The sequence below is a fragment of the Pseudoalteromonas sp. SG43-1 genome (assembly GCF_014164415.1).
Taxonomy (GTDB): Bacteria; Pseudomonadota; Gammaproteobacteria; order Enterobacterales; family Alteromonadaceae; genus Pseudoalteromonas; species Pseudoalteromonas distincta.
On the sequence record NZ_JACJFD010000015.1, the window covers coordinates 1 to 57,671 of the forward strand.

Consider the following 57,671-nt stretch of genomic DNA (forward strand, 5'->3'; position numbering starts at 1 on the left):
TGCTTGGTGACAATAGCGTTTTGGACCCACCTGACTCCATGCCGAACTCAGTAGTGAAACGAAACAGCGCCGATGATAGTGTAGCATTTGCTATGTGAAAGTAGGACATTACCAGGCTTCAAATTCAGTCGAAGGACTTTAACCTTAATAATTAAAATAAGAAAATTGAAAAGAATTTTCTTGGTGACAATAGCGTTTTGGACCCACCTGATCCCATGCCGAACTCAGTAGTGAAACGAAACAGCGCCGATGATAGTGTAGCATTTGCTATGTGAAAGTAGGACATTACCAGGATTTAATTAAGAGAAACCCGTTACAGTAATGTGACGGGTTTTTTGCTTTTTTAAATTAAGAAAAACATCCCCCCTTTAAATTCAACAACAAAACTAGTTGCGTCTATTCGCGCGTGCTAAAATCCAATTTTTATGAATGATGATATAGAGGTCTAGTTTGCCTACAGCTGATTACCAAAAGGTGCTTGATGAAATAGCACATGAAGTACGCCCTTTATTATCACAAGGAACAGTAGCTGATTATATACCGGCCCTTGCAGAGGTCGATCCTGAGCAATTTTCTATCGCTATTTATACAACTGATGGTAAGACTGTATGTGCGGGGGATTGCTCTCAACGTTTTACCATTCAGTCTGTTTCAAAAGTTATGACACTTACTATGGCACTGCAACGTTATGGTGATGAACTTTGGCATCGAGTTGGAAAGGAGCCTTCAGGTACTGCCTTTAATTCGCTTACACAGCTTGAGTTTGAAAAAGGGATTCCTCGTAACCCTTTCATAAATGCAGGCGCAATTGTAACGTGTGATGCGTTATACAGCCGCTTATCTGCACCAATGCACTCTATGCTCGAGACCTTTAGGTTGTTAGCTGGTAATAGAGGGATAGTGATTGATAAAAAAGTCGCTAATTCTGAGTATGAATTTAGGCATCGTAATGCTGCTATGGCACATTTAATGAAGTCGTTTGGTAATTTTGAAAATGAAGTCGATGATGTTCTATGGTCTTACTTTAACTTTTGTTCTATTGAGCTCAACTGTATTGAATTAGCCAAAGCTTATAATTTTTTAGCAAATAAAGGTGTTGATAATCGATCGGGCGATCGTGTTTTAAGTAGCCGTCAAAATAAGCAGCTTAATTCGCTATTATTTACCAGTGGCTTATACGATGCTGCGGGGGATTTTGGTTACAGAGTAGGTATGCCAGGTAAATCGGGAGTGTCAGGGACTATTTTAGCCGTGTTACCAAATAAGTTTACGGTAGCTGTTTATTCTCCGGGACTTAATTCGTTTGGTAATTCGGTTGCAGGAATTGCAGCGTTGGAACTGCTATCTAAAAAGCTCGATATTTCTATTTTTTAGGAAGTTGATAGGGAGCAATGATTGCTCCCACCGTTATTATTGTTCCCAATAAACCTGTTCTAAGCAGTCTTCGCGTTCTGGTAAACCGCGAGATAAACGAGGAGAGTGCTGAACTAACACTTCATAACTAGCTCGGTTAGCATATTTACTAATTTGCGATAGTGACGAGTAAGTAATAGCTTGTTGCTGATGCTTAGCAGAGTTTGCCACATTAAGTTTATGATAAACATTTGCTGATAAGTCATGTAGCAAAGCCGCTAAAGCACAATCGCCTGCACCATTGGTGTTTTTGATTGAATCAGGTCCACCCATAAATGGGGCTGTATGGCTATATGCTCTGATAGGCTCATCACACTCGGTTTTACGCATAGCACGTGAAAATTCGTATCGATTAAAATCAGGTATGGCGCCTGGTAATAACGGATATTCGGTTTCACGCTTTAAGCTTTCGTCTACGTAGCCGGCCATAAATAAGCCTTTTTCGCCAGCGGTGCAAATTACCAAATCTACCCAATCAAGTGCTTTATCGGCAGCTAGAAGAGGGTCTTCAAAACCTGTAATAGCTAACCCTTCTTCTTCGTTCATAGCAAGAATATCAACATGCTTTTCAACAAAGTTTGCCCACCAGGTCGGGTCTTGTTCAATTAAGAATTTAGTTCCGAGTGTAAGAACAACTGGCACACCTGCATCATTAGCGTATTTTACCGCTTGCATAGTCGCTTCAGTCATCGTTTCACTACCTTGCGTACGCATGAGGTAGGCACTGATCACTAATGCTGATGAATTTTCAATAAGGTTTTTATCGATAGATTCAGGACGTAAGTGATTCATTAGGCCCGCACTTATCGCAAAAGTACGCTCACCGGTTTCATCAATTAATGTAAAACAACGACCTATAGGCCCATCTACTGGTTGGAGATAGTTTAAATCTACACGGCTTGAGGTATTACATAAAAAGCGGTAAGCATAGCTACCTATTTTTATATTTTCGCTCATTACGCCTAATAAAACTGAGCGATCATCTGCAAGTACAGAGTAGTTGTGCATAGTGTTACCAATGGTCCCACCGGCAAACTCAAAATCAACCATATCGTTTAATTTTAAACGATCGTATAAGGCGTTCGTTATGTCGCTATCAATAACTTGTGACATACCTCTACGTAGTTGAAATTCGTCAAGGAAAGCTTGATCAACTTTTGCCTCTATATCAACAACGATCTGATCGATACCCGTAATATAACTACGTTGTAATCGCTCTGTTGCGTTAAGTTGATTAGTAAGTGGATCTTTGGCTTCCACTGGAAAATAATGTTTATGCCTGCGGCGTCCAGGAAATTTCATTTGCTACCCGTGTTGTGAGCTAAATAAAAAAAGCGTGAGATTATAGCGTAAATCCACACTAGTGAGCCATTACAAACAGGTAAATATCGTTTTATTTTTGCAATAAAGTAGTGAATGACGCACTTTAGAGTGCTAACTAGGTATAATTACAGCATAAAAAGTTATTTAAGTAGAAAGAATGAACGAGCCATTTAATGATTCCTACTGGATGGAGCAAGCGCTTTTGTATGCAAAGCAAGCAGAGTTGCTTGATGAAATTCCGGTTGGAGCAATTGTAGTCAAAGATAACCAGCTAATTTCAGTGGGGTACAACCGCTCAATAACGGATAACGACCCATCAGCCCATGCGGAAATGATTGCAGTGCGAGAAGCTGGAAAAGTACTTAATAATTACCGCTTAATTGATTGCACACTATATGTAACGTTAGAGCCTTGCTCTATGTGTGCAGGACTGTTGGTGCATAGCAGAATAAAGCGTTTAGTATTTGGTGCCCTCGATGCTAAAACAGGGTCTGCAGGTTCAATTATGAACTTATTACAAGAGCCGAGGTTAAATCATCAAGTTGAGGTGTGCGGTGGTGTTTTGGCACAGCAATGCGGTGATACTATTTCGAATTTTTTTAAGCGTAGAAGAGCGCAAATTAAAGCAGCTAAGAAAGCTGCTCGTGATGAACAAATAAATAAACCTAGCTAGAGTTAACTAGCGATTGGCTCTATTTCTGTTTCAGCCATTTGCTGCATAGCAAACATTCGGCGGCGCCAGATGATTTTTTTGTGCAGTTTTCTTAGCATAACACGACGACGTGTGGCTGTTGAATAAATCACATTGCGTTTTAATTTTTGTGTGCGTCTACGTTTTAGCATGTTTTCTCCTAATGCAAGAGTGAGAAAGGCGCAGGGTATATCTTATAAAATAATAATATACAAGTAATACACATTAGTGATCATTTGATGACAAGTAAACAGATATTTAATTTACTTAAATTTTGCTTACTGGTTTGCTCAAAAAACTGATACCTATATAAATCTTAGTTATTGTTTTCACTTGGTAGTTCGGGCTCAATTATAGGCTGTTGTTTTTCTGTTTGCGCTTCATCTTTGTTACTTTTATCGTCACTTTCTTCATTTAAGTTTGGCTCGGTATCAGTGCTCTGCTCTGTGATTGGTTCTGGCTCAGACTCTACAGCAATAGCATTATTCTCATCTAGCCAAACAAGTGCATCGTAATAGCGACGAATATTATCAACATATTTAACCGCTACATCGCCACGCGCATAACCATAGCGAGTTTTACGGTAATAGCGCTTTTTAATTAACAGCGGTAAGCGTTTTTTTACATCAGCCCATTTATCAGGGCTTGCGCCTTGCTGCTCGGTAATTATACGCGCGTCGTTAACGTGCCCCCAACCTACATTGTAAGCCGCTAGTGCAAGCCATGTTCTATCAGGTTGAGGAATTCTATCAGGAATACGCTTAATCAGTTTACTTAAATACTTACCACCACCGCGAATATTTTGCTCTGGCTCTAAGCGGTTGGTAACACCTACTTGTTTTGCTGTACTGCGGGTTAGCATCATAATACCGCGAACGCCTGTCGGCGATTTAGCGCGAGGATTCCACATAGATTCTTGATAGCTAAGTGCCGCTAATAAACGCCAATCAAGGCTACCAGCATATTGTTCAAACCATGGTTGGTATGTTGGTAAGGTTTCTTTGATAGCTTCGATATAAGCAAGGGTATTTACATAGTTAAATTGGCGCACGTGGCCAAAGTATTTTTCTTCAAGTACGTAGAGCTGATTACTCTGTTTTATATCGCCAAAAAATGGCACTAATAAGGAGTATAAAGAATCATCTTTTGATTTATTAAGTATCCATGCAATCGGGTCGTTATGACTAACAGAAAAACCGATACTTAAATTTGGATGATAACGTCGAAACAGCGATAGGGTATGTGTATCAGCGAGTGTGTAATCAATCTCGCCATCAATAACTGCTTGAAGTAGCTCTTCTTCATCAAACTCTTCGCTTTCTATCCAAGTAAGATCTGGATTGTTTTTTTTCATTTTTTGCAGAGTAAGCGAATGACTACTTTTAGCGATAACAGTAAAGTTGCCATCTAAGTCGGCAAACTCTCGAGGGCGAACACGTCCTTGCTTATAAACTAACTTTTGGCTGATTGTTCTGTAAGTTGGTCCATAACGGTATTGCTCTGCACGGGTTTTATTATAGGTAAGTCCTGAGGCAATTAAATCTAAATCGCCGCTTTCCAGGCGTTCAAACATATCGGATAAGTTAAAAAATGGCACTATTTCAAGCTCTACACCTAGATATTCAGCAAATGCTTGAGATAGCTCATATTCAAAGCCTTGTTCACCTTGAACGGCTTGATAATAATTACTAGCACTTGCAAGTGTACCCACACGTATTTTGTTTTGTTCTTTTATTTGGGCGAGTTGGGTTGGCTGCTCTTGCATATCACATGCACATAACAGCATAACTAAAGTAATGATTATTATTAGTTTTTCTTTGAACATTGAGTGCCCCTTAAGCTCGCCAGCCACCGTTATAGCAAAACTAAGCCATCGCGTCACTTTACCTTTTATTTTATTAACCAAAAGAGGCTATAAATAAAGCTAAAAAGTTAATTTTATGAAAAGCGTAATTTTGAGTTAAATCTGAATGCTAATTGGACTATAATGCGTGCCTAAAATATCGTTCAATCCCTAACCCCGGATGAAATTACCTATGTTGATCCTTCGTGGTGCACCAGCACTTTCAGAGTTCAGAGTTAATAAAATTTTAGCGCGTTGCCAACAATCGCAACTTCCAGTCACTAACGTATACGCCGAGTATGCTCACTTTGCCGATTTAACATCGCCGTTGAGTAGCTCTGAGCAAACCAAGCTTGAAAAACTATTAACTTACGGTCCAACTATTGCTGAGCATACCCCAGCTGGCAAACTTGTACTTGTTACACCTCGCCCAGGTACCATTTCACCTTGGGCATCTAAAGCTACCGACATCGCCCACAACTGTGGTTTAAAGCAGGTTCACCGTGTTGAACGCGGTATTGCTTATTATGTTGAAGGTGATTTAAACGCAGAACAACTTGCACAAGTAACTGCGTTATTGCACGACCGCATGACTGAAGCCACACACAATGAACTTGAAGATGCGGCTCAGCTGTTTCGCAGTGATGCCCCACGCCAAATGTCGTCTGTCGATATTTTAGGTGGTGGACGCGAAGCACTAGCAACAGCCAATGTTGAGCAAGGCTTTGCGCTTGCTGATGACGAAATAGACTACTTAGTAGAAAATTTTACAAAGTTAGGACGTAACCCTAACGACATCGAATTGTTTATGTTTGCACAAGCGAACTCAGAGCATTGTCGCCATAAAATATTTAATGCTGACTGGACAATCGATGGTAAAGAGCAGCCAAAATCGCTGTTTAAAATGATTAAAAATACGTTTGAGCTAAATCCTGAAAATGTATTGTCGGCGTATAAAGATAACGCGGCAGTAATGAAAGGCTCAAAAGCGGGTCGCTTCTTCCCAAATGCGCAAGGTGAATATGCGTATCATCAAGAAGACATTGAAATACTAATGAAAGTTGAAACTCATAACCACCCAACAGCTATTGCGCCATTCTCAGGTGCTGCTACAGGTTCTGGTGGTGAGATTCGCGATGAAGGCGCAACTGGTCGTGGCTCTAAGCCAAAAGCAGGGTTAGTTGGCTTTACTGTATCAAATTTACGTATTCCAGGTTATGAGCAACCGTGGGAAAGCGATTTTGGTAAGCCGGGTCGTATTGTAAACGCACTTGATATAATGACAGAAGGTCCACTAGGTGGCGCTGCATTTAATAATGAGTTTGGTCGTCCTAACTTATTAGGCTACTTCCGTACTTACGAAGAAAAAGTAACAAGCCATAACGGTGAAGAAGTACGTGGTTACCATAAACCAATTATGCTTGCCGGTGGTTTAGGTAATATTCGCTCTGATCATGTTCAAAAAGGTGATATTCCTGTAGGCGCTAAATTAATTGCGCTAGGCGGGCCTGCAATGAACATTGGTTTAGGCGGTGGTGCTGCATCAAGTATGGCCTCAGGTCAGTCAAACGAAGATTTAGACTTTGCTTCAGTACAGCGCGAAAACCCAGAAATGGAACGTCGTTGCCAAGAAGTTATCGATAAATGTTGGCAGCTAGGTGATGAAAACCCAATCGCGTTTATCCATGATGTAGGTGCCGGCGGTTTATCTAACGCGTTTCCTGAGCTTGTTAATGATGGCGGACGTGGTGGTAAGTTCCAATTACGTAGCATCCCTAACGATGAGCCAGGCATGGCACCACACGAAATTTGGTGTAATGAATCACAAGAGCGTTATGTACTCGCTGTTGGCGTAGAGGACTTTGACCGCTTTGAAGCAATTTGTAAGCGCGAACGTGCCCAGTACGCTGTTATTGGTGAAGCAACAGCTGAACCTCACTTAACGGTGTCAGACAGCCACTTTGAAAATAACCCTGTTGATTTGCCGCTGGATGTATTATTAGGTAAAGCACCTAAAATGCACCGCGATGTAACGTCAAAGCAAGTTGTTGGCAAAGCGCTTGATATCACATCAATAAATGCAGCAGATGCAGCGCAGCGCTTAATGCGTTTACCAACCATTGCAGAAAAAACATTCTTAATAACAATCGGCGATCGCTCAGTTACTGGTTTGGTGGCGCGCGACCAAATGGTTGGTCCTTGGCAAGTACCTGTTGCTAACTGTGCTGTAACTGCGGCAACGTATGACACTTACCACGGTGAAGCTATGTCACTCGGTGAGCGTACTCCGGCTGCATTACTTAATTACGGTGCATCTGCTCGTTTAGCTGTGGCAGAGTCGTTAACTAATATTGCTTGTGCAAATATTGGTAGCCTTGAAAACATTAAGTTATCGGCAAACTGGATGGCAGCAACGGGTCACCCAGGTGAAGATGCTGGTTTATATGAAGCTGTTAAAGCCGTAGGCGAAGAGCTTTGTCCTGCGCTTGGTTTAACGATTCCTGTAGGTAAAGATTCTATGTCGATGAAAACGACATGGAAAGATGAAGGTGACTCACAAGAGAAGTCAGTAACATCGCCGCTTTCACTGGTTATAACTGCGTTTGGTCGTGTTGACGACGTACGTAAAACAGTAACGCCACAACTGCGCACAGATAAAGGCGATACATCGCTTATATTAGTTGATTTAGGTGCGGGTAAAAACCGCATGGGCGCATCAAGCCTTGCACAAGTTTATAAGCAATTAGGTGATGTAACCCCTGATGTTGATAGCCCTGAGTTATTAAAAGGCTTCTATAACGCAATGCAAGCACTTGTGGCTGATAGTAAGTTACTTGCTTATCATGACCGCTCAGATGGTGGTTTATTTACCACAGTAGCTGAAATGGCGTTTACGGGTCATACCGGTGTAACTGTTGATTTAGCAGCTTTAACAGGTTCAGACATTGAAGCGCTTTATAACGAAGAGCTAGGTGCGGTAATTCAAGTTGCTAATGCTGATTTAGATGCAGTAAATGTGGTGTTTGAACAACATGGTATAGCAGCCATTAGTCACAACATTGGCACGCTTAACAGTGATGATACGATTATATTTAACCGTGGCGAAAATACGGTACTTAATCATACGCGTACTGAGCTTCGTACTATTTGGGCTGAAACAACGTATCAAATGCAAGCGCGCCGTGATAACCCTGAGTGTGCTAAGCAAGAGTTTGATGCTAAATTTGATGCAAAAGATCCAGGTTTAAACGTAAAACTTAACTTTGATTTAAACGAAGATATAGCAGCGCCATACATTGCAACCGGTGCTAAACCGCAAATGGCTATTTTACGTGAGCAGGGTGTTAACTCTCATTTAGAAATGGCGGCAGCATTTAATCGCGCAGGTTTTGCAGCCGTTGATGTACACATGAGCGACATTTTAGAAGGTCGTTTAACACTAGAGCAATTTAAAGGTTTAGTGGCCTGTGGTGGTTTCTCATACGGTGACGTACTTGGTGCGGGTGAAGGTTGGGCTAAGTCTATTTTGTTTAACGACATGGCACGCGATCAGTTCCAAAACTTCTTCCACCGTGAAGATACCTTTAGCTTAGGTGTATGTAACGGTTGCCAAATGTTATCAACGTTAAAAGAGTTGATCCCTGGTACTGAACATTGGCCGCGCTTTGTAACTAATAAATCAGAACGTTTTGAAGCACGCTTTAGTTTAGTAGAAATACAAGAGAATCCGTCTGTGTTCTTTAACGGAATGGCTGGCTCGCGTATGCCTATAGCGGTTTCTCATGGTGAAGGTCATGCTGAGTTTGCAAACGATGCAGCCACTAAAGCGGCGCTTGATAGCGGCACTGTAGCGGTTAAATTTGTAGATAACTACGGTAACCCTACAACGCAGTACCCAGCGAATCCTAATGGTTCTCCAGAAGGTATTACCGGTATTACGTCAACTGATGGTCGTGCCACTGTAATGATGCCGCATCCAGAACGTGTATTCAGAAGCGTTGCCAATTCTTGGCACCCAGATGAGTGGCTCGAGGATAGCCCGTGGATGCGTATGTTCCGTAATGCACGTAAAAACGTAGGTTAATTATATTTACGTTTATACAAGTTAGATTCATAATCTTACTGTAAAATAAAAAAGGCTGCATTGTGCAGCCTTTTTTGATTATACCAATCTGCTTATATATGGGGTCTATTTAACGTTAAAAAAATTACGCTAGAACTAGGCAAAAGTTTTTATATCTAGTTGTTCTAAATAAAAAACTTTTAACGACGTTATAGTGCAATTTAATTCGTTAAATTGATCAAAGATTTATGCAGGTTGGTATTAGTATAGCTAAAAGCACAAAGCATTTAAGGATAGTATGTTTAAGCGAATTGGTTTAATTGTTGGAGCTGTATTACTAAGTACCTTACTGCTTGGTTATGTATTTCGCTTGCCTTTATTACAGTGGGTTATAGCGCCTGAGCTCGAAAAAGCGGGTGTCACATTAAACTGCCTTGATTTTTCAATCACGTCTAGCTTAAATATTCATGCTGATAAAGTGTGTTTAAATTATCAAAATCAACAATTACAACTTACTGGTATTACTGCAAATACAAAGCGTGTAGATATTGAAAATGCAGTGCTAACAGTTAATCCACTCCCTAAAAGTGATAATGCTAATCAGCTTGCTAAAAATCTCGATTTAGCACTTCCCTTAAATCGCCCATTAATCAATATTAAACAGCTTGTAGTAAAAAGTGATGAGCTCAATAAGCCACTTAAAATAAGCATATTAGAACCCGAACTAAATAAATTTAATGTCTCAGGTGATATAAACGCAAGTGCAATTTTGACTGCTAATAAAGTAAGGGGTCAGTTTGAAATTAATGACACTTTTTTAAAGCACGTTATAAACACTAAAAATACATTAATAGCAGATTTTAACTTTAATACTCAGCAAGCATTTAGCTTTGATGGTATAGAACTTGAGTTAAATGGCGATATTAGCTCCCAGTTTGCTCACACGTATGAGCAGTGCAAAGTTAACGTATTAACCACTGGTAAATTGGCGACGCGTTTTAATTTAAATAGCCAAGCGTTAATGTTTAATACCGATTTGGTTAATAACAAAATTAATTTAACACCAAGCTGTACTGAGTTAATTCCACCAAGTGAATATGCAGGCTTTATTAGCAAACAAGTTCCTTTAAATTGGCAACTTAAACTCCCTCAATCAATTCGCTTAGAGGCTAGTGAGTTGAGGGTACCTGCAATTAATTTGGTAAGCGTGGGCGATAAGCAATTTGATATTTTAATAACAGATACAACACTAAATATTACACCTCCATTTAAAGACTTACAGTCAACTTTATCAGCTCAAATAAATACACCCGATATAAATAATATTAACGTTAATGCTCAGTTATCTGGCGCTGCGATTAAAGGCGATTACGCCGTTATGCTTGAAAATTTACCTGAGTTTGCACCTGCAACAGCGGATGGGCTTAGCCTTAGTGGTCACTTTAATATAAGTGAGTTTATAGACTCAAAACCAATTGGGCTTATAAATGCTAAATTAACGCTTAATAGTGTAGATGCGTTTGATATAAGTGCAGTGCAATACCAAGGTGATTTAATAGCAAAAATGGATAAACAGTTAAACGCAGAGGTAGCGTTAACTCAGCAATTAAAAAGCGCAGAATATAAAGAATTTAAAGTCACAGATATAAGTAACACATTAACAGCAAATGCTAATTTAGGCGTAGGTGAGTTATTTGCTGATCTAACAGCAAAAACGAATATAAAGGCTGTTAATAGCCCCGACATAAAACTTAATAATATAAAAGTAGAGTCTACGGGCTTGCAAAGCCGTGCACTAAAAGCCACGCATCACGCATTTATAAATAATGTTGAGTTAGTGATAAATCATCATATGTCGTCGCAAGCTCATCCATTTGAAGTGGTTATTCCTGAACAAAGTGCGCTGTCGTTAAATGCGTTTATTAGTCAATTTGAGCCACTTGCACAGTTAACAGAGGGCGAATTTAATGGCTATATTAGTGGCGATATAAACTTACAAAATGCACTGTTCAATATAGGGATTAGTCATACAAGTGCATTGTATAACGATTACCTTGCGAGCGATTTAAGCAGTACATTTAGCGGGGAATATAATTCAGGTAAGCTTAATGTAAAACCAACTACCTTTAATTTAAATGAGCTTAGGGCGGGTGCCGTAGTTAAAGCGGTTGAAGGGCAGTGGCAAGTGAGTAGTAATACCGCGCTTATAAATGATGTAAAAGGAAGTGTGTTTGGTGGTGAGTTTTCATTAGATAGCTACACAGTAGGGAAGCCAAACCAAGTTGCTAATGTTAAGTTTGAAAATATTGATGCAAGCAAACTTGTTACACTCGACGATAAGTCGGGCATTGTATTAACGGGACGCTTGGCGGGGTCTTTACCGGTTCACTTTGATAGTGGAAAAATTGAAATAATTGACGGTAGCTTATTTAGCCAAGGAACAGGTAATTTAAAAATTACCAATAATGCCGCTTTTGATTCAGTAATGCAGCAACAGCAAGAGTTACAACCTGTGTTAGGGCTATTAACTAATTTAGATATTCAAAAACTTAATAGCAGTGTGGCACTAAAAAATGATGGTTGGTTAAAACTAGGGGTTAATTTGCAAGGCTATAATAAAGCAGAGCAGCAGCAGGTTAACTTTAATTATAACCACGAAGAAAACGTATTTACACTTTTGCGTGCACTGCGTTTAAGTGACGAAATTACACAAAAAGTTGAGCAACAATACTCACAAAAAGGAAACTAATAATGAGACAGTCGTTATTGATAAAAGTACTGCTCGCGCTGAGTGCTATTAGTGCACTCAGTGCTTGCACGCATCGTGTTGAGGTGTCTGCTAAAGAGCCCATTACTATTAATTTAAATGTGAAGGTCGATCACGAAATTCGCGTAAAAGTAGATAAAGAACTCGACAATTTATTTAGTGACGACAGTGAGTTATTTTGAGGAGCTAGAACATGAATACGAAGAAAAAATTAAATATTATTACGTTAGTTAGTGCAGTATGTATGTCTTTCTCTGCGTGGGCTATTAGCCTTGATGACGCTAAAAACCAAGGTCTAGTAGGTGAAGATAGCTCTGGTTATTTAGGACTTGTTGTACAAAACGCAGAGGCAAAAGCCGTTGTTGATGACATAAATGCAAAGCGTAAAGCGCAGTACTTAAAGCTCGCTAAAAAGAATAACTTGTCGCTTTCACAAGTAGAAGCACTTGCTGCTGCTAAAACAATTGAAAAAACCCAAAGTGGTCATTACGTTGAAGTAAATGGTAACTGGGTTAAAAAATAAGCGTTTGTTATTGTCTTGTTCTGCACAAACCAAAATAAAACCGAGCATTTAAGCGCTCGGTTTTTTACAGCCTTCAAATAACTGCTGCCAAAAATCAATCCCCTTACGCCTTGCTAGATTTATATTATGCTCAGGAATAGATTCAGGCTCGTTATAACTATCAAGTGCTTCGCTCATACTTGCTTCGCGGATTAAATGCAATGTAGGAAAGGGCGCTCTATTTGTGTAGTTTGCGGCATCGGTTTCATCACTGTCAGCAAATACGTAGTCAGGATGAAAATTAGCGATTTGATACTTACCTTCAAAGCCTTGCGCGACTAAAAGTGCATTAGCTAAATCGACCAAGTCTAAAAAGTCTTCAAAGTCACTAAAGCCGTTGTCAAACATGATAAGGGTTGTTTCGCGCTCTGGTTCACGGTCAAGCTCAACACATTGCTCAAGCATATCCATTACAGCATCATCCATACTCGTTGCTGAGCTTACTATGTAATGAATACAGTTATTTTCTACTTCTTTTCGAGCAAACGGGCAAAAGTTATATTTAACAATAACAGATGACACCCATTCGCGGGTTTGGCTTATAGCTATGTTGGTCACGGTTTTGGCTCTAAATATTGATTAATAATGGTAAGTGTTTTTTGTATAGCACCTTGGTTTTTAGTTACGCATTGCGCAGCTTTAATACCTAAGGTTTGGCATGCTTTTGTGTTTTGGCTAAACGTTATAAGCTGCTTTGCGAGTTCGTCGTTACTATCAACCACTACAGCACCTTTGAGCTTTATTAGCTCGGGATAAACATGGTCAAAATTGTATGTGTGTGGACCTGTTATTACACCTACCGAAAACGCTGCTGATTCCAGTGGGTTATGCCCACCTCTGCGAATTAAGCTGCCACCAATAAAGCTCACATTTGCAGCGCCATATAAACACTGTAATTCACCAAGCGTATCAGCAAGGAGTATTTGCTCATTATTATAGTTATTTTGGCTACGACGGCTAAAGCTAAGTGGGCTTTGCGTTAAAAGCTCTGCCACTTTGTCAAATTGCTCTGGATGGCGCGGGGCAATTATAAGTAATGCGTTCGGTTGCTTTTTTAGTAACTCTTGATGGGCTGAAAGTACCAGCTCATGCTCAACAGGGTGTGTTGAGCCTGCCACCCATACAAATCGTTCATTACTACTATAAAGCTGTTTAAGGTTGAGTACTTTAGCTAGTTGCTCTTCACTTGGTGTTATATCAAATTTTATTGAGCCTGTTACATGGCTTTTTGAAGCTTCAAGACCAAGTTCAATAAAGCGTGTAGCATCTGTTTTATTGTGACTCGCAAGTACCGTAATTGAGCGCATAATAATATGCGTTAATTTAGCGACCTTTTGATAGCCCTGCTGTGACTTTTCAGAGAGTCTTGCATTGATGACAAGTACTGGTATGTTTTTTTTGTGGCTTATCGCCATTAAATTTGGCCATAGCTCGGTTTCTAAAATACATAATGCTTGTGGCTTTATACGCTTTAAAAATCGAGCCGTTGCAAACGGGAAATCGATTGGTAAATAGCTACACGCTACAGTATTTTTAAACTGGCTAAGTATTTGCTCTCTGCCTGTTGGAGTATTACAGGTTATAAGTATATTTAAATTTGGATGCACTTTTTGCAAAGCTTTAATAAGTGGCGTTGCGGCAAGTACCTCACCAACAGAAGCACAATGAAAAACTAAAGGTTTAGTTTTAACCGTAAACAAAGACTTACTGACAAACCCAAAGCGCTCTTTAAAGTGTGCACGATAGCCTTGGTTTTTTTTACCTCGTAAAATATAGAGATAAAATACAATCAGTGGGCTAATAATAATTAATGCGAATGAGTAAAAAATGCGTGCCATACTGATCTTTCTTAAAGGGAAGTGGCGTTAGTTTACCGTGAAATAGCCGTTTTCTAAACAGACTCGTTATAAAATATGGTCTGGGTTCAGTTATAACCCGATAAAATACACACAATTAAATAAAATTATGGAATAATGAATTTAATTTTTCCTGCCATTTCAGTTCCAAGAGGAATTTTTTCATGTCAATTATCGATTCAGTGGCAACTAGCTACGTTGAAACATTAAACCGTCATCAGGCATTATTTGAAACGATGGAGGCTTATCATCAAGAATCTATGCAATTGTTAGAAGCATGCCATAGTGCATTACAAGCTGGTGGCAAGATTGTTTGGTTTGGTAACGGTGGTAGTGCAGCAGATGCACAGCATTTAGCTGCAGAATTTGTAGTGCGTTATAAATTAGAACGAGGTCCGCTTGCCTCAATGGCATTGACCACTGATACCTCAATTTTAACAGCGCACAGCAACGATTATCACTTTGATACGGTGTTTGAACGCCAAGTTCAAGCGCTATGCAAGCCAGAAGATTTAGTTATTGGTTTAACCACATCAGGTACTAGTAACAATATTAATTTAGCATTAGAGGCTGCAAATAAACTAGGCGCTTTTACTGTTGCATTAACTGGGCGTGATGGCGGTAAAGTAAAAGACATTGCTAAGTTACCTATTATTATAAAAAATGACGAAACAGCACGTATTCAAGAAGCTCACATGTTTATAGGTCACTGGTTATGTGAAGCCATGGATATGGTTGTTGCGGAGCAGCAGTAATGGATTTATCGTTATTAAAAAACTTATCAGCGGCACGAATATTAGTTGTTGGCGATGTAATGCTAGACCGCTATTGGTATGGTGATACAGGTCGCATTTCGCCAGAAGCGCCAGTACCAGTTGTTAAAGTAAGTAAATTTGAAGACAAAGCCGGTGGCGCAGCTAACGTTGCAAAAAATATAGCGCGTTTAGATGCAAAAGTTGGCTTATTGGGTTTAATTGGTGAGGACGAAAGCGGGCAGATTTTAGAGACCATCCTAAAAGGTGAAAAAATAAGCTCACAATTAGTCAGTGTATGTGATTTACCGACTATTTCAAAAATGCGTGTTATTAGCCGCCATCAACAACTGGTTCGTCTTGATTTAGAAGAAACGTTTACTGAGCAACACAGCCAGCTTTTATTAAACCGCTTAGAGCTTGTACTTGATGAATACGACTTTATTGTGTTTTCTGATTACAGCAAAGGATCTTTGAGTTTAATTAAAGAAATGGTAAGCCTTGCGAAGGGCGCCGGAAAAACGGTTTTAATCGACCCTAAATCGCCAGATTTACATTTATATGAAGGTGCTGATTACATTACACCTAACTTACATGAGTTTAAGTTAGCGGGTGGTCAAACCGATTCAGAAGAGGCTTTAGCCGCAAGTGCGCGTGATTTAATTAGCAAAAATGGCATTAAAGCTATGTTGCTTACGCGTTCTGAGCAAGGTATGTCGCTTATTAGTGCAGATGAAAAATTTGATTTTGCAGCGCAAGAGCTTGAAGTAAGCGATGTAACCGGGGCCGGTGATACGGTTATAGCTACACTCGCGGTTATGCTTGGTGCGGGCATGGAACCTAAAGATGCTGTCGAAATTGCTAATTTAGCCGCAGGTATCGTTGTGAGTAAGTTTGGGGCTGCAACTGTCTCGCCAGAAGAGCTAAGCCGCAAGCTTGGTCACTATTTACATACTACGGGTGAGCATTACCAAACACCATTTGATGATGTACTTCAGCATATTGAATTTGCAAAACAAAACGGCGAAACCATTGTATTCACTAATGGCTGTTTTGATATTTTGCATGCTGGGCATGTACGTTATTTAGCGCAAGCTAAAGCACGAGGCGATAGACTCGTTGTTGGATTAAATAATGATGAATCTATTACGCGTTTAAAAGGGGCAGAACGCCCTATTAACCCGCTAGATGAGCGTGCGATGGTACTTAGCGCACTTTCATCAGTTGATTGGGTTATTCCGTTTGGAAGTTTAGATGAAAACGATACTCCCGCTAAATTAATTGAGCAAATAAGTCCTGATATTTTAGTTAAAGGTGGCGACTACACTGTAGATCAAATAGCGGGTGCTGAGCATGTACTTCGCCATGGCGGAAAAGTTGAAGTGCTTGAATTTTTAGATGGGTGCTCAACATCAAAAGTAATTAGTAAAATTAAACAGTAATACCAATTTTATTAAAAGCATGAGCATTCTAGCGTATTAAATAACTCACTAACTACGTTAGAAATTATTTATATAGAACAACTATGTATCATAATTTTAGCCTTGTTATTGAGCTGTTTTCTTATCGCTATAATAGAACACTAATTTAATGCAATTGGTATAATTACTGATTTAAGTTACTAAAAATACAAAAAAGGGATGAAAACAGTGTTTTCATCCCTTTTTATTTTTAATAAAGTAACTTACTAAAAATTTAATTCATACTTAGCAAATGCTGATGTATCGTTTTCAGCACCGTCATTGTTAGATGCAAAAGCACCTAAAGTGACTCGCCCTCCCATAGAAAGCATTCTATAACGAAGCTCTAATTGCTTACTATTAAAGCCTGTTTTAGTAATTGTATTTCCTAAATCTGGATTGCTAGGGTACCAATCGCTATTGTCACTATTGTAATCAACACTGCGTAATTTAAACTGCCAATCATCACCATTAGAAAGCTGACCAAGTAGTGTTAGGACAACTGATTGCGCATCATTATCATACGTCGAACCAATAGTGCGTCCATGGTAACGGTAACCCGATTTGTAATCTGAATGCTCATAGTAACAATTTTCAACTATTGATTCAGCTTGACATGAAACACCTGTATCTATGTACTCTACATTTATTAATAAGTTTTGATCATATACACGTTGTGTTGTCTGTACACCAAATAAGTAAGCTCTATCAGCGGGTTTAAACTGTGAGCTAGCATCTTCACCTATAGTACTGGCATAAACCGCATAAGGTTGGTTGAAAAGTGTATCTGACCAACGAATATCTATGCCAGCTAATTGATTACCTATTTTTGACTCTAATTGGCTATCACAACTAACATTGCCATCAATACATGCTGTTTGCCCAGTTATGACATCAATAAAATCACCTGCAGAGCCTGGTTGGCCGTCTCCTGCCCATTGTGCAGACCAGCTAACAGCAATTTCTAATTGTTGTATTGGGCGTATATTTAATCTACTGCTCCAAAGTAAAGCATCAGGAATTACACGTGTAGACTCAAGTTTAGCCATTTGTGCGGTAAAGCCCCATTGACCAATCCAGCTTAACCATGGTGTTTCAAAAGCAGTACTTTTTTCTCTGGTTACACTTAGTGCAGGTAAAGGTTTCGCATTACCAGACATAATTAAGCTGTTATCAACACCAGGTCCCCAAAATTGCTCAACAGCACCGGCTCTAAAAATCCAGTTACCTAAACGGTAAGCTAAGTAACTATCGTCAAGTGAGGTATCGTTACAATCGTTTAAAGCTTGCTCATCGGTAACTATATCGTCAGTCGTTTTTCCATCAACTAAACATTTTTTACCGTCTTTTCTGTAATTTATAGCTACTTTAGCTGCAAAGTTATCGCCTAAATAAGCGTAAGCTGCTGAAAGCTCTGTTTCTTGTGTATTTGTTGCACCAAAGCTTGTTGCTATGATTGGATCTGTGGCTGCAAAAGCAGATAATTGAAGACTATGCGAGCTGCTATTTTCTGATTTATATCGATGCTTAACGCGAAGTAAAGCATCTTGCAAGCTTGGAGATAATTGCTCAAGCGGCATGCTTTGCACATCACTTATAAAACTTTTCCACATAAGCGGATAGGTAGTTACAGGAGCTAAAATAACACCGGCATCAGCTAATTGTTGAATATCAGCTCTAAGACCGTAATCATCGGGTTTTACCCATGGTTCAGCATTAACTGACGCGCTCATAGCGCAAAAAAGAGTAGAAAGTAGAAAAATTCTGTTTCGCAAAGTTCAGATCCTTGTGATTTAGATTGCGGCTAAGTTTATCAACCTAAGCTTGTTATTGCAGTAAATAATCAAATTTATAGAGCTAATTTAATATATTAAAATGTAACCTAGCTATCGTAATAAGTATCTGATTGGTATACTGGAGTTCAAATAGGAAATTGAGAATGTAATGAGCAACAAACGACTTTTATTTATTCCCGTATCATCACCAGAAGGCATTGGTGAATATATGCGCTCGTTGTTGTTGGCTCAAAGTTTAAAGGTAGAACTTACTGATTCTCTCGATATTCACTTCATACTAAACAAGCATACAAGCTACGCAAAAAAGTGTCCTTTTGAAGCCACATTGCTTGAACACTCAGCGACTAAAGAGCTTGATTCTGTTTGCGACTTTATAGAGCAATTTAAACCTGACGTCGTTGTTTTTGATTGTGCAGGACGTGCAGGGCATATGAAAGCGGCTAAAAAAGTAGGCGCTAAAGTTATATTTATTTCTCAGCATGCAAAAAAACGCGCTAAGGGATTGAAGCTAAACAGGATTAATTTAATTGATACACATTGGGTTGTACAGCCTGATTATTGTATTGAGCCACTTACATGGGCTGAAAGTGCGAAGTTAGACATGTTTCCCTTGGCACCCCCTCGTAATGTAGGCCCTTTTGTTGCATTTGCTTCTTGTGAGCAAAAACGTGATGTTTTAAATCGCTATAACTTAGTATCTGATGGCTATTTTATTGTTAATGCGGGTTCTGGCGGGCATATATTAAATAATCTTAATTGTGCTGAGGTTTACTTTAAAGCCGCGCTTAAAATTACTAAGCATACTGGGTTAAAAGCAGTTGTTGTGTTTGGTGCAAATTATAATAAAGCAATTCCTAAAAGTGATGAGGTTACTTGTTTATCAAGCCTGCAAGGAACCGAATTTTTGGCATTAATGAGCCAAGCTAAAGTCGCATTACTTAGTGGTGGAGATACTTTATTGCAAGCAATTGCAGTTCAAACCCCTGTTGTGGCATGTGCTATCTCAAAAGATCAAAATACACGTTTGGATCATTGCGTTAATGCAGGTGTTGTAATAAAAGCGAATCTTGATATTGATGAAATTACAACGAAAATAGCTCAAGTTATTACCGAGCCTTTTTATAGTGAATTTATTGGTAAGTATAAGCAACTCGATAGTACACATAGCTTCGACGTGATCACTACCGGTATAAAAAATATGCTTGTAGGAGATCGCTTATGAATATAGTGATTGTAATTGATTCACTAGTAGGTGGTGGTGCTGAAAAAGTAATGCTTACTTTGGCTGATAAAATGGCGAAACTACAGCACAATGTCACTATATTATCTCTTGCGAGCAACGCTGAGTATGACATTCCTGATATAGTTAAAGTTGACAGCCTTTTTCCTGATAGAGCATCTAAAGTAGATAGATTCTGGCAGCGAAAAAATAGTATTTTGCGATTAGAAGCGTGGTTTGAAAAAAAACAAAGCGAGATTGGCAATATTGACCTAGTGCTTTCTAACCTTGATAGAAGTAATAATTTACTTGCACGTAGTAATATCAAAAATGTTCACTTTGTTATTCATAACTCCGTCAATTCAGAACTTGCCCGTCAAAAAAAGTTAGGTCCATTTTCATATTTATACCTTAAAAAAAGTAAGCAAAACTTAAATGGTAAATCACTTATTTGCGTATCAAAGGGTGTTGAAAAAGAAATAACACAAGGGGATTTAATTAACCCAAGTGCAATCGCGACTATTTATAACCCGTTCGATTTTGAAAAAATAAACCAACAAGCAAATGAGAAAAATAACGACATCCCAAATGAGCCTTACTTAATTCATGTAGGAAGGCTCGCCAAACAAAAACGTCACGATATATTATTTGCAGCATTTGCAAAGCTTGATAAAAAATACAAGTTAGTCCTTTTATGTAATAAACCTGCAAAAGCGTTAAAGCTTGCACAGCAATATGGCATAGATAAACAGTTAGTAGTGCCTGGATTTCAACAAAACCCATACAACTGGATTAAGCATGCCAAAGCTTTAGTTTTGAGCTCTGATTTTGAAGGGCTGCCAACGGTATTAATTGAGGCTTTAGCGGTGGGTACTCCGGTAGTTAGCACTAATTGTACATTTGGACCAAGCGAGATATTAACAGGCGAGCTGAGTAAATATTTAGTACCCGTTCAACAAAGTGAGGCATTAGCCAATGCCGTTATGCAGGTGCTAGCAGATAAGCCAAATGTAGAAAACGCAGATATTCTAAAACAAGTACAGGCAGAGCAGGTTGCTCTGCAGTATTTAGCTTTGGCTAACTAAGTTAACTGATATTAGGTTAACTGATATTAGGTTAACTGATATTGGCGAGCGCTTTGAAGTAGTTGCTATGCAGAGTTTGCCAGTCATTCGCTTGCCAATTAAATGCATCATTTCGACCTTGCTCTTTTAAAAATGAGCGCTCAAGGCGTGCCATATTATTTTGTTGCCACTGTGGGTTCGGCGCTCTTATTTCACCTCTATCAAAGTCGATAATATACACATCACCAGTATCATTAAACAATATGTTATTAATGTTTAAATCGGCGTGATACACACCTTTTGAATGAAATAGCGCGATTGTTTTAGCAATGCGCTCCAACTCATCTTCAGTCAATGGGCGTTCAATTAATATATCGAGTACACTTTTAGCGCCTTTAACAGCCTCGGTAATAATATCACCACGGTAAATTAATCCGCTGTGGGTTACTTTAGCTGCAACAGGGGTTGGTACGTTTAAACCAAGCTCTATAAGCTTACTCATTAAGCTAAACTCTTTAAATACGCGGGTTTGTTCAAGTCCTGGGTATAAATATTGATCGCTTAGCAATTTACCCACTAAGCCACCGCGCCAATAATGCCTAAGTACGGCTGTTAATTCGTCTTGCTTAAAAAACCACGCAGTTGCTCGACCTTTTTTAGCGCCCACAATTTTATTTTGTTGTTGCCAATAATTTGCATCAAACCAATCGAGGGTAATTTGGCTTGTGTATTTAGGGTGGCTTAATAGCGTGTGATTGCCTTGCACGTGTTGTTTAAACATAGCTCTGTGTAATTGCTAAATAATGAGTCTATATTAGCGCGTTTTAAAGCGCAGGATAAGTGCTTGCAATAGCGTGATTATAATTTAAGATCGGCTTTTGTATTTAATACCTAAGGGAATGTGTGACTCAAGCTCCTAATTATTCATCTATTTGTATATTAAGACTCTCAGCCATTGGTGACGTATGTCATGCTGTGAGTGCAGTACAAGCTATTCAAAAGGCACACCCGAATGCAAAAATCACCTGGGTAATTGGCAAAATAGAAGCCATGTTACTTGCTGACTTACCGGGTGTTGAGCTGGTGGTATTTGATAAAAAGCAAGGCAAAGCAGCGCTTAAAAGCTTAAAGCAACGCTTCAACAACCAAAAATTTGATGTGCTTCTTAATATGCAAGTTGCATTAAGGGCTGGGTTTGTAGCGCGTTGTATTCCTGCAAAAGTAAAAATAGGGTTCGATAGGGCTCGTTCAAAAGAATTGCACAGCTTATTTATTAATAAACGAATAGACCCACAAGCCCAGGCGCATGTGCTTGAAGGCTTTAAAGGTTTTGCAAAAGCCATTGGTGTTTCTGATTATAAACCGAGTTGGGACATGCCATACACCGAGCAAGACCAAGCGGTTGCAGATGAGTTATTAACATCAGAATACCTAACTAATAAACTATTAGTAATATCGCCCGCAGCTAGTAAAGCGCAGCGTAATTGGCTCGCTGATTGTTATGCCACATTGGCTGATTATGCAAGCGAGCAAGGCTTTAAGGTGGTATTGACGGGTGGCCCAACAGAGCTTGAAATTAACCTAGCAAATAGCGTTATTGAGCACAGCAACACGCCTATTTTAAATTTAGTCGGTAAAACAAAACTCAAAGAGTTGTTGTGCGTGTTAAAGCGTGGCAGCTTAGTGCTCGCGCCCGATACGGGTCCTGCGCATATGGCAGTAACAGTTGGTACGCCGGTTATTGGTTTATATGCACATTCAAATCCAGCACGCACAGGTCCTTATTTATATCAAGACTACGTGGTAGAGGTTTATCATCAAAACTTGTTTAAGCAAAGAGGTAAAACGGCTGAGCAAGTACCGTGGGGTACACGCGTAAAAGGCGATGATTTAATGAGCCAAATTACAGTTGATGATGTAAAAGCGATGTTTGACCATGTTGTACAAAAAGAGTCTTTGTAATGAATGCACAACAAAAAAATAAAGCGCTTTTTTTAGATCGAGATGGCGTGGTAAATGTTGATCATGGTTATGTGTATCAAAGCGATAAATTTGAATTTATTGACGGTGTTTTTAGCACTTGTAAAGCATTTTATGATGCAGGCTATAAAATCATAATCGTCACTAATCAATCTGGAATTGGTCGAGGTTATTACACCGAAGCTGATTTTTTAGCACTGACCGAGTGGATGAAAGACCAGTTTAGTGCCCACAGCATTGCAGTTACCGATGTGTATTTTTGCCCGCATCACCCTAAAAAAGCGGGCCCTGAATATTTGAAAGAGTGCAGTTGCAGAAAGCCTGCGCCAGGTATGTTATTACAAGGCATACAAGAGCATAATATCGACCCTGCTTGCAGTATTATGGTGGGCGATAAACTCAGTGATATGCAGGCTGCGAAAAAAGCAGGGATCACTACCCGTGTTTTAGTGCGTTCAGGGCAAAGCTTTGACGAAAGCGCTAAGCAAGAAGCTGATTTAATTATCGATTCTATAAGTAGTTTACCTGCACTTTTAAACACATAAATAAACGCCTGTAAACTGGCAAGAATTCCTTCCAACTTAGGGTGTTTGCGACGAACTGCAAACCGTGCATTTTACCCATTAAACTTTTACAATACCCCGCATAATAAACAGCCGTGAAAGTGCGGTTGTTTACCCGTTCAAATAGATGGAGAACCTAGATGAGAGCATCTGCTTTTTTTAGCCAGTTACAACAGCAAATTGAAGACGTAAAAACCGAAGGTTTGTATAAAAACGAACGTATTATTAAGTCCCAGCAGCAAGCTCAAATCGAAGTTGCATCAGGTAAAGTAATCAACTTTTGTGCTAATAACTACTTAGGTTTAGCTAATAGCCCAGAGTTAATTGAAGCGGCGCAAAATGGTTTAAATAATCATGGTTTTGGTGTGGCTTCAGTACGTTTTATTTGTGGCACGCAAGATATCCATAAAACACTAGAGCAAAAAATCAGTGCGTTTTTAGAAACAGAAGATACTATTTTATATTCTTCATGTTTTGACGCAAATACAGGTTTGTTCGAAACTATTTTAGGCGCAGAAGACGCTATTATTTCTGATTCATTAAATCATGCATCAATTATTGACGGTGTACGTTTATGTAAAGCTAAACGTTTTCGTTATGCAAATAACGACATGGCTGATCTTGAGAAGCAACTTATTGCAGCAGACGAAGCCGGTGCTAAAACTAAACTAATTGCTACCGATGGCGTATTTTCTATGGACGGCGTTATTTGTAATTTAGAAGCTGTGTGCGACTTAGCCGATAAATATGATGCGCTTGTAATGGTAGATGACTCTCACGCAGTTGGCTTTGTTGGCGAAAACGGTAAGGGTACACCTGAGTACTGTAATGTATTAGACCGTGTAGATATTATCACCGGTACATTAGGTAAGGCGCTGGGCGGTGCTTCAGGTGGTTATACATCAGGTAAAAAAGAAATTGTTGAATGGTTACGTCAGCGTTCACGCCCATACTTGTTCTCAAACTCATTAGCGCCTTCAATTGTTACTGCATCAATTAAAGTACTTGAAATGCTTGAAAATGGCGGCGAGCTTCGCGCTAAACTTTGGTCAAATGCTAAATATTTCCGTGAGCAAATGGAAGCTGCTGGTTTTACGTGTGCAGGTAAAGATCATGCAATTATCCCCGTAATGCTAGGAGATGCCAAAGTAGCCTCGTTAATGGCTGATAAATTACTTGCTGAAGGCATTTACGTAACCGGTTTTTCATTCCCTGTAGTACCAAAAGGGCAAGCGCGTATTCGTACACAAATTTCAGCGGCACATAGTATTGAGCAACTCGATACAGCTATCGATGCATTTACCCGTATTGGTAAAGAAATGGGCGTTATTTAATTTTATTTTAAACCGAAGCCTCGCTTCGGTTTTTTAATTGAGTGTGGATTATGAAAGCATTATCAAAATTAAAAGCAGAACCGGGCATTTGGATGACAGATGCACCAAAGCCAGAAGTAGGTCATAACGACTTACTGATTAAAATTCGCAAAACAGCTATTTGTGGTACCGACGTACATATTTACAAGTGGGACGAATGGGCAAGTAAAACCATTCCAACGCCTATGGTTGTTGGCCATGAATATGTTGGTGAAGTCGTTGATATGGGCCAAGAAGTTCGTGGCTTTCAGGTTGGCGACCGCGTATCTGGCGAAGGGCATATTACGTGTGGGCATTGTCGAAATTGTCGTGCAGGGCGTGTACATTTATGCCGTAATACAACGGGTGTAGGTGTAAACCGTGAAGGTGCGTTTGCCGAATATTTAGTTATTCCTGCATTTAACGCATTTAAAATTCCAGATAATATTTCTGACGAACTCGCTTCTATTTTCGACCCATTTGGTAACGCAGTTCATACCGCACTATCGTTTGACTTAGTTGGCGAAGATGTACTTATCACTGGTGCAGGCCCAATTGGTATTATGGCAGCAGCTGTTGCAAAACATGTTGGTGCTCGCCACGTTGTAATTACCGACGTAAACGAATACCGCCTAGATTTAGCACGTAAAATGGGGGCTTCACGCGCTGTAAACGTTGCCAATGAAAAGCTTGAAGATGTAATGAAAGAGCTAGGTATGACAGAGGGTTTTGATATTGGCCTTGAAATGTCAGGTGTGCCAAGCGCGTTTAATTCAATGCTTAATAATATGAACCACGGCGGTAAAATTGCCATGCTGGGTATTCCACCATCTGATATGGCAGTTGACTGGAACCAAGTTATTTTTAAAGGTTTAGTGATTAAAGGTATTTACGGTCGCGAAATGTTCGAAACGTGGTACAAAATGGCAAGTTTGATTCAATCTGGCCTAGATTTAAACCCAATCATTACACATCAATATTCTGTGGATGACTTCCAAGCTGGCTTTGATATGATGATTTCAGGTCAGTCAGGTAAAGTAATTTTAAACTGGGATTAGTTCCTAACTAAATTACAAGAAGGGCGGCTTTAGCCGCCTTTTTTATACTATTAATTAAAGAGATTTTAATGGCATTTAAACATATTTCTATAGCGCAAACGTTAGAGCTTTTAGATAAAGAAGACGTGGTAATTGCAGATATTCGCGATCCTAATTCGTATCAAGCCGGTCGCATTCCAGGCTCAGAAGCACTTTCTAACGGTAATATCGCACAATTTATGATGGAAAAAGAATTCGATCAGCCAATTATTATTGTCTGCTACCACGGTATGAGCTCACAAGGCGCAGCTAGCTACTTAGTTGAGCAAGGTTTTGAAGACGTTTACAGTATGGATGGCGGCTTTACAGCTTGGGAAGCTGCTTACAGCGAGAAAGTAGAGCGATGATAGAGCTTGGCAGTTTAAATAACCCGCGCGCCGCACAGGGCTTTATAGATTATTTAAAAAGCCAAGGTTTACAAGGACAATTAAGCTCCTCAGATGGTAGCAATGTCATTATTAGTGTTGCGCCTGAGCATTTTCATCAAATACAACCTTTATGGGCCGAATTTACACAAAACCCTAACCATGAACGCTATCAACAAGCTTCATGGGATGTAGGTAGCACACAATCGCCGCTTAAATACCAAGGGCAATCACTTAATCTAATGACGCGATTTAAAGCGCTTAGCTGGTTAAATCAAACCGTAAGTATTGTAAGCGTTATAATTTATTTTGCTTTTTTACTAGGTGGTTTTGAGACCATTTACACCATGATGCAGTTTAAACCTACGCAGCCTTTAAGTTGGTTAACGCCCGCCCTCGTACATTTTAGCGCGATGCATATAGTGTTTAATTTAATTTGGTGGATGTCGCTTGGTGACAATATCGAAAAACAATGCGGAAAACTCACCCTAATAGGTTTGTTTTTAGTAACTGCACTTATAAGTAATTGGGCACAATACTTAATGGTTGGCCCCAATTTTGGCGGCTTGAGTGGTGTGGTGTATGGGCTACTTGGTTTTTGCTGGATTCATAGCTTTTTAAATCCTAACAAGCCTGCGCTTGTAAGTACGGCTATTGTTGGCTTTATGTTGATTTGGTTAGTGCTTGGGTTTGCTGATGTATTGTTTGTAGGTATGGCTAATTGGGCGCACTTAGGTGGGTTACTTAGCGGTATGGCTTTTGCCTATACCGCCAAAATATTTAACGCAAAACGTTAAATACTAATGATATAAATATTTAGTGAACAAGACTTCACGGATGATCTCTTGTCCTGTTTCTTCTTTTAGCAGGCTTTTTAGTTTTTCGGCGCACTTTGCACGTATTTCTTCACGGCCAGTAAGTGATTTTATTTTTTCTTCTGGTTCTTTAGATAAAATCTCTACTAGGGCATCACGAAGTAATGGCGTGTGGTGTTCAACCACTGCAATATCAGAAGTGTCAGTAAGCATTAAATCAATAGTTACACGCACATAGCCCATTTTTTTACTTGATGCGCCAATGTAGTTGGTGATTATATCTGGCTCAAAACCAAAATAACCAACTGTGGATTCAGCACGAGCTGTAAAGCTTATAACGCTTACAAAGAACGTAAAAAGACCTGCGTATACTATTTTTTTCATATTTAAAGCGTTTCTTAAAACTTGTTACAAATAGTTTATACTTAATAGTAGGTAATAAACAGCGCCAAGCAATTATTTATGGTTATAAAACATCACTTTTTCAAAAGCTTTGGCAATGGTATCATCTCGTTGTTTTTTATTTTGTTGAGCTATTGTGATTACTTATCCTCTGTCTATATCTGCTAATTGGCAGTCCACTTCTTATATAAGTGACTTATCTCCTCTAGAGCAAGAGTGGCTTTTTGAACAGAATTCATTAACGGCTAAATTAAAAAGTAACTCAAAAACTTTTAATGTAAAGGTATTAAGTGAGCAGTTATTTACTTTAAGCCCAGAGCAAAACTTACTACTAAACAGCACAGCTAAAACAGCTATTAATAGAGAAGTTCTCTTACTGTGCGATAACAAACCTGTGGTGTACGCACAAAGCTGGCTTCCTAAAAATGATTCTATTAATCCTTTGCACAATATGGGCGAGCGTCCTTTAGGTGATGTGATTTTTCAAGACCCAGCATTAAAACGAACGGATATAGAAATTGCTTATTTTGATGACACGCACCCTATTCAGCAATTAGTTACAAAATTGAACTTACCCGAGAAAAACTTACTAGGGCGTCGAAGTGTATTCTCACTCAAAGAATATAAGTTTTTAGTGTGTGAAGTGTTTTTACCTGGAGCATATTTATACTCATGAAATTAGCCGCTTTAAAGCCAAAACATATTCCTTATTATATACAGTTAATGCGTATAGATAAGCCCATTGGTACCTTGTTATTACTTTGGCCAACATACTGGGCTTTATGGCTTGCTAATAGTGGGGTGCCGAGCTTACTCAACTTTATTATATTTACGCTGGGCGTTGTTGTTATGCGTAGCGCAGGGTGTGTAATTAATGATTTTGCAGATAGAAAAATAGACGGCTCGGTAAAACGCACAGCTCAACGGCCGCTAGCTTCAGGACAGGTGAGTAGTGGTGAAGCACTTAGCCTATTTTTACTACTCATAGTTATTGCGTTCATTTTAGTATTAATGCTTAGCGTCAATACTATTTTGCTTTCTTTTGGTGCTTTGGCTTTAGCCTTTTGTTACCCCTTTATGAAGCGCTATACACAGTTACCTCAAGTTATTTTAGGGGCTGCATTTGGTTGGGCTATTCCTATGGCTTATATGGCTTCAATTAATGCACTACCAAAGCAGGCATGGTTATTATTTATAGCCAATATTTGCTGGACAGTGGCTTACGATACCATGTATGCGATGGTTGATAGGGACGACGATTTAAAAATAGGGGTAAAATCAACCGCTATTTTATTTGGTAAATACGACCGCCATATTATCTTTTTACTTAATGCTGTATTTATAGCGTTGGTTGCTTTTATTGGTATAAGCAATCATTTAAGTGTCGCATTTGGCGTTGGTTTAAGTATTGCTGCGGGCCTATTGGCATACCAACAAACGCTTATTCATAAACGTGAAAGAGATGCCTGTTTTAAAGCGTTTTTAAATAATCATTACGTGGGTTTGGCTATCTTTATAGGGTTATTACTTTCATACCCAATAGCATTTTAAAAGCCTCAATAAAGGCTGTTAAAATGCTCTATTAGGAGTTATCGGGGCGGATCAATAATGCCGCTAATAGAGGCGTTTTTTCTAAACCAGCCTGCAATAGAATAGCGATCGTCAACGGCGGGAAGTACTTCGTGGGCAAAGCGTTCGCTTTCAAACATTACTAATGTGCCAGCAGTTGGTTTAATTGTTATTTCTATCTCTTTACTTTTAGGTTTATAAATAACAAGTTCGCCACCTTGCTTAGGCGTATTTAAATAAAGTACCGTTGTAAATACTCGATTAGAGCGACCTTTAAATGCATCTAAGTGCTTTTTGTAAAAATCACCCTGTGTATATTTTGCATAATGGCATTCGTAATCAAATAACCCCATAAAAAAACTGCGATTTAACGTGGTCTTTATACTTTGCATTATTGCTTGATAGGTAAGCTGTGCTTGAGAGCTGCCGTCAAACCAATAGGTTTTATCAGTACGTACGGTTTTATCTATTTGTAAGTCATTTAATCGACCAATACCAGCAAGGCTAAAGTGAGGGTTTATACGGTGGCAGTCTGCAACTAAATCGTTAACTAAATCGGCAATAAGCGCGTTATGAATTACGGTATATCCTTGGCGTTCTATATCATCTAAATAGACATCAGGACCAAAAAGTGTGTTCATTCACATCAGCTGTTTAAAAAAGGTGCGACAGTGTAGCCGAAAAGCTGTTAAAAGCTACTGTTTATTGTGCCGCACTTTTTGAAACATCAGATTAGCTAAATGCAGCACCCGCTTTTTTTATAAGCGATAGTAAATGCTCTACATGTTCAGTAATCGACGTCTGTTGGCTTGTTTGTACAACGAGTTGTTCGTGGTTTAAATCTTTATTTGTTTTAAGTTGTACTAATTCAGAATTCTCTGCGATTGCATTAGCATGTTCAATGCTTGCAATAGCAAAATGATCTGATTTAACTACACCTGCCATTACTTGCTCAATACTGCCCACTTTAATACTTGATGATTTATTTAAAGAATCAATTGCTTCATTAAGCATAGTTTGTACTTGTTTAGACTCAGAGAAACAGCCAAACATCGGATAGTTATCAAGGTTTTGTTTACTTATATCGTTTTTATGGGCAAGAGGGTGGTTTTTTGAAACAAATAACACAAGCTGATCAGGTAAGTGAATGTCACTGCCAATACTATTAATAGCTTGAGAGTATACGCTAATGTCTATTTCACCTTGTTGGAGTTTGCGTGTTAACTCTTGCTGATCTTGTAGCTGCATCTCAATTTTTATATGAGGGTATTGAGCTAAAAACTGTCCACAAGAAATAGGTACTATGCTGCTTGCCTTATTGGTATACCCAATAACGAGCTTTTCATTGGCATTACCGTTTACTGATTGAAAAATCCGCTTTTTCGTTAGCTCAAGTTCCGATAGGGTTGTTTTAGCATATTCTAGAAAAAGCTCGCCTTCTGGCGTTAATTTAACAGAGCGTGTTGAGCGTTTTACTAACTCATATCCCATTTCATCTTCAAGTGTTTGAATGCTGCGCGTTAGCGCTGAAGTACTAATTTGGGTTTGTTCAGCAGCTTGTCTAAAATGACGTAATATACCAAGTGCTACAAATTGCTCTAATTGTTCAAATCTCACTTTATAGTCCCTTTTTATAAGTAAGTCGCAGATACCACGGACATCAAATATATTAATTTTTATTCTAAAGTTTAGTAAAATTCTATATTGAAATACGGTTGCAAGTTCATACGTGTTTCCAGCAGGATACCCCCCTTTTAGTATTAATTAAAGAGAAAAGCGACCAAATAGTATTACTTTTTAAATTCATAACTAGTTGTTTATTGTATTTTATCTATGTTTTTGCAATGGGCTAGCTAAGTAAACTTATTTGTAGTCAGTAAGTTAGTTAGTATATTTGGATTAAATTGTTCTAATTAATAAAAAAGTACGCCCCAAAAAGGGGCGTTCGTACAACATGATTGTGACAAATAATAGAGTGTTTTATTTATAATAAACTATTTTACAAAATTTCTATTTATTCGGCTACTTAGTGGTTTATTTTCAATGCTTTGTAGTTCTATCTCGATTGCATCACAGGAAATATGTATTTCAAATAAAGACGTTAATAACGATAAACTTAAGCAAGCTAAGCTAATGCCAAATAAAATAATTCCTGTGGCATTAAACTCAATAAATAATGCAAACATTGATAGTGTACACAGTAGAAAAGAGGCTACCCCGTACACTTGCATCGTTCTAATTAGCTTAATACGTTTACGTAAGTTAGTGATTTGAGCCACTACAACAGGCCGAATAGATTCACCTTCACGCGCATTTAGCTCCCTAATTAATTGCGCTAAAACTAAAAATCGGTTTGTATAGGCGAGTAATAGCAGCGATATGGCCGGAAAAAGTAAGCCAGGGGTTGTTAGTGTCATGTTTATTCCTTAAAAGTACAGCATGCTAATAATTTAGCGCAGGATATTGTTAACACAAAATAAATGAGGTGAATATTGCAAAATATTAATAATAACAATTCAACAGATAGCTCTTTTCAATGGGTTACAATTTATAAAGCTGAAAATACCTTGGAAGCGAATATCGTAAAAGGCTTAATACAAACTGCTGGAATAGAGTGTAAAATTAAAGGCGAGATGCTCCAAGGGGCGCTTGGAGAAATTCCATATGATCAGGCGCAAGTTAGTGTGCAGGTTTATGCGATAAAAGAGCGCCATGCGCGGCAAATATTGGTAAACTATCAACAAGTAAAACAATCCGCTCCAGATTGGGTATGCCCTAATTGTAATGAGCATAATGGATCAACATTTGATTTTTGTTGGTCGTGTGAGACGTTAAAGAATGACTAAAGCAAATAATTTTCAGCGTATTAGAGAGCTTAACTATTTACAAAAGGCCGTCTTAGCAAGTGCTTTAATAGAGCGAATGCTGCCAAATTACGGTTTATTTAGCGAAGCAACGGGTTTTGGTGATGAAACCTTATTACGTAATTCGCTTAATGTTTGTTGGGAAAAAATATTACTGCCTAAAAGTAAAATAGATCTCGAAAAACAAGTTGAAAAAATAGAGCCAAATGTTCCTGAACTTGCTGATTTTGATATGTTTGGTACTTATCCTGCTATTGATGCTGCAACGTCTTTACTTAGCTTAATGCACGGTTTAGTGGCGCAAGATGAGCAAGAGTTCATTAGTGTGAGCAAAATATCTCAAGCAACAGTGGCTCGCTTTATTGAATATCAAATGACGGTTGAAGGTGAGATTGCTGATAACACAGCAGTGAGAGAGCACCCATTAATGCAGTACGAAATTGAAGTATTAGGTGAGCTAATTGATTTTGTAGAAAATATGGGGCGTATTACCTCTGATAGCGTAAAGGCACTTAAAAAGTTTGCCCTTGAAGATGGCCAAACAAATATTGGTCTTACGTTATAAAAGAAGCAAAGTAGAATTTAAAAGGCAGGAGAAGTACAGTGCGAATTTTAGGCATTGAATCGTCATGTGATGAAACGGGTATTGCAATATATGATGACGAAAAAGGCTTGTTAGCTCATCAATTATACAGCCAAGTAAAAGTACACGCTGATTACGGCGGTGTAGTGCCGGAACTTGCATCGCGCGATCATGTTCGTAAAACATTACCACTTATAGATGCAGCATTTGCGCAAGCAGGTTGTGGCCCTGAAGATTTAGACGGTATTGCTTATACTGCAGGCCCAGGTCTAGTTGGTGCATTATTGGTAGGTACGTCTATTGGTCGCTCATTAGCATACGGCTGGGATATACCTGCGGTAGCAGTACATCACATGGAAGGGCATTTACTTGTTCCGATGCTTGAGGAAAATACCCCTGAGTTTCCGTTTATTGCATTGCTTGTATCGGGCGGTCATACCATGATGGTTAAAGTAGCAGGTATTGGACAATACGAAGTACTAGGTGAGTCAGTTGATGATGCCGCAGGCGAGGCCTTTGATAAAACGGCTAAGTTACTTGGTCTTGATTACCCCGGTGGTCCACGCTTAGCTAAAATGGCCGAACAAGGCGTAGCAAAGCGTTTTGTATTTCCTCGCCCTATGACCGACAAGCCAGGACTTGATTTTAGTTTTAGTGGTTTAAAAACAGCGGCATCAATCACGATTCGTGAAAATGACGACGACGATCAAACCAAAGCTGATATAGCGCATGCATTTCAAACGGCGGTTATTGATACGCTCGTTATTAAGTGTAAGCGTGCGCTTAAACAAACAGGTATTAAGCGTTTGGTCATCGCCGGTGGTGTGAGTGCAAATACACAGCTTCGACTGCAGCTTGAACGCGTAATGAAGGGTATGAAAGGCGAAGTGTTTTATCCGCGTACTGAATTTTGTACCGACAATGGTGCAATGATTGCTTATGCCGGAATGCAACGTTTAAAAGCAGGGCAATTTGCCACGCTTGATATGAAAACAAAACCTCGTTGGCCTATAGATAGCCTTGAGCCGATTTAATGACTCATATTTTAGATATTTTTGTTTTCATCGGTGGGTGCTTTTTTAGCACCCACTTTTGGTTCTTCCCCACTAAATAATCGAATAATATTAGTACGGTGACGAAATATAATTAACAGCGTGATAAAAGTAACGGGAAGAGTATAAAGTGGCTTTATTAGCCATGTATACAAGGGCGCTAGAGATACAGCAACAAGCGCCGCCAGTGATGAATAGCGTGTTATTGCCACTATAACTAACCAAGTACACACAAGTAAACCAGCCAATGATAAGCCAATAGGTAATAATGAGCCAAATGCCGTTGCTACGGCTTTACCGCCTTTGAAGCTAAAAAACAGTGGGTACATATGGCCTAAACAAGCAGCTACTGCGACTAAACCAAGCTCTAAAGGTTCAACTTCTAAAAAATAAGCCCCCCATACCGGAATAGTGCCTTTTAAAATATCAAACACCAGAACCAAGCAAGCCGGAAATGCTCCGCCTAATCTATAGACATTTGTAGCTCCTGGGTTGTTAGAACCACTATTACGAGGGTCTGGAAGTTTGAACAACCGCGACACTAAAATAGCCGACGAAATCGACCCAAGTAAATAAGCTAAAACAAACATTATAGAGGCTAACACGCGCTTCCTTATTTTTTAATTGCTATACCAATTGATAGTGCTTTTAGGCTATTATTGACAGCAAAATTTATCGTAAAAATTATTAACAGGCTATTTAATAGCTAGTTTAGTTATTTTGCTATTGTAGAAGTTATTTTTACATATTTAAACACTGGCTAAACCATATACAGTATTAATTTTATTGATGCTTAGTATAGTTGCTTAGTAGTTTGTTGTTATTTGGAGTATCAATGGATAAGGTTTTTATATCTCAATTGCACGTCGACACTATTATTGGAGTGTACGACTTTGAAAAAGAAAGTAAACAGAGCCTTTATTTTGATATTGAAATGCTAAGCGATATTAAGCCTGCAGCTGAAAATGACGATATTAATTTAGCACTGGATTACTCAAAAGTAAGTGAGCGAGTTATTGAGCACTGCACTTTAAAACCTGTAGAGTTGCTAGAAACTTTAGTTGAACAATTAGCGCATATTATTTTAAGCGAGTTTAATACTCCACAAGTTACTATAAGAGTAAGTAAACCAGCAGCAGTAGCACAAGCGCAAACTGTAGGTGTTGAAATTACACGTGTTAAGGCAACTGACTAAATGGCTCAAATTTATATCAGCCTAGGGTCAAATATAAATAAAGCGCATTATATACAATGTGCATTAATTGCACTTAAGCAGCACTTTGAACATATTGTACACTCGTCTGTTTTTGAAAGTGAAGCAGTAGGGTTTGCTGGCAATAATTTTTATAATTCAGTCGTTGGCGCTACAACTGATATGTCGCTTGTTGATGTATGCGCTTTATTAAAACAAATAGAGCGTGATAATGGACGCACAGCGAACGATAAAAAGTTTAGTCCACGAACGCTCGATTTAGATTTACTATTTTATGATGATGTAATTTGCGCTTCTCCAGCACAATTACCACGAGATGAAATAACTAAAAACGCATTTGTATTACAACCTCTTAGCGAGGTTGCCCCAGATTTCTATCATCCTGTAGCTAAACAAACGATTGCGCAGTTATGGAATGAATATAATAACCCTCAACAAAAGCTATGGAAGGTGGAGTTTTCTAACCCATGAGTATCATCGAAATAATTATTTTAGCCCTCATACAGGGATTTACTGAGTTTTTACCAATTTCTAGTTCTGCGCACTTAATTCTCCCATCGCAAATTTTAGGCTGGGAAGATCAAGGGCTTGCGTTTGACGTGGCAGTACATGTTGGTACTTTAATTGCCGTTGTTATTTATTTTCGCAAAGAGGTCGTCGACATACTCAGTGCGTGGTTTAAATCCTTTGGAGCACAGGGTACTAGTGATGATAGTAAGCTAGGTTGGTGGATAATTTTAGGCACTGTGCCTGCCGCTATTTTAGGCTTACTTTTAAAAGACTTTATAGAGTTGTACCTACGAAGCGCTTGGGTAATTGCTACTACCACAATTGTGTTTGGTTTATTGCTTTGGTACGCGGATGCAAAAGGTAAGCAAATTAAAACTATTTATCAGCTTAATTGGAAAACAGCACTTATTATTGGTTTTGCACAAGCTGTTGCAATGATCCCGGGAACTTCTCGCTCAGGTATCACGATGACTGCTGGTTTAATGCTTGGAATGAATAAGCAAAGCGCAGCGCGTTTTTCGTTCTTACTGGCAATTCCAATTATTTCTATGATGGGGCTTTATTATACTGCAGAGCTTGCTTTGGGTGACCATGTGGTTGATTGGAATACATTATTACTAGGTGTGGTGCTATCGTTCTTATCGGCTTATGCATGTATATTTATGTTTTTAAAAGTAATAGAGCGAATGGGCATGTTGCCATTTGTGATATATCGTTTATTGCTCGGTATAGGTTTGATAGTATTTTTAATGATGTAGCAAATAATGACTAATAAAAAAGCCTTCTAATTAAGAAGGCTTTTTTATTATCAAGTGGTCATTTTGGCACGAGTGAAATGCTTACTCGCAATGGTAACTAAGCACGAATTTTGGCATTATAGCGCCATTAAACTTTGCATAGCTGTAAAGTGAGCATACGATTTAAGGAAAGTATATGCATATACATATTTTGGGCATTTGTGGCACGTTTATGGGCGGTATTGCAGCCATTGCTAAATCGTTGGGTCATAAAGTAACGGGTTCCGATCAAAACGTTTACCCACCAATGAGTACGCAACTTGAAGAGCTTGGCATTGAACTGACTCAAGGCTACGACGTATCTCAATTAGAGCCAAAGCCAGATATGGTCGTTATTGGTAATGCAATGAGCCGTGGTAACCCGTGTGTTGAATATGTGCTTGATAAAGGCCTGCCTTATACATCTGGCCCTGAATGGCTTAAGCATAACTTACTGCAAGATTCTTGGGTACTTGCGGTTGCTGGTACGCATGGTAAAACAACCACAGCAAGTATGCTTGCATGGGTGTTAGAGTACGCAGGTTTAAAACCAGGGTTTTTAATTGGCGGCATAGTGCAAAATTTTGGTGTATCGGCAAAAGTGGGTGAAACGCCTTTTTTTGTTATTGAAGCAGATGAATACGACACTGCTTTTTTTGATAAGCGCAGTAAGTTTGTGCATTACCTCCCGCGTACACTTATCTTAAATAATCTTGAATTCGATCACGCTGATATTTTTGAAGATTTAAACGCAATAAAAAAACAATTTCATCACTTAATGCGTACATTACCTCAAAGCGGCAAGGTAATTTGGCCAAAGCAAGACGTAGCGCTTAATGACGTAATAGCACAAGGGCTTTGGAGCGAAAGCGAAACGCTAGGCGATGATTGGAGCTATGAATTAATAAAAGCCGATGGAAGTGAGTTTAATGTATTACTTAATGGCGAAAAGCAGGGCACTGTCTGTTGGCAAGCAATAGGCGAGCATAACGTTAAAAATGCGATTATGACTATCGCAGCAGCGCGCCATGTGGGTATAGCTGTTGATCATAGTATTGATGCGTTAGGAGAATTTATTAGCCCTAAAAGGCGTATGGAGCTAAAAGCGGATATAAATAATATTAAAGTGTATGACGACTTTGCGCATCACCCAACAGCAATTAAAACTACGCTTGCAGGATTGCGCGCAAAAGTAGGCGATGAAAAAATTATCGCTATTTTAGAGCCGCGCTCAAACACCATGAAAATGGGCGTGCACCAATATACATTATTAGATTCACTGCGTGATGCTGACAACGTACTCCTTTTTGAACCAGAGAATCTAAATTGGTCGCTAAAAGAGCAAGCAGATAAAGCAGGCATGCAGTGCTTTAGCAGCACGCAAACAATTATTGATACGGTGCTTGAAAATATTGAGCCTAATCAGCATATTTTAATTATGAGCAATGGCGGCTTTAATGGCCTTCATCAACACCTTGTTGATGGCTTAGCTGATAAATACAGCGGAGAATAGTGTGCAATTTAAAGATAGAATTACGCTCGCTTTTAGTGGTGCATCGGGTGCGCCTTATGGGCTTAGGTTACTTGAAGTATTACTAGAGCAGCAATTTCAGGTCTACGTTCTCATTTCAAGTGCAGCACGCGTGGTGCTTGATACAGAATCAAATATTAAGCTCTCTGGAAATGAAGATAAAGCCACAGAGCAGTTAAGTACGCTGTTTAATGCCAAACCTGAACAACTAAAAGTATACGGTAAAGATAACTGGTTTAGTCCTGTGGCTTCGGGCTCTGCTGCTCCTAAAAAAATGGTAGTATGCCCATGTAGTGCCGGATCGGTTTCTGCAATTGCAGTGGGGGCGTCTGATAATTTATTAGAACGCGCCGCTGATGTGGTAATTAAAGAACGCGGACAGCTCATTTTAGTGCCTCGCGAAACACCATTTAACGAAATTCATTTAGAAAACATGCTTAAGTTATCTCGTTTAGGGGTAACAATTATGCCAGCCGCCCCTGGTTTTTATCATAAGCCACAAAGTATCGAAGACTTAGTTGATTTTATGGTGGCGAGAATTTTAGATCATTTAAATATTGAGCATAACCTAACAAAACGTTGGGGTTATGGTGAGGGTAAGTAATGAATAAGCAAAATATTGCTTTAAATATAGAAGGCCTTACCAAGGTTTATAAAAATGGTGTTGAGGCAATTAAAGGCGTTGATTTACAAGTTGAAGAGGGCGATTTTTTCGCTTTGCTTGGTCCAAATGGAGCCGGTAAATCAACCACTATTGGTGTTATTTCGTCACTTGTTAATAAAACAAAAGGCAAAGTAGAAGTTTTTGGCTGTGATATTGATACTGATTTAGAAGCTGCAAAAGCGCATTTAGGCCTAGTGCCGCAAGAGTTTAACTTTAGCCAGTTTGAAACGCTTAGCCAAATACTGGTTAACCAAGCCGGTTATTATGGTGTGCCACGTGGTGAAGCCCATAAACGTGCTGATAAATATTTAGCGCAGCTGGGTTTGTTAGAGAAAAAAGACAAGCAAGCACGTACGCTTTCAGGCGGAATGAAACGTCGATTAATGATTGCACGCGCCCTTATGCACGAGCCAAAATTACTTATACTTGATGAGCCAACAGCGGGTGTAGACATTGAACTTCGTCGTTCAATGTGGGATTTTTTACGCCAAATAAATGAGCAAGGCGTTACTATTATTTTAACCACACACTACCTTGAAGAAGCTGAGTTACTGTGTAAAAACATAGCGATTATTGATTCTGGTCGAATTGTTGAAAACACCACCATTAAAGCACTGCTTGCAAAACTTGATAAAGAAACCTTTATTTTAGATTTAAAAATGCCAGCAAACCCTGTCACGCTTGAAGGTTATAAGTTTACGATGACGGACGATCATACTGTTGAAGTAGAAGTCGCTAAATCACAGGGCTTAAATGCGGTATTTAGCGCATTAACAACCCAAGGAAATACAGTATTGAGTATGCGAAATAAAGCAAACAGACTAGAAGAGTTATTTGTAGGACTACTAGAGCAAGGGCGGGGCGAATAAATGTTTAAATATGGCGTAGCCTTAAAGAGTTTATGGATTAAAGAGTGTATTCGTTTTTTACGTATCTGGGTACAAACCTTAGTGCCGCCAGCAATTACGATGAGCTTATATTTTGTTATTTTTGGTAACTTAATTGGTTCACGTATTGGTGATATGGGCGGCTTTAGTTATATGGAGTTTATTGTACCTGGCCTTATAATGATGTCGGTTATTACTAATTCCTATTCCAACGTAGCCTCTAGTTTTTACTCAACAAAATTTCAAAAAAGCATTGAAGAGCTTTTAGTTGCACCTGTGCCTAATTACATCATTGTACTGGGTTATATGGGCGGCGGTATGACGCGCGGTATTATGGTGGGCTTTATAGTTACTTGTGTATCGTTGTTATTTGTTGATATTCAAATTCATAATATTTTTGTAATTATGGCGACCGTTATTTTAACCTCAGCTGTGTTTGCTTTAGGTGGTTTAATTAATGCAATTTACGCAAATAGCTTTGACGATATAAGCATTATTCCCACCTTTATACTAACGCCATTAACTTACTTAGGCGGTGTATTTTATTCAATAACGTTATTGCCAGAATTTTGGCAAAACGTATCGCAAATAAATCCTATTATTTACATGGTAAATGCATTTCGCTATGGCTTTTTAGGTGTGTCGGATGTTGATTTAAGTGTAGCGCTAGGTGTTATTTTGGTGTTTATTACGGTGTTATTTACTTTAGCGCTAACTTTAATTAAAAAAGGTGTGGGGCTAAGACACTAATGAGTGATGCAAATTCACGTAGTATTGTATCTAATCAAGCGGGTATTCACGAAAAGCTTGATGAAATAGTAAATAAGCACTTAGATGCTGAATTTAAAAAGCCAATAGCAGCGCATACGCAAACTGCATTTGACGAGGTTAATGCTAAAGTACAAGCCTTTAGTGGCCCGCTTATTTTGGACTCGTGTTGTGGCGTGGGTGAAAGCTCAGCTAACTTAGCTAAGCGCCACCCTGATGCACTTATAGTTGGAATTGATAAATCTTCGCACCGCTTAGATAAGCATGATGTTGAATATAAGCAAACCGACAGTGGTCAGTACATCTTAGTGCAAGCAGATTTAAATGACTTTTGGCGTTTAGCGGTAGCCGCCAATTGGCAACCTACGCACCATTATTTGTTGTATCCAAACCCGTGGCCTAAATCTAAGCATATTCGTAGGCGCTGGCATGGCGCAGCTATTTTTCCATTTATCGTTAAGTTAGGTGGAAAATTAGAAGTGCGCAGCAATTGGGATATTTACGTTAAGGAGTTTGCTCGGGCGCTTGAATTAACAGGCAACCCTTGCGATGTAACACTTTATGAGTCAGACGATGCAATTACGCCTTTTGAGCGTAAATACTGGGCCAGTGGCCAGCAAAGCCACCGACTCGTTATAAACTTACCTAGGGCGTGTTGACCTTTCGTGATTGATTTTGCAGCAGCATGTTTGGTTTTTAGGCAAGGCGGAGCCTATGTAGTGTGGTTATTCCCCATAAATAGGCGATAACGCAGCATAAAGACCAAACATGTGCTGCCCTTTGGGTTCTTTCTAGGGACGATTAACTCTTTGTTGCTCAGTTTTTACTTAGCCCACTAGGTTACAAACCTCGCGCCGCGATTTAATCGCCCCTAGATTGAACAAATTTCAATCCACAAAGATCAACACGCCCTGGTTAAAGTAAGTCAAAGTGCTAATTCTTCTGTAACCGTATTAACATGTGGCACTGGGTGGGCAAAATAATTGCCTTGCATTAGTGTCACATTCGCCTTTTTAAGTGCGGTTACTATGGTTGTATTTTCTACCGATTCTGCCATTAATTGTAAACCAAGTTGATTAGCAAAGCTGGCTATATGCTCAATAAACAAGTAGATATCTTTGTCATTCACTATTTGCTTTATTAGTGCGCCATCTAATTTAATACCATCTACTTCAAGCTTAAGTACGTTTGATATATTTGAATAACCACTACCAAAGTCATCAATAATAACCTTAACGCCTTTCGTTTTAACCATGCCAATAAATGCTTTTACTTCAGAGAAGTTGGCAATAGCTTGGGTTTCTAAAAGCTCTAATGTGATATTACCAGGATGCGGGTAGCGCTTAAGTTCGTCCGCAATAAACTCACTTAAATTAGGGTCGAGCATATCTTGTGCTGTTATATTTAAACTCCAGCAAATATCGGTTTTTCTAAAGCGACTAACACATTGTGAAAATATAGTACGGGTAAGTATTCCGTCCATTCTTGAGCGGGTAACAACATTTAAAAATGCATCAGGTTTTAATACTTCCCCTTGCGCTGTTACCATTCGAGCTAAACATTCGTATTGAACGACCTTATTGGTATTTGTGTCAATAATGGGTTGAAAGTAAGGCACTATACGATTGTTATCAAACGCTTCTCGCACTTCTTTAGCCATTTCTACATTGTATTGATATTGCGTTTTTACATCGTGTAGCGCTTTTGAGTAGTTAACTACACTATGCCTGCCTTGTTTAGCTTGCAGCGCTGCTATATGAGCGTTTTCAAGTAGTAGCGATTTATTACCACTGGCAATGCCTGCACATAGGGTTATGTAGATAAAAGGGTCAGTTAACACCGGTGTATTAAAGTTATATGTTTTTACGAGGTCGGTAAATTCGTCATTACTCATTTCCTTAGGCGCGAGTAATATTATTTTATTTGTTGCTAGTCTGTATATATGGCAATGCGTAGAGCTTCTAAGTTTAAAGTGAATAAGTAAGTTTTTCATTACCTTGTCACCCACTTCCGTGCCGTAAAAACTGTTTATATCTTCTATTTCATTAACCCAAATAACGGCTAATTGCATGTGATGTGCATTACTTTTTTTAATAAAATACTCAAGTGCAATATGATTTGAAAAACCAGTACTTGAGTCAGTTGCTAAAGACCGTTTTAGTAAATAAATATATATGGCGGCAACGAGTATCGCGATAAAAAAGAAGAAGCTAGCCATTGCAGCTGCTTTTGATACGCTTTCTTTAAGTTTCTCGTTTAAATCATAAATAGTTATATCGGCACCCGTTAAATAGGTATTGCCGTTGATTGGGTCAACGTAAGGAATAAAAATTGTTTTAAAGTGGCCCCACTGATCGCTCGATATTTCAAATACTGGCTCTGTTGAATAAAAAGCACTTATATTTGCATCGGTAGCTTCAGGGTAGAGATCTAAAAATTGAGTTACCTTGCCATTATTCTGATCGTCTTGCGTGTAGCTTGATGAGCTAAAAAGCACCTTACCGTCTTTTAAAATCATTGAATAGACATAGGCAATATCAAGTGCTTGAGCAAACTCAGAGAGTTGTTTACTTTTATCTTGATAGTAAGAAAAACTTATATTATCGCCTTGATTAACCGCACTTAAATAATCGTCACCTAAAATATGTTTAACGCTGGTGGCGGCATTAAGTAAGCGATTATCAACCGACTGCATTATTTCAGCACGCGTGGTTTGGTAAGTGTAGTAAACGTAGGTTAGCAAGCTTATTAAAAACAAGCTAAAGCCTGCCACTATCCAACTAACTTTGACTCTTCCTTCTGGCATATGTGTCCCTTTTTTGTTATCAAATTTATTATACCCAAAATAAGTAAATGCCCAATAAATAATTAGGTTTGGTAGAGTTTTAATTAGGGTCTGTTTATCTTTGCGGATTATAATTTGTTCAAACTAGGGGGGATTTAATCGCGGCGCGAGATTTGTAACCTAGTGGTCTAAGTAAAAACCGAGCAACAAAGAGTAAATAGACCCTAGGCAGAACCCTTTGGGCAGCGCCTGTTTGGCATTAATGCTACGTTATCGCCTATTTATGGGGAATAACCACACTACATAGGCGCTGCCTTGCCTAAATACCAAACAGGCTGCTGAAAATTTAACCTTGAAAGATAAATAGACCCTAAATTATCATTTTTTTGTCATCGCTTTGATTGCTTTTATAGGTTTAAACGAGACATTTTAGTTATATTGCAGTAAAGTTAGCGCAATTTTTAAAGAAACACGATTGCTCCAAATGTCCTAATAAGTAGGCGTTTTTGATCGGTAAGCGCGTGTTTTAGCTACACACACACTAGGTATTAAGATGGATCAAAAGCGTTGTGCCGTCGCCTCTAAAGAAAGCCTTAAGCGTATATTTACTGTACCTGAAGCGCCAGACTCAACTTTAAGCAAAATCGAGCTTGAAATTTCGAGTAATTTAGCAGGTTTTCTAAACGAAAATATAGCGGCAATTGAAAAACCATTACATGAAATAGAAAAAGATTTTCAATCGGCAGTGATCCCAGAAGATCCAACGTTTGTCTCTGCTTATGCCCAAGACATAATGGAGCAACTTGTTGCACATTCTGTGCATACAGCTGCGCCTAGTTTTATTGGTCACATGACCTCTGCCTTGCCGCACTTTTTATTACCGCTGTCAAAATTGATGGTAGGGCTAAATCAAAATCTAGTAAAAATAGAAACATCTAAAGCGTTTACGCCTCTTGAGCGTCAAGTGCTTGGAATGATGCATCATTTAGCTTATGGGCAAGAAGATTCGTTTTATTCTAAATGGATGCACAGTGCTAAAACCTCATTAGGTGCATTTTGCTCAGGTGGAACGGTTGCTAATATTACTGCGCTTTGGATTGCGCGAAACCGCTTATTAAAACCCGATGGTGATTTTAGAGGTATTGGCGCACAAGGCCTAATTGCCGGTATGCTGCATTACGGCTATAAAGGTTTAGCAGTATTAATATCAGAACGCGGACATTACTCATTAGGTAAATCAGTTGATTTACTCGGTATTGGTCGCGATAACTTAATTGGTATTAAAACCTGCGAAAATAATAAAGTTGATGTAGGAGCTATGCGCGAAAAAGCACGTGAGCTTGAATCGCAAGGCATTAAAGTAATGGCGATTATTGGGGTAGCGGGTACAACCGAAACCGGTAATATTGACCCACTTGATGAAATGGCCGACTTAGCACAAGACATTAACTGCCATTTTCATGTAGATGCTGCATGGGGAGGAGCGACCCTTTTATCGAACACGCATCGTCCTTTACTAAAAGGGATTGAGCGAGCAGATTCAATTACCATCGATGCACATAAACAAATGTATGTACCAATGGGAGCGGGCTTAGTTTTATTTAAAGATCCCGCTGCAACTGATGCAATAGAACATCACGCTGAATACATATTACGTAAAGGTTCAAAAGACTTAGGTAGCCACACGCTTGAAGGCAGCCGACCTGGTATGGCAATGTTAGTACATGCTTGCTTACGTGTTATTGGTCGTAAAGGTTACGAAATGCTAATTGATCGAAGCATCAAAAAAGCACATTATTTTGCTGATTTAATTAAAGCTGATGAAGACTTTGAGCTTATTTCAGAACCAGAATTGTGCTTATTAACGTATCGTTATGTACCTAAGCAAATTAAACAAGCAATAACCGATGCAGATGCTGCAACTCGGTTAGATATTTTTGCTTCATTGAATCGTTTTACTGCCAGTATGCAAAAACGTCAGCGAGAGTCTGGTCGCTCATTTGTATCACGTACTCGTTTAACGCCTTCTAAATACGATAATCAACCTACAGTTGTATTTAGAGTGGTTCTTGCTAACCCGCTTACCTCAGGTGCTATTTTGAAAGAGATATTAGCTGAGCAAAAAGAGTTGGCTGCAACAGATCCGGTATTCAAAAAATATTTAAGAAAATATATGTAATCTAAATACAAAAAAGGGTCCATAAGGACCCTTTTTTAATATAAAAAGTATTTATTAATGTAAAATACGCGCTCTAATTGTACCTTCAACAGCGCTTAGTTCTTTAAGTGCTACTTCAGATTGATCTGTATCTACATCAATAACTACATAACCTATGGATGTGTCTGTTTGCAGGTATTGCGCAGCAATATTAATACCGTGCTGTGCAAACGCTTGGTTAATTTGCGTTAATACACCTGGGCGGTTGTGGTGTACGTGTAATAAACGGCTACGATTAGCAAGCTCAGGCAGTGATACTTCAGGGAAGTTAACCGCAGTAATAGTTGAGCCATTATCTGAATATTTAGCCAGTTTACCTGCTACTTCAATACCAATGTTTTCTTGTGCTTCTTGTGTAGAACCACCAATGTGCGGCGTTAAAATAACATTGTCGAATTGGCGCAGTGGCGATACAAATTCTTCATCGTTAGATTTTGGCTCAGTAGGGAACACATCGATTGCTGCACCACTTAGTTTTTTCTCTGTAAGCGCTTCTGCAAGAGCATCAATATCAACAACAGTTCCGCGTGATGCATTGATCAAAATAGACCCCTGCTTCATAACTGCAAGTTCTGCTGTACCAATAAGGTTTTTAGTTTGCGGTGTTTCTGGTACATGTAAGCTAATAATATCAGAGCGTTGTAACAGCTGAGTAAGGTTATGAACTTGTGTTGCATTACCCAGTGATAACTTATCTTCGATATCGTAAAACTCCACGTTCATACCGATATTTTCAGCCATAATACCTAGCTGAGTACCAATGTGACCGTAGCCAATAATACCTAATGTTTTACCACGTGCTTCAAACGAACCATTTGCTGTTTTTAACCAGCCACCACGATGAGCCGCTGCATTACGCTCTGGAATACCACGTAATAAAAGTAGAATTTCGCCAAGTACAAGTTCAGCAACTGAACGAGTATTAGAAAATGGAGCGTTAAATACAGCAATACCACGTTCGCGTGCTGCATCTAAATCAACTTGGTTTGTACCAATACAAAAACAACCAATAGCAACTAGCTTTTCAGCTGAGTCTAATACGGCTTGGTTAATATGAGTACGAGAACGAAGTCCTACAAAGTGAACATCTTTAATGCGCTCTTTAAGCTCGTCCTCAGGTAAGGATGTTTTAACGTAGTCAATATTGCTGTAACCGTTACGTTTTAGCGTTTCAACAGCGCTTTGGTGAACACCTTCAAGCAAGAGAATTTTAATTTTGTCTTTTGCTAACGATACCTTACTCATAACCTCATCCTATTTAATTTGTGGCCCATTTTTGGTACCGATAATCACTTTATCAGCACCTCGCATCGCAAATAGGCCGTTGGTAACTACGCCAACAATTGAATTTATTTGTGTTTCAAGTTGTTTGGCATTGGTAATTTTTAAGTTAAATACATCTAATATAACGTTACCATTATCGGTAACTACGCCTTGGCGATAAACAGGGTCACCACCAAGTTTTAATAATTCTCGTGCAACGTAGCTGCGCGCCATTGGAATAACTTCTACCGGAAGCGGGAAGTCGCCCAATGTATCTACCAGCTTTGTGTCATCAACAATACACACAAACTGTTTTGCAACTGCTGCTACTATTTTTTCACGTGTTAGCGCTGCGCCGCCGCCTTTAATCATTTCGTTTTGAGCGTTTATTTCGTCAGCGCCGTCAACGTATACATCTAAAGCATCAACGTTATTAAGTTCAAACACTTCAATACCTAACGCTTCCAAACGTGCAGTTGACGCTTCTGAGCTTGATACAGCGCCTACAATAGTGTCCTTTACTGAGCCAAGGGCATCAATAAAGTGATTAACAGTAGAGCCTGTACCGACACCTACAATGGTGTTTTCTTTTACAAACTCGAGTGCTGCCCAGGCAGCTGCTTTTTTTAATTCGTCTTGTGTCATTGCTTTGTGCTCATGTATGTCAGAAATATGCGGTTAGTAACCAAAATTAAATGTTACCAACAGTATGTTTTATCTGGGGTGATAATGGTTTTAAGAGGTACGTCCCATGACTCGATTGGTAGAGCATCAACTTTTTGGCATTCATGTGCAAGGCCAATTAGTTGTGGTTTTTGCCAATTTTGTTCGTGTAAACGCGCCAATGTCCGGTCGTAAAACCCACCTCCCATTCCTAGGCGATTACCTTGTTTATCAAATGCCACTAATGGCATAAGGAGGTAATCAAGCGCTGGTAATGGGCATATTTGAGAGCAGTTCAGCTTAGGCTCCAAGATACCATAGCGATTTGCCCTCATGGGTGAGTTTTTCTCATAGCGCTGAAATAGTAAATTAGCGCCATTGAATGGGTGTATTATAGGTAGATAAACAACGTGGTTTAAGTTCCATAATTCTTTAATTAACAATGAAGTGTCTAGTTCTCCGTCGTTACTTAAATAAATGGCAATATGCTTTGAATTCGTTGTGTTTTCGCTTTTTAAGTGTTGAATAAAATTCATTTTTAGCGATTGCGCAGCAATTATTTGCTGATTATTTGACAAGTTTTTACGGGTGTTACGAATTTCAGCTCTTATTTGTGCGCGTTTATTGCTCATTAAACTAATTAGCCATTTTTAAAAAGAGAATAAATCGGGAAAAATCAAAAAAACAGCCAGTACGACTAGCAAAATGGTGGCAGTTGCAATCAATGAATATAAAAGTAAGTTACTGCGTTTTTTAGGAGTCGCTAAATCCTCATCTAGCATTAGGTCATCATTTTGCCATTCGTCTACACTTTCGTCTGGTGTATTTAATTGAGCTTCAGGAAGGCGTTGCTCTAGCTCATCTAGCTTTTCTTCAAGGCGTATTAAGCTGCTAGTGATGTAATCAAGTGCATCAAAAATACGTTCATCACGTTGGTTGTTATTTGCAGCTGCGGGGGAGCTATTTTGAATCGCATTTGAAACAGCTTGCAGCTTACTTTTAATACCTAGGCTTGCTAATAACTTAGTCTGTTTTAACGCTTTGTCTTTATCGCTTGGCGCAAACAGCGGCTTACCTTTAAAAAAAAGAGCTACTTTTTCATCTGACGTTTTTAATTTTGCAGCTAAGTTTGCGCACGCTGTTTTTATGTCAACGTTATCGGCAAGTCCTGCAAATATAACGCGAAAGTTATCGGCCATTTAACTATCCCTAAAGCTTTTATAATGAAGTGAGTATATACCTAAAGTACAAAAGAATTCGAGGTTGATTTTATAGTTATTTTGTAGACGTACTACAAACAATGTAACTGATAAGTTTTAGATACAAAAACGGCCCTATTAAGGGCCGTTTTTAATTTACTTCAACACTTTTAGCTTAAAGACCAGCAGCTGCACGAAGTGCATCAGCTTTATCTGTACGTTCCCAAGGGAATTCGTCACGACCAAAGTGGCCGTAAGCCGCTGTAGGAAGGTAGATAGGGCGCTCTAAATCAAGCATTTGAATTAAGCCGTAAGGGCGCAGGTCAAAGTGTTCACGAATAAGTTCGATTAAACGGCTTTCTTCTAACTTGCTTGTACCAAACGTTTCAACGCTGATAGATGTAGGCTCTGCAACACCGATTGCGTAAGAAACTTGTAATTCACATTTATCAGCAAGGCCAGCCGCAACTACGTTTTTAGCAACGTAACGTGCAGCGTATGCAGCTGAGCGGTCAACTTTTGATGGATCTTTACCAGAGAAAGCACCACCACCGTGACGAGCCATACCACCGTATGTATCAACGATGATTTTACGACCTGTTAAACCACAATCGCCCATTGGTCCGCCAATTACAAAGCGACCCGTTGGGTTAATGAAAAATTTAGTCGCGCTTGTAATAAGCTCTGCAGGAAGTACCGGCTTGATGATAGTCTCCATCACCGCTTCTACTAAATCTTTTTGCGAAATGTCTTCGCTGTGCTGAGTAGATAGTACTACTGCATCAATACCTACTGGCTTACCATTTTCGTATGCAAAAGTAACTTGAGATTTTGCATCTGGACGTAACCAGTTAAGCTCGCCGCTTTTACGTACTTGCGCTTGGCGCTGTACTAAACGGTGTGAGTAAGTAATTGGCGCAGGCATTAGTACTTCTGTTTCGTTACATGCGTAACCAAACATAAGACCTTGGTCGCCAGCACCTTGTTCTTCTGGGCTAGTACGGTCAACACCTTGGTTAATGTCAGGAGACTGTTTACCAATAGTGTTTAAAATTGCACATGAATCTGCATCGAAACCCATGTCTGAATGCGTGTAGCCAATTTCACGTACTGTTTTACGTGTAATTTCTTCAATATCAACCCATGCGCTAGTAGTGATTTCACCACCAACCATAACCATACCTGTTTTTACGTAAGTTTCGCACGCAACACGGGCATGAGAGTCTTGCTCTAGGATAGCATCAAGTACCGCATCAGAGATTTGATCGGCGATTTTATCCGGATGACCTTCAGAAACTGATTCAGAAGTAAATAAATGTTTTGCCATTGTAATTCTGCTCACAAATATTGCGCTTCACAAACGTCGGTATTAGCGCTAAAAAATTAAGGGGCGTATTTTATCGAAAACAAAACACCTTGCATAGTGTTTTTACGCCTAGACGTCTAAATAAAATTACTAATAACTTTTTGGTCTTAAAAAATATTCATAATGCCTCACTTTTATAGGGTTTTTAATTGCACACAGCCCCCACAATAAGTAAGAATGGTCGATATAAACAAACCCAAGTTACTTGGGTGCATAAACAAACACATAAATACCCGCGCAAATACACATAAAGGTAGGAGAATTCATGCCATCTCGCAAAGAACTTGCAAATGCTATTCGCGTCTTGTCAATGGACGCAGTACAAAAGGCCAAATCTGGTCACCCTGGAGCCCCTATGGGCATGGCTGATATCGCAGAAGTATTATGGCGCGATTATCTAAAACACAACCCAACAAATCCAGAGTGGGCTGACCGTGACAGATTTATTCTTTCAAACGGCCACGGTTCAATGCTTATCTATTCTCTATTGCATCTAAGTGGTTACGACTTACCACTGGACGAAATTAAAAACTTCCGTCAAATGCATTCTAAAACACCAGGTCACCCTGAATATGGCTATGCACCAGGAATCGAAACTACTACGGGTCCATTAGGTCAAGGGATCACAAATGCCGTAGGTATGGCAATTGCTGAAAAAGCGCTAGCTGCACAGTTTAACCGCGAAGGTCACGATATTGTTGATCACTTTACCTATGCATTTATGGGCGATGGCTGCCTTATGGAAGGTATTTCTCATGAAGCTGGTTCACTTGCAGGCACATTAGGTCTGGGTAAACTTGTTGCATTTTGGGATGACAACGGCATTTCAATCGATGGTGAAGTAGAAGGTTGGTTTACAGATGACACGCCAGCTCGCTTTAAAGCATACGGTTGGCATGTAATTAGTGGTGTTGATGGCCACGACAGCGATGCTATAAGTGCTGCAATTGCAGAAGCTAAAAGTGTTACCGATAAACCATCACTAATTTGTTGTAAAACAATTATTGGTTACGGCTCACCTAATAAATCTGGTAGCCACGATTGTCACGGTGCACCACTAGGTGATGACGAAATTAAAGCGTCTCGCGAATTCTTAGGTTGGACTGGCGATGCGTTCGAAATTCCTGATGATATTTACGCACAATGGGATAGCAAAGAAAAAGGTCAGCAGCTTGAATCAAGCTGGGACGAAAAATTTGCAGCATACGCAAAAGCATACCCAGAGCTTGCAGCTGAATATAAGCGTCGTATTAATAACGAACTGCCTGGCGATTGGGCTGAAAAATCTCAAGCGTACATTGAGCAATTACAAGCAAACCCTGCAAACCCAGCGTCTCGTAAAGCATCGCAAAATGCATTAAACGCATTTGGTCCGTTATTACCAGAATTTATGGGTGGCTCAGCCGATTTAGCAGGCTCAAACTTAACAATTTGGGATGGCTCTAAAGGTTTAACACACGACGATGCAAGCGGTAACTACATTTACTACGGTGTACGTGAGTTTGGTATGTCGGCAATTATGAATGGTATTGCCCTTCATAAAGGCTTTATTCCTTACGGTGCTACGTTCTTAATGTTTGTTGAATATGCAAAAAATGCCGTACGTATGGCTGCATTAATGAAGCAACCAAGCATTTTTGTATACACGCACGATTCAATCGGTTTAGGTGAAGATGGTCCAACTCACCAACCAGTAGAGCAAATTGCAAGCATGCGTTTAACGCCTAACTTATACAACTGGCGCCCATGTGACCAAGTTGAGTCGGCAATTGCATGGCAACAAGCTATTGAGCGTAAAGACGGTCCTACATCGTTAATCTTTACTCGCCAAGGTCTTGAGCAACAAGCGCGTGACGCACAGCAATTAAGCGATGTTAAAAAGGGTGGTTACATCCTTAGCTGTGACGGCAACCCTGAAATTATTTTCATTGCGACAGGCTCTGAAGTACAACTAGCACAAGATTCAGCAACTGAGCTACGCAGCCAAGGTAAAAAGGTACGTGTTGTATCCATGCCATGTACTGATGCCTTTGAAGATCAAAGCGCAGCATATAAAGAAAGCGTATTACCGGCATCTGTTACACGCCGTGTAGCAGTAGAAGCAGGTATTGCTGACTACTGGTACAAGTACGTAGGTCTAAATGGCGCAGTAGTAGGTATGACTACCTTTGGTGAGTCGGCACCTGCTGGTGAGCTGTTTGAGCACTTTGGTTTTACAGTGGCAAACATTGTAAGCAAAGCAAACGAGCTTTTTTAATCGCTTTGATTAAATAAAGTAAGTAATTGAAAAACCCGCACATGTTGCGGGTTTTTTTATGCCCTAACATGAAGCAACTTCACCTTGAACAATGCTGCTTTCCTTGCAAGAAAGTAAGCTATCAGGCAAGGTAGTGCGATAAAATTTATAAATAAAAATCTTAAATTAATAGCAGGAGCTAAAAATGCCAAAGTTCGATAACGTAAGTGTAGTAAAAAAAGCCAATGTATATTTTGACGGAAAAGTGTCAAGTCGTACCGTTATTTTAGGTGATGGCGAAGCGAAAACGTTAGGCTTTATGCAACCAGGTGAGTTTGTTTTTGATACAAACCAAAAAGAATGCATGGAGCTTTTAGCTGGCCAATGGGATATTTTATTACCAGGGGCAAGTGAGTGGAAAACATTTAACGCGGGTGAATCGTTTAATGTTGATGCAAATGTAAGCTTTAAAGTAAAAGTATCTGATTTTGCTGACTACTGTTGTTCGTACACAGATTAATCAATACAGCTAGACGTCTGAAAGCCCATGCACTATGGGCTTTGCATAAATTTTGCGCAACGCATGATTTAAATCACAAAAAACCGCAAATAAACCTCAAATATCTCTCTTTTTTCCTTGTGTTAATCTAAATAGCCCCCAATACTATTTATGAGGTAACAAATAAAAGGATACCCTATGAAAATTAATCTTTCTGGTCACCATGTTGAAGTTACTGACTCTATTAGAGAGCACATCAACGAAAAATTTTCAAAAATCGAGAGCCACTTTCCATCGCTTATTGCACTCGATATTATTTTGTCTAAAGAGCATCATAAAATCCAAGCTGAAATTAGCACTAATTACGAAGGCACGCGCATATCGGTAAAAGGGGAAAACGAAGTTATGTACCCAGCCATTGCAAGCGCAGCTAAAAAACTCGATGCGGCACTAAAACATCGAAAAGGGCAGATAAAAGCAAACTTACACGAAAAGCCTGTTAGCACTACACCTGAAATCGCACACGAGATCATCCAAGAGATGGATCTTAAATAAAATTTAGTTCCAAAGTATTGTAAAAAAGAGCCGTATGGCTCTTTTTTATTGCCTGTAATTTAGGTAAGTTATGCGTTCTTGCAGTTTATTAATTATAAAAATTAATAAAAAGAACACACAACACACATATTTTGAGAAATTAATGCACACAACAAAAGCAGTATGGAAGTCTCGACTAGGTGCGCTTGGGCCTGGAATACTCATGGCAACAGCGGCTATTGGCGGATCTCACCTAGTTGCCTCTACGCAAGCTGGGGCAATATTTGGCTGGCAATTATTTTGGCTTATCCTCGTTGTTAATGTTTTAAAGTACCCGTTTTTTCGCTTTGGTATGGAATACACACTCGCCACTAAAAATAGCCTAGTGGAGGGCTATAAAAGCAAAGGCCCGTTTTATTTTTACAGTTTTATCGGTTTAAACATTGTAGCCGCCGTAGTTAATACCGCCGGCGTATTACTACTTACTGCAAGCTTACTGCATTACGCGTTGCCTGTGGTTATCGAAGTAACCTTACTTTGTTGGATGCTGCTGGGTGTATGTTTAGTTATATTACTACTTGGACACTTTAAAGCGCTAGATAACGTTGCCAAAGGCATTATGGGGCTGCTTACGCTCGCTACTTTGATTGCCCTTGCCATTGCATTTAGTAACGGCCCAATGGCACCTGCTGATTATGTGGGTCCTTCACCGTATGAACTTGCCATGCTTAGCTTTATGGTGGCTTTAATGGGCTGGATGCCAGCACCTATCGAAATATCTGCATTAAGTTCTTTATGGCTAAAAGAAAAACAAGCGCAGCAAACAGTTTCTAAAAGCCAAGGCTTGTTCGATTTTAACGTAGGTTACTGGCTTACAGCTGGCTTAGCCTTGGTATTTTTTAGCTTAGGTGTATTAGTACAGTACGGGCAAACCAGTAGTATAGAACTCGGCGGTGTCGCGTTTGCCAAGCAGCTTATTGATATGTACGCATTAACAATAGGCGAGTGGGCAAGGCCGCTTGTATCAGCAATCGCTTTTTTATGTATGTTTGGCACTACACTTACCGTGCTTGATGGCTACGCCCGTACGCTTAACGAATCTCATAAATTACTTGGCTTTGGGCAATCAAAACACAGTCTAAATATTTGGTTAATACTACAAGCATTTGCCGGTATGGCCGTTATTTTATTTTTTAAATCAGCCCTTGGCCCCATGCTTACGTTTGCCATGACGCTTTCGTTTGTTACAACGCCTGTATTTGCATGGCTTAACTTTAGCCTTGTGCGCTCAGAGCCTGCTATAAAGCACAGCGTGCTATTACGTAGTTTAACGTGGTTAGGTTTAGTGTATTTAGTAGGCTTTGCTGTTGCGTTTGTAGTGTGGAAACTAGCAACCTAAATATAGCTATTTACTTTAGGGTTTTAATTAAAGCCCTAAAGAATTAAATTCTAGGATTAAGCGAGGTATAAATGGATATTAGAATAGGTGAGCTTTCAAACCCACACGTTATAAAACTACTACAGGCGCATCATAACGATATGCTTAAACATTCGCCTGTTGAGAGCGTGCATGCACTTGATGTGAGTAAACTCACTCAGCCCGATATAACTTTTTATAGCTTATGGATTGATAATAATTTAGCGGGTGTTGGCGCTTTAAAAGCACTAAATACAACGCATGGCGAAATTAAATCAATGCGCACATCAAGCAACTATTTACGCCAAGGCATAGCCGCTAAGTTACTTACGCATATTATTGAGCAAGCGACCTTGCGAGGCTATAAAAAGTTAAGTTTAGAAACCGGCACTGCTGAAGCATTTTTACCCGCACAAAAGCTTTATACTCAGTTTGGTTTTAAAGAATGCGAACCGTTTGGTGATTATGAGCTAGATCCGTACAGTTTGTTCATGAGTAAATCGGTTTAAACCAAAATGAACGAGAAAGTAAGGTTTTATAGTCAGACGACGTATATATTATCTGTATGGCGGCTCAGAGTGTGAAGCTAACAGTCAAAAATTATGATGTATGAAGTCAAGATTTGACACTTTGCTTTCATGAGGGGAAGCCGAGATTGTGTTATGTTACTAGATGTCTATATAAAGGAAATGTTAAATGCTTAAGCATCTAAAAGTAAAAGTAGGTCGACTTTATATAAATTACTTCTTTTGGCTCGCTCTTTGGCTTTCAATAGCAACTCTTTTATACGGCTCATTTATAATTCTATCAGTAAAGGGAGAGTCTAGTAATATTTTAGCAAACTTTGGAAGCTTTTCTGGTGGAATGGCTACAGTTGTAGCTGCTCTTGTTGCTGTAAGAGAATTTATATTATTTAGGCATAATCAAGGTGTTAAAGAGTTTAGAGAGTTTTTTATTAAACAGGTACAACCTTTGCCTAACTTTATTCTTGAGATGGCCGATGAGGCTTATTTACTATTTGCTAAGTTGGATCGTAAAGCTAAAGAAGACTTAAAAAGACCCGAAGTAATCCATGAAATCCAAGAGCTTGAGAATAAATTAAAGCTGTTTGAAGAAAAAGTTTCTGCCCGACACCATCAGCTAAGTGCACAGGCTGCTAATATTTTTTCTATGAGTACATACTTAGAAATATTAATAGGCACGAAAACTAAACGTTTGCTTTGTATTTTAGAAGAGTTAGAAGACGCAATTCATAATTACGAGTTGAGAGCTGATTATTATACCAATACAGTCTCAAAAATGAGAAGCTCAGAAATAAAGTGTGATTGCGTAGTTAATAATAAAAACGAGTTTATATCGCACTATCCTGGCTTGGATTACAAACGAAGAGGATCACTATTTCATAGGATGCCAAAGCTCCTTGGAGCTAAAAGTAATTCAATAATAGGAGAAGTTTTTAAAATATATAAAGAGTTAGAAAAGTTAAAGATAACTTAAATTTACGACCATAAAAGAAGCTTCTATTTCTAAATAACCACAAAAATGAGAGGTGTTTTGCTTGCATACGATTAACGCGGTAAGTCGGGTTGTTTCTAATAAATTCATCATTTTTGTCGGATGGCGTGGCTGCGCCACTTATCCGACCTACGTCAAAAGGTAGGTTGGTTAAGCTGAAGGCGCCACCCAACAGGGTTTCAGATAAACGACTTGAAGGTCTGCCGCTGGCACTGAGCAGTCGTAAATTAATATTCTAACTCAGCTCTTTTATCGCTCTACTTATTCCATCCAAACTCAGCGGGTACATTCTGTTATCCATCAGCTGCTTTATAAAATCAATTGATTGATAGTACGGCCAGTGTTCAACGGGTTGTGGGTTGAGCCAGGCGACTTTATCAAAGTGGTTTGTTATACGTTGCAACCATGCACTGCCGGGCTCTTCGTTGTAGTGTTCTACCGAGCCGCCAGGGTAGGCTATTTCATATGGGCCCATAGTGGCATCGCCGACAAATATTACTTTGTAGTCGCTGGTGAATTTATTAATCAGCGTCATGGTGTCAATCACGTTTGAATGGCGGCGCGCGTTATCTTGCCAAACGTGTTCGTACAAACAATTATGGAAGTAGTAAAACTCTAAGTGTTTAAATTCGCTGTGAGCGGCGCTAAATAGCTCTTCGCAGGTATGAATGTAGTCATCCATTGAGCCGCCAATATCAAACAGCATCAACACTTTTACTGCATTGTGGCGTTCGGGTGCCATTTTTACATCAAGCATGCCGCCTTGTTTTGCAGTAGCGCGAATAGTCTCATTTAAATCAAGCGTGTCGCTTGCGCCTGTGCGGGCAAACTTACGTAACTTTTTAAGGGCGAGTTTAACTGTGCGCGAACTAATTTCTCTGTCGGTGTCGAGGTTTTTGTATTCTCGTTTATCCCACACTTTTACTGCTTGGCGGTTACGATTGCCGTCTTGCCCTATACGCACACCTTCTGGGTTATAGCCGTATGCACCAAAAGGTGATGTGCCGCCAGTACCTACCCATTTATTACCGCCAGCGTGGCGTTTTTGTTGCTCTTCTAAACGCTCTTTTAGGGTTTTCATAAGCTCATCGAGCCCGCCCATAGCTTTAAGTTGGGCTTTTTCTTCATCGCTTAGGTTTTTTTCAAACTCTTTACGTAGCCAGTCTTCAGGTAAGTTGTGCTGTTGCTTTAAACTCTCGAGCAAATCAAGATCGGCAATACCGCTAAAGTAGTCGCTAAAGGCTTTATCAAACCTATCAAAATGCGTTTCATCTTTTACCATGATGGTGCGTGCTAGATGGTAAAAGGCGTCTACGTCGGCAAATATAACGCCTTTTTTTAAGGCGTTAATTAAATCGAGTAACTCGCGCAGGCTCACCGGTAAGCGGTATTTACGTAATTTGAAGAAAAACGCAATCAACATCTTAACGGCGGCTCATAAAGGCTAATTTTTCGATTAGGCTTATATCTTGCTCATTTTTAAGTAATGCGCCAAACATTGGCATTAAACCGCCTTTTTTAGCTTTGTCGTGCAGTGTTTTAGCGTCTATGTCTTCAGCCATTAAAAGCTTTAACCAGTCGAGTAATTCGCTGGTGGAAGGTTTCTTTTTAAGGCCGTTTGCTTCGCGCAGGTTAAAAAACACTTCAAGTGCTTGGCGTACTAAATCCTGTTTAACGTTAGGGTAGTGCACGTCAATAATTTGCTGCATTTCGTCGCTGCTAGGAAAATCAATATAATGAAAAAAGCAGCGGCGTAAAAATGCGTCCGGCAATTCTTTTTCGTTATTTGATGTGATGATTACAATAGGCCGCTCTTTTGCGACAATGCGCTCGTTAGTCTCATAAACATGAAACTCCATTTTATCAAGCTCAAGTAGTAAGTCGTTTGGGAACTCTATGTCGGCTTTGTCTATTTCATCAATCAAAAGCACTGGGCGTTTACCGTTGAGCTCTGCATATGTAAATGCCTGCCAAAGCTTACCTTTAACGATGTAGTTGCCAATATTGTGTACACGCTCGTCACCTAATTGACTGTCGCGCAGGCGCGAAACCGCGTCGTACTCGTATAAACCTTGCTGCGCTTTAGTAGTCGATTTTATATGCCACTGAATAAGTGTGGTATCTAAGCTTTTAGCCAACTCCTCAGCCAGCATGGTTTTACCTGTGCCAGGTTCGC

General features: G+C 39.3%; 56 protein-coding genes and 2 rRNA genes (1 of these 58 running past the window's edge). 38 read left to right on the forward strand and 20 right to left on the reverse strand.

The genetic code is table 11. The annotated features are described in order from the left end of the window. The first annotated feature begins 2 nt into the window (after positions 1–2). The 3 genes from rrf (H5159_RS11525) to glsB all read left to right on the forward strand — a co-directional run bounded on the left by rrf (H5159_RS11525) (position 3) and on the right by glsB (position 1,374). Positions 3–117, forward strand: a 5S ribosomal RNA gene (gene rrf, locus H5159_RS11525). A 62-nt stretch (positions 118–179) separates the two neighbouring features. Next, positions 180–294, forward strand: a 5S ribosomal RNA gene (gene rrf / locus H5159_RS11530). 156 nt (positions 295–450) lie between these two features. Continuing rightward, a complete protein-coding gene (gene glsB, locus H5159_RS11535; protein ID WP_024597412.1) occupies positions 451–1,374 on the forward strand; it encodes a glutaminase B in 924 nt (307 codons plus the stop codon). 36 nt (positions 1,375–1,410) lie between these two features. Here glsB and H5159_RS11540 read toward each other — a convergent pair whose 3' ends face one another. Continuing rightward, positions 1,411–2,715 carry an inosine/guanosine kinase gene (locus H5159_RS11540; protein ID WP_182734196.1) on the reverse strand — a complete coding sequence of 435 codons (1,305 nt, stop codon included), beginning with the start codon at positions 2,713–2,715 and terminating at the stop codon, positions 1,411–1,413. Positions 2,716–2,893: 178 nt separating this feature from the next. On the opposite strand from H5159_RS11540, the gene tadA reads away from it, so the two are divergent. Then, complete coding sequence (gene tadA / locus H5159_RS11545; RefSeq protein WP_002961078.1) at positions 2,894–3,409, forward strand: tRNA adenosine(34) deaminase TadA; 516 nt, start codon at positions 2,894–2,896, stop codon at positions 3,407–3,409. Positions 3,410–3,411: 2 nt separating this feature from the next. Here the strand turns inward: tadA and H5159_RS11550 are convergent, their stop codons facing one another. Next, the gene (locus tag H5159_RS11550) at positions 3,412–3,579 is read right to left on the reverse strand and encodes a hypothetical protein (RefSeq protein WP_002961076.1); all 168 of its coding nucleotides are present in this window, start codon (positions 3,577–3,579) and stop codon (positions 3,412–3,414) included. A 164-nt stretch (positions 3,580–3,743) separates the two neighbouring features. Next, the gene (gene mltF, locus H5159_RS11555) at positions 3,744–5,252 is read right to left on the reverse strand and encodes a membrane-bound lytic murein transglycosylase MltF (protein ID WP_182696573.1); all 1,509 of its coding nucleotides are present in this window, start codon (positions 5,250–5,252) and stop codon (positions 3,744–3,746) included. 211 nt (positions 5,253–5,463) lie between these two features. Here mltF and purL point away from each other — a divergent pair, with 211 nt between their 5' ends. From purL to H5159_RS11575, 4 genes are all read left to right on the forward strand, one after another. Then, positions 5,464–9,354: a phosphoribosylformylglycinamidine synthase gene (gene purL, locus H5159_RS11560; protein WP_182780314.1), complete on the forward strand. Its 3,891-nt coding sequence runs from the start codon at positions 5,464–5,466 to the stop codon at positions 9,352–9,354. A gap of 277 nt (positions 9,355–9,631) precedes the next feature. Continuing rightward, positions 9,632–12,082, forward strand: coding sequence for a YdbH domain-containing protein (locus H5159_RS11565; protein WP_182780315.1), 2,451 nt, complete (start codon positions 9,632–9,634; stop codon positions 12,080–12,082). A gap of 2 nt (positions 12,083–12,084) precedes the next feature. Then, a complete protein-coding gene (locus H5159_RS11570) occupies positions 12,085–12,282 on the forward strand; it encodes a YnbE family lipoprotein (protein WP_007378800.1) in 198 nt (65 codons plus the stop codon). An 11-nt stretch (positions 12,283–12,293) separates the two neighbouring features. Further along, on the forward strand, positions 12,294–12,623 hold the full coding sequence (locus tag H5159_RS11575; protein ID WP_002961068.1) for a YdbL family protein: 330 nt from the start codon (positions 12,294–12,296) through the stop codon (positions 12,621–12,623). A gap of 48 nt (positions 12,624–12,671) precedes the next feature. Here the strand turns inward: H5159_RS11575 and H5159_RS11580 are convergent, their stop codons facing one another. Together H5159_RS11580 and waaA are read right to left on the reverse strand one after the other, a co-directional pair. Beyond that, on the reverse strand, positions 12,672–13,220 hold the full coding sequence (locus tag H5159_RS11580) for a DUF1415 domain-containing protein (protein ID WP_182780316.1): 549 nt from the start codon (positions 13,218–13,220) through the stop codon (positions 12,672–12,674). Beyond that, the gene (gene waaA / locus H5159_RS11585) at positions 13,217–14,500 is read right to left on the reverse strand and encodes a lipid IV(A) 3-deoxy-D-manno-octulosonic acid transferase (RefSeq protein ID WP_182780317.1); all 1,284 of its coding nucleotides are present in this window, start codon (positions 14,498–14,500) and stop codon (positions 13,217–13,219) included. The genes H5159_RS11580 and waaA overlap by 4 nt, the downstream gene beginning before the upstream one ends. Positions 14,501–14,682: 182 nt before the next feature. Between waaA and H5159_RS11590 the strand changes: the two genes are divergently transcribed. Both H5159_RS11590 and hldE read left to right on the forward strand, forming a co-directional pair. Next, positions 14,683–15,273, forward strand: a complete 591-nt coding sequence (locus H5159_RS11590; protein WP_002961065.1) for an SIS domain-containing protein — start codon at positions 14,683–14,685, stop codon at positions 15,271–15,273. Next, positions 15,273–16,712, forward strand: a complete 1,440-nt coding sequence (gene hldE / locus H5159_RS11595; RefSeq protein WP_182780318.1) for a bifunctional D-glycero-beta-D-manno-heptose-7-phosphate kinase/D-glycero-beta-D-manno-heptose 1-phosphate adenylyltransferase HldE — start codon at positions 15,273–15,275, stop codon at positions 16,710–16,712. The genes H5159_RS11590 and hldE overlap by 1 nt, the downstream gene beginning before the upstream one ends. A gap of 245 nt (positions 16,713–16,957) precedes the next feature. On the opposite strand, the gene H5159_RS11600 is transcribed toward hldE, so the two are convergent. After that, the gene (locus tag H5159_RS11600; RefSeq protein ID WP_182737870.1) at positions 16,958–18,463 is read right to left on the reverse strand and encodes a capsule assembly Wzi family protein; all 1,506 of its coding nucleotides are present in this window, start codon (positions 18,461–18,463) and stop codon (positions 16,958–16,960) included. Positions 18,464–18,674: 211 nt separating this feature from the next. On the opposite strand from H5159_RS11600, the gene H5159_RS11605 reads away from it, so the two are divergent. Beyond that, positions 18,675–19,748 carry a glycosyltransferase gene (locus tag H5159_RS11605; RefSeq protein ID WP_182780319.1) on the forward strand — a complete coding sequence of 358 codons (1,074 nt, stop codon included), beginning with the start codon at positions 18,675–18,677 and terminating at the stop codon, positions 19,746–19,748. Further along, positions 19,745–20,830, forward strand: coding sequence for a glycosyltransferase (locus H5159_RS11610; protein WP_024604043.1), 1,086 nt, complete (start codon positions 19,745–19,747; stop codon positions 20,828–20,830). The genes H5159_RS11605 and H5159_RS11610 overlap by 4 nt, the downstream gene beginning before the upstream one ends. 31 nt (positions 20,831–20,861) lie before the next feature. On the opposite strand, the gene H5159_RS11615 is transcribed toward H5159_RS11610, so the two are convergent. After that, the gene (locus tag H5159_RS11615) at positions 20,862–21,590 is read right to left on the reverse strand and encodes a 3-deoxy-D-manno-octulosonic acid kinase (RefSeq protein WP_182780320.1); all 729 of its coding nucleotides are present in this window, start codon (positions 21,588–21,590) and stop codon (positions 20,862–20,864) included. Between the two features lie 122 nt (positions 21,591–21,712). Here H5159_RS11615 and H5159_RS11620 point away from each other — a divergent pair, with 122 nt between their 5' ends. The 6 genes from H5159_RS11620 (at position 21,713) to glpG (ending at position 26,963) form a co-directional block, all read left to right on the forward strand. Further along, a complete protein-coding gene (locus H5159_RS11620; protein WP_182780321.1) occupies positions 21,713–22,771 on the forward strand; it encodes a glycosyltransferase family 9 protein in 1,059 nt (352 codons plus the stop codon). Next, complete coding sequence (gene gmhB, locus H5159_RS11625; protein ID WP_182768990.1) at positions 22,771–23,334, forward strand: D-glycero-beta-D-manno-heptose 1,7-bisphosphate 7-phosphatase; 564 nt, start codon at positions 22,771–22,773, stop codon at positions 23,332–23,334. Before H5159_RS11620 ends, gmhB begins: the two co-directional genes overlap by 1 nt. 158 nt (positions 23,335–23,492) lie before the next feature. After that, the gene (locus tag H5159_RS11630) at positions 23,493–24,686 is read left to right on the forward strand and encodes a glycine C-acetyltransferase (RefSeq protein WP_002961055.1); all 1,194 of its coding nucleotides are present in this window, start codon (positions 23,493–23,495) and stop codon (positions 24,684–24,686) included. A gap of 50 nt (positions 24,687–24,736) precedes the next feature. Next, positions 24,737–25,762 (forward strand): L-threonine 3-dehydrogenase, encoded by a 1,026-nt coding sequence (gene tdh, locus H5159_RS11635; protein WP_024595694.1) that lies wholly within the window; start codon positions 24,737–24,739, stop codon positions 25,760–25,762. A 68-nt stretch (positions 25,763–25,830) separates the two neighbouring features. Continuing rightward, a complete protein-coding gene (gene glpE / locus H5159_RS11640) occupies positions 25,831–26,148 on the forward strand; it encodes a thiosulfate sulfurtransferase GlpE (protein WP_010554397.1) in 318 nt (105 codons plus the stop codon). Beyond that, positions 26,145–26,963, forward strand: coding sequence for a rhomboid family intramembrane serine protease GlpG (gene glpG / locus H5159_RS11645; RefSeq protein WP_024595695.1), 819 nt, complete (start codon positions 26,145–26,147; stop codon positions 26,961–26,963). The genes glpE and glpG overlap by 4 nt, the downstream gene beginning before the upstream one ends. Before the next feature lie 3 nt (positions 26,964–26,966). Here glpG and H5159_RS11650 read toward each other — a convergent pair whose 3' ends face one another. Then, complete coding sequence (locus H5159_RS11650) at positions 26,967–27,365, reverse strand: flagellar basal body-associated protein FliL (RefSeq protein ID WP_002961049.1); 399 nt, start codon at positions 27,363–27,365, stop codon at positions 26,967–26,969. Between the two features lie 154 nt (positions 27,366–27,519). On the opposite strand from H5159_RS11650, the gene H5159_RS11655 reads away from it, so the two are divergent. After that, the gene (locus H5159_RS11655) at positions 27,520–28,059 is read left to right on the forward strand and encodes a chorismate lyase (protein WP_002961048.1); all 540 of its coding nucleotides are present in this window, start codon (positions 27,520–27,522) and stop codon (positions 28,057–28,059) included. Beyond that, complete coding sequence (gene ubiA, locus H5159_RS11660; protein WP_182780322.1) at positions 28,056–28,934, forward strand: 4-hydroxybenzoate octaprenyltransferase; 879 nt, start codon at positions 28,056–28,058, stop codon at positions 28,932–28,934. The genes H5159_RS11655 and ubiA overlap by 4 nt, the downstream gene beginning before the upstream one ends. A gap of 38 nt (positions 28,935–28,972) precedes the next feature. Here the strand turns inward: ubiA and H5159_RS11665 are convergent, their stop codons facing one another. The 3 genes from H5159_RS11665 to H5159_RS11675 all read right to left on the reverse strand — a co-directional run bounded on the left by H5159_RS11665 (position 28,973) and on the right by H5159_RS11675 (position 31,369). Then, positions 28,973–29,593, reverse strand: a complete 621-nt coding sequence (locus H5159_RS11665; RefSeq protein WP_002961046.1) for a 2OG-Fe(II) oxygenase — start codon at positions 29,591–29,593, stop codon at positions 28,973–28,975. Positions 29,594–29,684: 91 nt separating this feature from the next. Continuing rightward, a complete protein-coding gene (locus tag H5159_RS11670; protein ID WP_182720489.1) occupies positions 29,685–30,569 on the reverse strand; it encodes a LysR family transcriptional regulator in 885 nt (294 codons plus the stop codon). 377 nt (positions 30,570–30,946) lie between these two features. Further along, complete coding sequence (locus H5159_RS11675) at positions 30,947–31,369, reverse strand: DUF2721 domain-containing protein (protein WP_002961042.1); 423 nt, start codon at positions 31,367–31,369, stop codon at positions 30,947–30,949. Between the two features lie 75 nt (positions 31,370–31,444). On the opposite strand from H5159_RS11675, the gene H5159_RS11680 reads away from it, so the two are divergent. From H5159_RS11680 to tsaD, 3 genes are read left to right on the forward strand one after another with little or no spacing between them, the layout of a single operon-like run. Beyond that, positions 31,445–31,798 (forward strand): DUF2007 domain-containing protein, encoded by a 354-nt coding sequence (locus H5159_RS11680; protein WP_002961041.1) that lies wholly within the window; start codon positions 31,445–31,447, stop codon positions 31,796–31,798. Next, positions 31,791–32,381 carry a YjaG family protein gene (locus tag H5159_RS11685; protein ID WP_002961040.1) on the forward strand — a complete coding sequence of 197 codons (591 nt, stop codon included), beginning with the start codon at positions 31,791–31,793 and terminating at the stop codon, positions 32,379–32,381. The genes H5159_RS11680 and H5159_RS11685 overlap by 8 nt, the downstream gene beginning before the upstream one ends. A gap of 38 nt (positions 32,382–32,419) precedes the next feature. Further along, on the forward strand, positions 32,420–33,433 hold the full coding sequence (tsaD, locus tag H5159_RS11690) for a tRNA (adenosine(37)-N6)-threonylcarbamoyltransferase complex transferase subunit TsaD (protein ID WP_182780323.1): 1,014 nt from the start codon (positions 32,420–32,422) through the stop codon (positions 33,431–33,433). A gap of 11 nt (positions 33,434–33,444) precedes the next feature. Here tsaD and plsY read toward each other — a convergent pair whose 3' ends face one another. Then, positions 33,445–34,056, reverse strand: coding sequence for a glycerol-3-phosphate 1-O-acyltransferase PlsY (gene plsY, locus H5159_RS11695; RefSeq protein ID WP_182735916.1), 612 nt, complete (start codon positions 34,054–34,056; stop codon positions 33,445–33,447). A gap of 230 nt (positions 34,057–34,286) precedes the next feature. Here plsY and folB point away from each other — a divergent pair, with 230 nt between their 5' ends. The 8 genes from folB to H5159_RS11735 all read left to right on the forward strand — a co-directional run bounded on the left by folB (position 34,287) and on the right by H5159_RS11735 (position 40,459). Beyond that, positions 34,287–34,646, forward strand: a complete 360-nt coding sequence (gene folB / locus H5159_RS11700; protein WP_024604056.1) for a dihydroneopterin aldolase — start codon at positions 34,287–34,289, stop codon at positions 34,644–34,646. Further along, positions 34,647–35,135: a 2-amino-4-hydroxy-6-hydroxymethyldihydropteridine diphosphokinase gene (gene folK / locus H5159_RS11705; protein WP_024604057.1), complete on the forward strand. Its 489-nt coding sequence runs from the start codon at positions 34,647–34,649 to the stop codon at positions 35,133–35,135. After that, positions 35,132–35,932, forward strand: a complete 801-nt coding sequence (locus H5159_RS11710; RefSeq protein ID WP_182716854.1) for an undecaprenyl-diphosphate phosphatase — start codon at positions 35,132–35,134, stop codon at positions 35,930–35,932. Before folK ends, H5159_RS11710 begins: the two co-directional genes overlap by 4 nt. Before the next feature lie 175 nt (positions 35,933–36,107). Further along, the gene (gene mpl / locus H5159_RS11715) at positions 36,108–37,463 is read left to right on the forward strand and encodes a UDP-N-acetylmuramate:L-alanyl-gamma-D-glutamyl-meso-diaminopimelate ligase (protein WP_182716855.1); all 1,356 of its coding nucleotides are present in this window, start codon (positions 36,108–36,110) and stop codon (positions 37,461–37,463) included. A 1-nt stretch (position 37,464) separates the two neighbouring features. Next, positions 37,465–38,085, forward strand: a complete 621-nt coding sequence (locus H5159_RS11720; RefSeq protein WP_002961027.1) for a flavin prenyltransferase UbiX — start codon at positions 37,465–37,467, stop codon at positions 38,083–38,085. Beyond that, positions 38,085–39,014: an ABC transporter ATP-binding protein gene (locus H5159_RS11725; protein WP_024595485.1), complete on the forward strand. Its 930-nt coding sequence runs from the start codon at positions 38,085–38,087 to the stop codon at positions 39,012–39,014. Before H5159_RS11720 ends, H5159_RS11725 begins: the two co-directional genes overlap by 1 nt. After that, positions 39,015–39,782, forward strand: a complete 768-nt coding sequence (locus H5159_RS11730) for an ABC transporter permease (RefSeq protein WP_002961025.1) — start codon at positions 39,015–39,017, stop codon at positions 39,780–39,782. It abuts the gene before it with no gap. Then, complete coding sequence (locus H5159_RS11735) at positions 39,782–40,459, forward strand: tRNA (guanosine(46)-N(7))-methyltransferase TrmB (RefSeq protein ID WP_024603594.1); 678 nt, start codon at positions 39,782–39,784, stop codon at positions 40,457–40,459. The genes H5159_RS11730 and H5159_RS11735 overlap by 1 nt, the downstream gene beginning before the upstream one ends. A gap of 266 nt (positions 40,460–40,725) precedes the next feature. Here H5159_RS11735 and H5159_RS11740 read toward each other — a convergent pair whose 3' ends face one another. Next, on the reverse strand, positions 40,726–42,606 hold the full coding sequence (locus H5159_RS11740; RefSeq protein ID WP_182780324.1) for a GGDEF domain-containing protein: 1,881 nt from the start codon (positions 42,604–42,606) through the stop codon (positions 40,726–40,728). A 532-nt stretch (positions 42,607–43,138) separates the two neighbouring features. Here H5159_RS11740 and panP point away from each other — a divergent pair. Next, entirely contained in the window at positions 43,139–44,764 is a 1,626-nt protein-coding gene (panP, locus tag H5159_RS11745; RefSeq protein ID WP_024604063.1) for a pyridoxal-dependent aspartate 1-decarboxylase PanP, read from the forward strand. A 54-nt stretch (positions 44,765–44,818) separates the two neighbouring features. On the opposite strand, the gene serA is transcribed toward panP, so the two are convergent. The 5 genes from serA to metK all read right to left on the reverse strand — a co-directional run bounded on the left by serA (position 44,819) and on the right by metK (position 49,255). Then, positions 44,819–46,048 (reverse strand): phosphoglycerate dehydrogenase, encoded by a 1,230-nt coding sequence (serA, locus tag H5159_RS11750; RefSeq protein ID WP_182780325.1) that lies wholly within the window; start codon positions 46,046–46,048, stop codon positions 44,819–44,821. A 9-nt stretch (positions 46,049–46,057) separates the two neighbouring features. After that, positions 46,058–46,711 carry a ribose-5-phosphate isomerase RpiA gene (gene rpiA / locus H5159_RS11755; RefSeq protein ID WP_002958979.1) on the reverse strand — a complete coding sequence of 218 codons (654 nt, stop codon included), beginning with the start codon at positions 46,709–46,711 and terminating at the stop codon, positions 46,058–46,060. Positions 46,712–46,764: 53 nt separating this feature from the next. Next, positions 46,765–47,361, reverse strand: a complete 597-nt coding sequence (locus H5159_RS11760; protein ID WP_002958978.1) for a 5-formyltetrahydrofolate cyclo-ligase — start codon at positions 47,359–47,361, stop codon at positions 46,765–46,767. A gap of 18 nt (positions 47,362–47,379) precedes the next feature. Continuing rightward, on the reverse strand, positions 47,380–47,928 hold the full coding sequence (locus tag H5159_RS11765) for a hypothetical protein (RefSeq protein ID WP_024595234.1): 549 nt from the start codon (positions 47,926–47,928) through the stop codon (positions 47,380–47,382). Between the two features lie 175 nt (positions 47,929–48,103). Further along, positions 48,104–49,255 (reverse strand): methionine adenosyltransferase, encoded by a 1,152-nt coding sequence (metK, locus tag H5159_RS11770; protein ID WP_002958976.1) that lies wholly within the window; start codon positions 49,253–49,255, stop codon positions 48,104–48,106. A gap of 304 nt (positions 49,256–49,559) precedes the next feature. On the opposite strand from metK, the gene tkt reads away from it, so the two are divergent. The 6 genes from tkt to H5159_RS11800 all read left to right on the forward strand — a co-directional run bounded on the left by tkt (position 49,560) and on the right by H5159_RS11800 (position 55,477). Continuing rightward, on the forward strand, positions 49,560–51,551 hold the full coding sequence (gene tkt / locus H5159_RS11775; RefSeq protein WP_182725113.1) for a transketolase: 1,992 nt from the start codon (positions 49,560–49,562) through the stop codon (positions 51,549–51,551). Between the two features lie 184 nt (positions 51,552–51,735). Continuing rightward, complete coding sequence (locus tag H5159_RS11780) at positions 51,736–52,050, forward strand: pyrimidine/purine nucleoside phosphorylase (RefSeq protein ID WP_002958974.1); 315 nt, start codon at positions 51,736–51,738, stop codon at positions 52,048–52,050. 177 nt (positions 52,051–52,227) lie between these two features. Further along, positions 52,228–52,584 (forward strand): ribosome hibernation-promoting factor, HPF/YfiA family, encoded by a 357-nt coding sequence (gene hpf / locus H5159_RS11785; RefSeq protein ID WP_007376058.1) that lies wholly within the window; start codon positions 52,228–52,230, stop codon positions 52,582–52,584. Between the two features lie 202 nt (positions 52,585–52,786). Then, positions 52,787–53,962, forward strand: a complete 1,176-nt coding sequence (locus H5159_RS11790; protein WP_182780343.1) for an NRAMP family divalent metal transporter — start codon at positions 52,787–52,789, stop codon at positions 53,960–53,962. A gap of 71 nt (positions 53,963–54,033) precedes the next feature. Beyond that, positions 54,034–54,489: a GNAT family N-acetyltransferase gene (locus H5159_RS11795; protein ID WP_182780326.1), complete on the forward strand. Its 456-nt coding sequence runs from the start codon at positions 54,034–54,036 to the stop codon at positions 54,487–54,489. A gap of 187 nt (positions 54,490–54,676) precedes the next feature. Beyond that, the gene (locus H5159_RS11800; RefSeq protein WP_182780327.1) at positions 54,677–55,477 is read left to right on the forward strand and encodes a hypothetical protein; all 801 of its coding nucleotides are present in this window, start codon (positions 54,677–54,679) and stop codon (positions 55,475–55,477) included. Positions 55,478–55,730: 253 nt separating this feature from the next. Here H5159_RS11800 and H5159_RS11805 read toward each other — a convergent pair whose 3' ends face one another. Together H5159_RS11805 and H5159_RS11810 are read right to left on the reverse strand one after the other, a co-directional pair. After that, positions 55,731–56,918, reverse strand: coding sequence for a VWA domain-containing protein (locus H5159_RS11805; RefSeq protein WP_182780328.1), 1,188 nt, complete (start codon positions 56,916–56,918; stop codon positions 55,731–55,733). Between the two features lies 1 nt (position 56,919). Further along, a protein-coding gene (locus tag H5159_RS11810) for a MoxR family ATPase (RefSeq protein WP_010554437.1) crosses the window boundary here: on the reverse strand, positions 56,920–57,671 show its 3' portion. The gene runs 97 nt beyond the window's last position; the window shows 752 of its 849 coding nt (coding positions 98–849); its start codon lies off the right edge, out of view; the stop codon is at positions 56,920–56,922.

Coding starts and splice junctions, on each gene's coding strand:
- H5159_RS11540 (WP_182734196.1), bottom strand. CDS start 2,715: ATGAAATTTCCTGGACGCCGCAGGCATAAACATTATTTTCCAGTGGAA.
- tadA (WP_002961078.1), top strand. CDS start 2,894: ATGAACGAGCCATTTAATGATTCCTACTGGATGGAGCAAGCGCTTTTG.
- H5159_RS11550 (WP_002961076.1), bottom strand. CDS start 3,579: ATGCTAAAACGTAGACGCACACAAAAATTAAAACGCAATGTGATTTAT.
- mltF (WP_182696573.1), bottom strand. CDS start 5,252: ATGTTCAAAGAAAAACTAATAATAATCATTACTTTAGTTATGCTGTTA.
- purL (WP_182780314.1), top strand. CDS start 5,464: ATGTTGATCCTTCGTGGTGCACCAGCACTTTCAGAGTTCAGAGTTAAT.
- H5159_RS11565 (WP_182780315.1), top strand. CDS start 9,632: ATGTTTAAGCGAATTGGTTTAATTGTTGGAGCTGTATTACTAAGTACC.
- H5159_RS11570 (WP_007378800.1), top strand. CDS start 12,085: ATGAGACAGTCGTTATTGATAAAAGTACTGCTCGCGCTGAGTGCTATT.
- H5159_RS11575 (WP_002961068.1), top strand. CDS start 12,294: ATGAATACGAAGAAAAAATTAAATATTATTACGTTAGTTAGTGCAGTA.
- waaA (WP_182780317.1), bottom strand. CDS start 14,500: ATGGCACGCATTTTTTACTCATTCGCATTAATTATTATTAGCCCACTG.
- H5159_RS11590 (WP_002961065.1), top strand. CDS start 14,683: ATGTCAATTATCGATTCAGTGGCAACTAGCTACGTTGAAACATTAAAC.
- hldE (WP_182780318.1), top strand. CDS start 15,273: ATGGATTTATCGTTATTAAAAAACTTATCAGCGGCACGAATATTAGTT.
- H5159_RS11600 (WP_182737870.1), bottom strand. CDS start 18,463: ATGAGCGCGTCAGTTAATGCTGAACCATGGGTAAAACCCGATGATTAC.
- H5159_RS11605 (WP_182780319.1), top strand. CDS start 18,675: ATGAGCAACAAACGACTTTTATTTATTCCCGTATCATCACCAGAAGGC.
- H5159_RS11610 (WP_024604043.1), top strand. CDS start 19,745: ATGAATATAGTGATTGTAATTGATTCACTAGTAGGTGGTGGTGCTGAA.
- H5159_RS11615 (WP_182780320.1), bottom strand. CDS start 21,590: ATGTTTAAACAACACGTGCAAGGCAATCACACGCTATTAAGCCACCCT.
- gmhB (WP_182768990.1), top strand. CDS start 22,771: ATGAATGCACAACAAAAAAATAAAGCGCTTTTTTTAGATCGAGATGGC.
- H5159_RS11630 (WP_002961055.1), top strand. CDS start 23,493: ATGAGAGCATCTGCTTTTTTTAGCCAGTTACAACAGCAAATTGAAGAC.
- tdh (WP_024595694.1), top strand. CDS start 24,737: ATGAAAGCATTATCAAAATTAAAAGCAGAACCGGGCATTTGGATGACA.
- glpE (WP_010554397.1), top strand. CDS start 25,831: ATGGCATTTAAACATATTTCTATAGCGCAAACGTTAGAGCTTTTAGAT.
- glpG (WP_024595695.1), top strand. CDS start 26,145: ATGATAGAGCTTGGCAGTTTAAATAACCCGCGCGCCGCACAGGGCTTT.
- H5159_RS11650 (WP_002961049.1), bottom strand. CDS start 27,365: ATGAAAAAAATAGTATACGCAGGTCTTTTTACGTTCTTTGTAAGCGTT.
- ubiA (WP_182780322.1), top strand. CDS start 28,056: ATGAAATTAGCCGCTTTAAAGCCAAAACATATTCCTTATTATATACAG.
- H5159_RS11665 (WP_002961046.1), bottom strand. CDS start 29,593: ATGAACACACTTTTTGGTCCTGATGTCTATTTAGATGATATAGAACGC.
- H5159_RS11675 (WP_002961042.1), bottom strand. CDS start 31,369: ATGACACTAACAACCCCTGGCTTACTTTTTCCGGCCATATCGCTGCTA.
- H5159_RS11685 (WP_002961040.1), top strand. CDS start 31,791: ATGACTAAAGCAAATAATTTTCAGCGTATTAGAGAGCTTAACTATTTA.
- folB (WP_024604056.1), top strand. CDS start 34,287: ATGGATAAGGTTTTTATATCTCAATTGCACGTCGACACTATTATTGGA.
- folK (WP_024604057.1), top strand. CDS start 34,647: ATGGCTCAAATTTATATCAGCCTAGGGTCAAATATAAATAAAGCGCAT.
- H5159_RS11710 (WP_182716854.1), top strand. CDS start 35,132: ATGAGTATCATCGAAATAATTATTTTAGCCCTCATACAGGGATTTACT.
- mpl (WP_182716855.1), top strand. CDS start 36,108: ATGCATATACATATTTTGGGCATTTGTGGCACGTTTATGGGCGGTATT.
- H5159_RS11725 (WP_024595485.1), top strand. CDS start 38,085: ATGAATAAGCAAAATATTGCTTTAAATATAGAAGGCCTTACCAAGGTT.
- H5159_RS11730 (WP_002961025.1), top strand. CDS start 39,015: ATGTTTAAATATGGCGTAGCCTTAAAGAGTTTATGGATTAAAGAGTGT.
- H5159_RS11735 (WP_024603594.1), top strand. CDS start 39,782: ATGAGTGATGCAAATTCACGTAGTATTGTATCTAATCAAGCGGGTATT.
- H5159_RS11740 (WP_182780324.1), bottom strand. CDS start 42,606: ATGCCAGAAGGAAGAGTCAAAGTTAGTTGGATAGTGGCAGGCTTTAGC.
- panP (WP_024604063.1), top strand. CDS start 43,139: ATGGATCAAAAGCGTTGTGCCGTCGCCTCTAAAGAAAGCCTTAAGCGT.
- serA (WP_182780325.1), bottom strand. CDS start 46,048: ATGAGTAAGGTATCGTTAGCAAAAGACAAAATTAAAATTCTCTTGCTT.
- rpiA (WP_002958979.1), bottom strand. CDS start 46,711: ATGACACAAGACGAATTAAAAAAAGCAGCTGCCTGGGCAGCACTCGAG.
- H5159_RS11760 (WP_002958978.1), bottom strand. CDS start 47,361: ATGAGCAATAAACGCGCACAAATAAGAGCTGAAATTCGTAACACCCGT.
- H5159_RS11765 (WP_024595234.1), bottom strand. CDS start 47,928: ATGGCCGATAACTTTCGCGTTATATTTGCAGGACTTGCCGATAACGTT.
- metK (WP_002958976.1), bottom strand. CDS start 49,255: ATGGCAAAACATTTATTTACTTCTGAATCAGTTTCTGAAGGTCATCCG.
- tkt (WP_182725113.1), top strand. CDS start 49,560: ATGCCATCTCGCAAAGAACTTGCAAATGCTATTCGCGTCTTGTCAATG.
- H5159_RS11780 (WP_002958974.1), top strand. CDS start 51,736: ATGCCAAAGTTCGATAACGTAAGTGTAGTAAAAAAAGCCAATGTATAT.
- hpf (WP_007376058.1), top strand. CDS start 52,228: ATGAAAATTAATCTTTCTGGTCACCATGTTGAAGTTACTGACTCTATT.
- H5159_RS11790 (WP_182780343.1), top strand. CDS start 52,787: ATGGCAACAGCGGCTATTGGCGGATCTCACCTAGTTGCCTCTACGCAA.
- H5159_RS11795 (WP_182780326.1), top strand. CDS start 54,034: ATGGATATTAGAATAGGTGAGCTTTCAAACCCACACGTTATAAAACTA.
- H5159_RS11800 (WP_182780327.1), top strand. CDS start 54,677: ATGCTTAAGCATCTAAAAGTAAAAGTAGGTCGACTTTATATAAATTAC.
- H5159_RS11805 (WP_182780328.1), bottom strand. CDS start 56,918: ATGTTGATTGCGTTTTTCTTCAAATTACGTAAATACCGCTTACCGGTG.